Source organism: Pseudomonas sp. MIACH (assembly GCF_001269925.1).
In the GTDB taxonomy this organism is placed as follows: Bacteria; Pseudomonadota; Gammaproteobacteria; order Pseudomonadales; family Pseudomonadaceae; genus Aquipseudomonas.
The window spans coordinates 1-55,773 of record NZ_LHVO01000024.1 but is presented as its reverse complement, the minus strand read 5'-3'; the positions used below and the strand labels follow the sequence as shown (position 1 = coordinate 55,773).

General features: G+C 61.0%; 56 protein-coding genes and 1 pseudogene (1 of these 57 only partly in view). 35 read left to right on the top strand and 22 right to left on the bottom strand.

Annotated features, from left to right (window positions below; genetic code table 11):
• On the bottom strand, nt 1-988 hold the 5' portion of the coding sequence (locus tag AD670_RS08775) for a monovalent cation:proton antiporter-2 (CPA2) family protein (RefSeq protein WP_156338161.1). Its footprint begins 749 nt before the window's first position; only the first 988 of its 1,737 coding nucleotides appear in the window; its start codon is at nt 986-988; its stop codon lies beyond the left edge, outside the window.
• A gap of 325 nt (nt 989-1,313) precedes the next feature.
• Here AD670_RS08775 and AD670_RS08770 point away from each other — a divergent pair, with 325 nt between their 5' ends.
• The 3 genes from AD670_RS08770 to AD670_RS08760 all read left to right on the top strand — a co-directional run bounded on the left by AD670_RS08770 (nt 1,314) and on the right by AD670_RS08760 (nt 2,922).
• On the top strand, nt 1,314-1,550 hold the full coding sequence (locus tag AD670_RS08770) for a glutaredoxin family protein (RefSeq protein WP_053130624.1): 237 nt from the start codon (nt 1,314-1,316) through the stop codon (nt 1,548-1,550).
• A 74-nt stretch (nt 1,551-1,624) separates the two neighbouring features.
• Nucleotides 1,625-1,960 (top strand): hypothetical protein, encoded by a 336-nt coding sequence (locus tag AD670_RS08765; protein WP_010565034.1) that lies wholly within the window; start codon nt 1,625-1,627, stop codon nt 1,958-1,960.
• Between the two features lie 71 nt (nt 1,961-2,031).
• Nucleotides 2,032-2,922, top strand: coding sequence for a pseudouridine synthase (locus AD670_RS08760; RefSeq protein WP_053130622.1), 891 nt, complete (start codon nt 2,032-2,034; stop codon nt 2,920-2,922).
• 55 nt (nt 2,923-2,977) lie between these two features.
• Here the strand turns inward: AD670_RS08760 and AD670_RS08755 are convergent, their stop codons facing one another.
• Both AD670_RS08755 and mobA read right to left on the bottom strand, forming a co-directional pair.
• A complete protein-coding gene (locus AD670_RS08755) occupies nt 2,978-3,199 on the bottom strand; it encodes a YgdI/YgdR family lipoprotein (protein WP_010211805.1) in 222 nt (73 codons plus the stop codon).
• A gap of 81 nt (nt 3,200-3,280) precedes the next feature.
• A complete protein-coding gene (gene mobA / locus AD670_RS08750) occupies nt 3,281-3,883 on the bottom strand; it encodes a molybdenum cofactor guanylyltransferase MobA (RefSeq protein ID WP_053130745.1) in 603 nt (200 codons plus the stop codon).
• A gap of 76 nt (nt 3,884-3,959) precedes the next feature.
• Here mobA and moaB point away from each other — a divergent pair, with 76 nt between their 5' ends.
• Both moaB and glp read left to right on the top strand, forming a co-directional pair.
• Complete coding sequence (gene moaB, locus AD670_RS08745) at nt 3,960-4,499, top strand: molybdenum cofactor biosynthesis protein B (protein ID WP_053130620.1); 540 nt, start codon at nt 3,960-3,962, stop codon at nt 4,497-4,499.
• The gene (glp, locus tag AD670_RS08740; RefSeq protein ID WP_053130618.1) at nt 4,483-5,709 is read left to right on the top strand and encodes a gephyrin-like molybdotransferase Glp; all 1,227 of its coding nucleotides are present in this window, start codon (nt 4,483-4,485) and stop codon (nt 5,707-5,709) included. The genes moaB and glp overlap by 17 nt, the downstream gene beginning before the upstream one ends.
• 220 nt (nt 5,710-5,929) lie before the next feature.
• Here the strand turns inward: glp and AD670_RS08735 are convergent, their stop codons facing one another.
• Nucleotides 5,930-6,259: an EscU/YscU/HrcU family type III secretion system export apparatus switch protein gene (locus AD670_RS08735; protein ID WP_053130614.1), complete on the bottom strand. Its 330-nt coding sequence runs from the start codon at nt 6,257-6,259 to the stop codon at nt 5,930-5,932.
• On the bottom strand, nt 6,256-7,833 hold the full coding sequence (locus AD670_RS08730; protein WP_053130742.1) for a flagellar hook-length control protein FliK: 1,578 nt from the start codon (nt 7,831-7,833) through the stop codon (nt 6,256-6,258). Before AD670_RS08730 ends, AD670_RS08735 begins: the two co-directional genes overlap by 4 nt.
• Before the next feature lie 200 nt (nt 7,834-8,033).
• Between AD670_RS08730 and ccmA the strand changes: the two genes are divergently transcribed.
• The 10 genes from ccmA to AD670_RS08680 all read left to right on the top strand — a co-directional run bounded on the left by ccmA (nt 8,034) and on the right by AD670_RS08680 (nt 15,389).
• Complete coding sequence (ccmA, locus tag AD670_RS08725; protein ID WP_053130613.1) at nt 8,034-8,669, top strand: cytochrome c biogenesis heme-transporting ATPase CcmA; 636 nt, start codon at nt 8,034-8,036, stop codon at nt 8,667-8,669.
• Nucleotides 8,666-9,334, top strand: a complete 669-nt coding sequence (ccmB, locus tag AD670_RS08720; RefSeq protein WP_003172769.1) for a heme exporter protein CcmB — start codon at nt 8,666-8,668, stop codon at nt 9,332-9,334. The genes ccmA and ccmB overlap by 4 nt, the downstream gene beginning before the upstream one ends.
• A gap of 91 nt (nt 9,335-9,425) precedes the next feature.
• A complete protein-coding gene (locus AD670_RS08715; protein ID WP_053130610.1) occupies nt 9,426-10,181 on the top strand; it encodes a heme ABC transporter permease in 756 nt (251 codons plus the stop codon).
• Nucleotides 10,178-10,354: a heme exporter protein CcmD gene (gene ccmD, locus AD670_RS08710; protein WP_003172771.1), complete on the top strand. Its 177-nt coding sequence runs from the start codon at nt 10,178-10,180 to the stop codon at nt 10,352-10,354. Before AD670_RS08715 ends, ccmD begins: the two co-directional genes overlap by 4 nt.
• Nucleotides 10,351-10,806, top strand: a complete 456-nt coding sequence (ccmE, locus tag AD670_RS08705) for a cytochrome c maturation protein CcmE (RefSeq protein WP_053130608.1) — start codon at nt 10,351-10,353, stop codon at nt 10,804-10,806. Before ccmD ends, ccmE begins: the two co-directional genes overlap by 4 nt.
• A gap of 3 nt (nt 10,807-10,809) precedes the next feature.
• Nucleotides 10,810-12,798 carry a heme lyase CcmF/NrfE family subunit gene (locus AD670_RS08700; protein ID WP_053130599.1) on the top strand — a complete coding sequence of 663 codons (1,989 nt, stop codon included), beginning with the start codon at nt 10,810-10,812 and terminating at the stop codon, nt 12,796-12,798.
• On the top strand, nt 12,795-13,331 hold the full coding sequence (locus AD670_RS08695; protein ID WP_053130596.1) for a DsbE family thiol:disulfide interchange protein: 537 nt from the start codon (nt 12,795-12,797) through the stop codon (nt 13,329-13,331). Before AD670_RS08700 ends, AD670_RS08695 begins: the two co-directional genes overlap by 4 nt.
• Nucleotides 13,328-13,801 carry a cytochrome c-type biogenesis protein gene (locus tag AD670_RS08690; RefSeq protein WP_053130594.1) on the top strand — a complete coding sequence of 158 codons (474 nt, stop codon included), beginning with the start codon at nt 13,328-13,330 and terminating at the stop codon, nt 13,799-13,801. Before AD670_RS08695 ends, AD670_RS08690 begins: the two co-directional genes overlap by 4 nt.
• Nucleotides 13,794-14,978 (top strand): c-type cytochrome biogenesis protein CcmI, encoded by a 1,185-nt coding sequence (gene ccmI, locus AD670_RS08685; protein WP_053130590.1) that lies wholly within the window; start codon nt 13,794-13,796, stop codon nt 14,976-14,978. Before AD670_RS08690 ends, ccmI begins: the two co-directional genes overlap by 8 nt.
• A 15-nt stretch (nt 14,979-14,993) precedes the next feature.
• Nucleotides 14,994-15,389, top strand: a complete 396-nt coding sequence (locus AD670_RS08680) for a hypothetical protein (RefSeq protein WP_053130587.1) — start codon at nt 14,994-14,996, stop codon at nt 15,387-15,389.
• A 225-nt stretch (nt 15,390-15,614) separates the two neighbouring features.
• Here AD670_RS08680 and AD670_RS31640 read toward each other — a convergent pair whose 3' ends face one another.
• Nucleotides 15,615-16,598 carry a hypothetical protein gene (locus AD670_RS31640; protein WP_172681455.1) on the bottom strand — a complete coding sequence of 328 codons (984 nt, stop codon included), beginning with the start codon at nt 16,596-16,598 and terminating at the stop codon, nt 15,615-15,617.
• 124 nt (nt 16,599-16,722) lie between these two features.
• Between AD670_RS31640 and AD670_RS08670 the strand changes: the two are divergent.
• The 4 genes and pseudogenes from AD670_RS08670 to AD670_RS08655 all read left to right on the top strand — a co-directional run.
• Nucleotides 16,723-16,947 (top strand): annotated as a pseudogene (locus AD670_RS08670) (alpha-D-ribose 1-methylphosphonate 5-triphosphate diphosphatase); the annotation flags it as partial.
• Nucleotides 16,947-17,519 (top strand): phosphonate metabolism protein/1,5-bisphosphokinase (PRPP-forming) PhnN, encoded by a 573-nt coding sequence (phnN, locus tag AD670_RS08665; RefSeq protein WP_053130583.1) that lies wholly within the window; start codon nt 16,947-16,949, stop codon nt 17,517-17,519. The pseudogene AD670_RS08670 and the gene phnN, both read left to right, overlap by 1 nt.
• Before the next feature lie 351 nt (nt 17,520-17,870).
• Nucleotides 17,871-18,059, top strand: coding sequence for a type II toxin-antitoxin system HicA family toxin (locus AD670_RS08660; protein WP_053130581.1), 189 nt, complete (start codon nt 17,871-17,873; stop codon nt 18,057-18,059).
• An 11-nt stretch (nt 18,060-18,070) separates the two neighbouring features.
• Complete coding sequence (locus AD670_RS08655) at nt 18,071-18,475, top strand: type II toxin-antitoxin system HicB family antitoxin (protein WP_053130578.1); 405 nt, start codon at nt 18,071-18,073, stop codon at nt 18,473-18,475.
• Here AD670_RS08655 and AD670_RS08650 read toward each other — a convergent pair.
• Nucleotides 18,472-19,668 (bottom strand): MFS transporter, encoded by a 1,197-nt coding sequence (locus AD670_RS08650; protein ID WP_082340931.1) that lies wholly within the window; start codon nt 19,666-19,668, stop codon nt 18,472-18,474. The genes AD670_RS08655 and AD670_RS08650 overlap by 4 nt on opposite strands.
• Before the next feature lie 141 nt (nt 19,669-19,809).
• On the opposite strand from AD670_RS08650, the gene AD670_RS08645 reads away from it, so the two are divergent.
• Nucleotides 19,810-20,424: a DUF5666 domain-containing protein gene (locus AD670_RS08645; protein ID WP_053130572.1), complete on the top strand. Its 615-nt coding sequence runs from the start codon at nt 19,810-19,812 to the stop codon at nt 20,422-20,424.
• 78 nt (nt 20,425-20,502) lie between these two features.
• Here AD670_RS08645 and AD670_RS08640 read toward each other — a convergent pair whose 3' ends face one another.
• From AD670_RS08640 to gcl, 8 genes are all read right to left on the bottom strand, one after another.
• On the bottom strand, nt 20,503-21,507 hold the full coding sequence (locus AD670_RS08640) for a sulfate ABC transporter substrate-binding protein (protein ID WP_053130569.1): 1,005 nt from the start codon (nt 21,505-21,507) through the stop codon (nt 20,503-20,505).
• A gap of 96 nt (nt 21,508-21,603) precedes the next feature.
• The gene (locus AD670_RS08635) at nt 21,604-22,428 is read right to left on the bottom strand and encodes an ion transporter (protein WP_053130565.1); all 825 of its coding nucleotides are present in this window, start codon (nt 22,426-22,428) and stop codon (nt 21,604-21,606) included.
• A 31-nt stretch (nt 22,429-22,459) separates the two neighbouring features.
• The gene (locus AD670_RS08630; RefSeq protein ID WP_053130563.1) at nt 22,460-23,335 is read right to left on the bottom strand and encodes an urea transporter; all 876 of its coding nucleotides are present in this window, start codon (nt 23,333-23,335) and stop codon (nt 22,460-22,462) included.
• Between the two features lie 134 nt (nt 23,336-23,469).
• Complete coding sequence (gene pyk, locus AD670_RS08625) at nt 23,470-24,885, bottom strand: pyruvate kinase (RefSeq protein WP_053130561.1); 1,416 nt, start codon at nt 24,883-24,885, stop codon at nt 23,470-23,472.
• Nucleotides 24,875-26,155 carry a glycerate kinase gene (locus tag AD670_RS08620; RefSeq protein ID WP_053130559.1) on the bottom strand — a complete coding sequence of 427 codons (1,281 nt, stop codon included), beginning with the start codon at nt 26,153-26,155 and terminating at the stop codon, nt 24,875-24,877. The genes pyk and AD670_RS08620 overlap by 11 nt, the downstream gene beginning before the upstream one ends.
• Before the next feature lie 54 nt (nt 26,156-26,209).
• Nucleotides 26,210-27,100: a 2-hydroxy-3-oxopropionate reductase gene (locus AD670_RS08615; protein ID WP_053130556.1), complete on the bottom strand. Its 891-nt coding sequence runs from the start codon at nt 27,098-27,100 to the stop codon at nt 26,210-26,212.
• 65 nt (nt 27,101-27,165) lie between these two features.
• Entirely contained in the window at nt 27,166-27,948 is a 783-nt protein-coding gene (gene hyi, locus AD670_RS08610) for a hydroxypyruvate isomerase (RefSeq protein ID WP_053130553.1), read from the bottom strand.
• Between the two features lie 10 nt (nt 27,949-27,958).
• On the bottom strand, nt 27,959-29,734 hold the full coding sequence (gene gcl / locus AD670_RS08605; protein WP_053130550.1) for a glyoxylate carboligase: 1,776 nt from the start codon (nt 29,732-29,734) through the stop codon (nt 27,959-27,961).
• Between the two features lie 256 nt (nt 29,735-29,990).
• Between gcl and AD670_RS08600 the strand changes: the two genes are divergently transcribed.
• Complete coding sequence (locus tag AD670_RS08600; RefSeq protein WP_053130547.1) at nt 29,991-30,431, top strand: heme-binding protein; 441 nt, start codon at nt 29,991-29,993, stop codon at nt 30,429-30,431.
• 118 nt (nt 30,432-30,549) lie between these two features.
• Here the strand turns inward: AD670_RS08600 and AD670_RS08595 are convergent, their stop codons facing one another.
• Nucleotides 30,550-31,155 (bottom strand): TetR/AcrR family transcriptional regulator, encoded by a 606-nt coding sequence (locus tag AD670_RS08595; protein ID WP_053130544.1) that lies wholly within the window; start codon nt 31,153-31,155, stop codon nt 30,550-30,552.
• A gap of 135 nt (nt 31,156-31,290) precedes the next feature.
• Between AD670_RS08595 and AD670_RS08590 the strand changes: the two genes are divergently transcribed.
• Nucleotides 31,291-32,205 carry a DUF808 domain-containing protein gene (locus AD670_RS08590; protein ID WP_053130540.1) on the top strand — a complete coding sequence of 305 codons (915 nt, stop codon included), beginning with the start codon at nt 31,291-31,293 and terminating at the stop codon, nt 32,203-32,205.
• Nucleotides 32,206-32,260: 55 nt separating this feature from the next.
• Here the strand turns inward: AD670_RS08590 and AD670_RS08585 are convergent, their stop codons facing one another.
• A complete protein-coding gene (locus AD670_RS08585) occupies nt 32,261-33,049 on the bottom strand; it encodes a VacJ family lipoprotein (RefSeq protein ID WP_053130537.1) in 789 nt (262 codons plus the stop codon).
• Nucleotides 33,042-34,340, bottom strand: a complete 1,299-nt coding sequence (locus AD670_RS08580) for a serine/threonine protein kinase (RefSeq protein WP_053130534.1) — start codon at nt 34,338-34,340, stop codon at nt 33,042-33,044. Before AD670_RS08580 ends, AD670_RS08585 begins: the two co-directional genes overlap by 8 nt.
• A 236-nt stretch (nt 34,341-34,576) precedes the next feature.
• Between AD670_RS08580 and AD670_RS08575 the strand changes: the two genes are divergently transcribed.
• Complete coding sequence (locus tag AD670_RS08575; RefSeq protein WP_053130531.1) at nt 34,577-34,945, top strand: hypothetical protein; 369 nt, start codon at nt 34,577-34,579, stop codon at nt 34,943-34,945.
• Nucleotides 34,946-35,026: 81 nt separating this feature from the next.
• Here AD670_RS08575 and AD670_RS08570 read toward each other — a convergent pair whose 3' ends face one another.
• Nucleotides 35,027-36,580: a glycosyl hydrolase family 17 protein gene (locus AD670_RS08570; RefSeq protein WP_053130528.1), complete on the bottom strand. Its 1,554-nt coding sequence runs from the start codon at nt 36,578-36,580 to the stop codon at nt 35,027-35,029.
• Nucleotides 36,581-36,912: 332 nt separating this feature from the next.
• On the opposite strand from AD670_RS08570, the gene AD670_RS08565 reads away from it, so the two are divergent.
• The 3 genes from AD670_RS08565 to AD670_RS08555 all read left to right on the top strand — a co-directional run bounded on the left by AD670_RS08565 (nt 36,913) and on the right by AD670_RS08555 (nt 39,997).
• Nucleotides 36,913-37,764, top strand: a complete 852-nt coding sequence (locus AD670_RS08565) for a glycine betaine ABC transporter substrate-binding protein (protein ID WP_053130525.1) — start codon at nt 36,913-36,915, stop codon at nt 37,762-37,764.
• A 266-nt stretch (nt 37,765-38,030) separates the two neighbouring features.
• Complete coding sequence (locus AD670_RS08560) at nt 38,031-38,342, top strand: DUF485 domain-containing protein (protein WP_024074297.1); 312 nt, start codon at nt 38,031-38,033, stop codon at nt 38,340-38,342.
• Complete coding sequence (locus tag AD670_RS08555; RefSeq protein ID WP_053130522.1) at nt 38,339-39,997, top strand: cation acetate symporter; 1,659 nt, start codon at nt 38,339-38,341, stop codon at nt 39,995-39,997. Before AD670_RS08560 ends, AD670_RS08555 begins: the two co-directional genes overlap by 4 nt.
• Before the next feature lie 48 nt (nt 39,998-40,045).
• Here the strand turns inward: AD670_RS08555 and AD670_RS08550 are convergent, their stop codons facing one another.
• The 3 genes from AD670_RS08550 to gltA form a co-directional block, all read right to left on the bottom strand.
• Nucleotides 40,046-40,723 carry a hypothetical protein gene (locus AD670_RS08550; RefSeq protein WP_053130518.1) on the bottom strand — a complete coding sequence of 226 codons (678 nt, stop codon included), beginning with the start codon at nt 40,721-40,723 and terminating at the stop codon, nt 40,046-40,048.
• Nucleotides 40,724-40,763: 40 nt separating this feature from the next.
• The gene (locus AD670_RS08545; protein ID WP_053130515.1) at nt 40,764-42,287 is read right to left on the bottom strand and encodes a DUF2235 domain-containing protein; all 1,524 of its coding nucleotides are present in this window, start codon (nt 42,285-42,287) and stop codon (nt 40,764-40,766) included.
• Between the two features lie 305 nt (nt 42,288-42,592).
• Nucleotides 42,593-43,882, bottom strand: coding sequence for a citrate synthase (gene gltA / locus AD670_RS08540; protein WP_003172803.1), 1,290 nt, complete (start codon nt 43,880-43,882; stop codon nt 42,593-42,595).
• A 364-nt stretch (nt 43,883-44,246) separates the two neighbouring features.
• On the opposite strand from gltA, the gene sdhC reads away from it, so the two are divergent.
• The 9 genes from sdhC (at nt 44,247) to sucD (ending at nt 55,626) form a co-directional block, all read left to right on the top strand.
• Nucleotides 44,247-44,621: a succinate dehydrogenase, cytochrome b556 subunit gene (sdhC, locus tag AD670_RS08530; RefSeq protein ID WP_003172804.1), complete on the top strand. Its 375-nt coding sequence runs from the start codon at nt 44,247-44,249 to the stop codon at nt 44,619-44,621.
• Entirely contained in the window at nt 44,615-44,983 is a 369-nt protein-coding gene (sdhD, locus tag AD670_RS08525; protein ID WP_003172805.1) for a succinate dehydrogenase, hydrophobic membrane anchor protein, read from the top strand. The genes sdhC and sdhD overlap by 7 nt, the downstream gene beginning before the upstream one ends.
• Nucleotides 44,984-44,986: 3 nt before the next feature.
• Entirely contained in the window at nt 44,987-46,759 is a 1,773-nt protein-coding gene (gene sdhA / locus AD670_RS08520; protein ID WP_053130512.1) for a succinate dehydrogenase flavoprotein subunit, read from the top strand.
• A gap of 11 nt (nt 46,760-46,770) precedes the next feature.
• A complete protein-coding gene (locus AD670_RS08515; RefSeq protein ID WP_003172807.1) occupies nt 46,771-47,475 on the top strand; it encodes a succinate dehydrogenase iron-sulfur subunit in 705 nt (234 codons plus the stop codon).
• 261 nt (nt 47,476-47,736) lie between these two features.
• Nucleotides 47,737-50,568 (top strand): 2-oxoglutarate dehydrogenase E1 component, encoded by a 2,832-nt coding sequence (locus AD670_RS08510; RefSeq protein WP_053130504.1) that lies wholly within the window; start codon nt 47,737-47,739, stop codon nt 50,566-50,568.
• Between the two features lie 44 nt (nt 50,569-50,612).
• On the top strand, nt 50,613-51,836 hold the full coding sequence (gene odhB / locus AD670_RS08505) for a 2-oxoglutarate dehydrogenase complex dihydrolipoyllysine-residue succinyltransferase (protein WP_053130501.1): 1,224 nt from the start codon (nt 50,613-50,615) through the stop codon (nt 51,834-51,836).
• Between the two features lie 101 nt (nt 51,837-51,937).
• Nucleotides 51,938-53,374, top strand: a complete 1,437-nt coding sequence (lpdA, locus tag AD670_RS08500; protein WP_053130497.1) for a dihydrolipoyl dehydrogenase — start codon at nt 51,938-51,940, stop codon at nt 53,372-53,374.
• A 204-nt stretch (nt 53,375-53,578) separates the two neighbouring features.
• Entirely contained in the window at nt 53,579-54,745 is a 1,167-nt protein-coding gene (gene sucC / locus AD670_RS08495) for an ADP-forming succinate--CoA ligase subunit beta (protein ID WP_003210567.1), read from the top strand.
• Nucleotides 54,745-55,626: a succinate--CoA ligase subunit alpha gene (sucD, locus tag AD670_RS08490; RefSeq protein ID WP_003210566.1), complete on the top strand. Its 882-nt coding sequence runs from the start codon at nt 54,745-54,747 to the stop codon at nt 55,624-55,626. Before sucC ends, sucD begins: the two co-directional genes overlap by 1 nt.
• Nucleotides 55,627-55,773 lie beyond the last annotated feature (147 nt).

Below are 55,773 nucleotides of genomic sequence, written 5' to 3'. Positions count from 1 at the left end.
GGGCCAGGCCGCTGCGCCAGGCGGTTTCACTGTCGCTGCCGCGCAGCTTGACCAACGTGGCCACCACACACCCCTTGATCAGCATCAGCGCGAGGGTCATGCCGAGGATCAACAGGCTGTGGCTGACGAACAGCTGCAGGTCGATAAGCATGCCGATGCTGACGAAAAACAGCCCCAGCAGGATGTCCCGAAACGGGCGGATATCCGCTTCGATCTGATGGCGATAATGGCTTTCTCCCAACAGCATGCCGGCCAGGAACGCACCGAGGGCCGGGGAGAGGCCCAGCAAGTGGGTGAGCCAGGCCGTCAGCAAGACAATCACCAGCGCCAGCAGCACAAACAGCTCTGCCGAATGCGAGGCGGCGACTTCATGAAACAAGCGCGGCAATAACCAGCGGCTGGCGAGCAACAGGCCCACGAACAACACCACGGTTTTGCCCAGCGTCAGCGGCAATGCCCAGTACCAGGCCTGCTCGCTGCTGCCGGCGAACACCGGTACCAACGTCAGCAGCAACACCGCCACCACATCCTGGAACAGCAACACGCCAATCGCGTTCTGGCCATGGCTGCTGAAGATCTCGCCGAGGCTGGTCAGCTCCTTGCTGACGATCGCTGTGGACGACAGCGCCAGCCCGGCGCCGAGCAACAAGGCGATGCCCGGCGCCACCCCAAAGGCCATCAACAGGCCCCCCAGCAGCGCGCTGCAACCCAGCACCTGCAAGCTGCCCAGGCCAAACACCACGCGGCGCAGGGCGAGCATCTTGGTCAGGGAAAACTCCAGGCCCAGGGAAAACAGCAGGAACACCACGCCCAGTTCGGCGAGGTCGGGCAGCTCTTCGCTGTCATTCACCCAGTCGAGGGCCGTGGGCCCCACGGCAAGGCCCACGCACAGGTAGCCCAACACGGGTGGCAGTTGCAGCCGGCGAAACAGCGCAATCACCACCAGGGATGAGGCCAGAATGATCAGCAGGTTGGCGAACACAAGCATCTCCGTTGCAGCGTGAGCGGGCAAAAAGCCGCGAGAATCGCTGAATCAGTTATAGGCCATGGTGATCTGAGTCAGGGTTTATTGTGGCCGGCAGGTTTCCGGGGAGCGAACGCTGTACTTGTGGCGAGCGGGCTTGCCCCGCGTTGGGCTGCGAAGCGGCCCCAAAACCAAGCACAGCATTTCTGTCTGAAGGAACGCGGTGGCACTACCGGGGCCGCTTCGCGCCCCAACGCGGGGCAAGCCCGCTCGCCACAACAACCCCGCTCGCCACAGGTTTTTGTCAGGCTTAGAATGCTCGTCTATTTACTGATCAGGTTCATTCGTCATGCTTCCTGAATGCCAGCTGTTCGGCACCCTGGGTTGCCATCTGTGTGAAATTGCCGAAGCCGAAATCATGCCGCTCGTCGAACGTGGGTTGTTGGTTGAGTTGGTTGATATCACCGACCCCGAAGACCTGACCGACGACTACGGCCTAAGGATTCCGGTGCTTCGCCGGGTAGATACCGGCGCTGAACTGGATTGGCCTTTCGACACTGATCAGGTTGTCGCCTTCCTGCTCTGACGTTTATGCGATGGCGAGTTTCCGAATATTACGTTACTGTATGTTTGTACAGCGATTGAATAGAGGGAACGCCCGTGGTGAATGTTGAACAACTGAAAAGCAGCGTCAATCGCATGTCTGCCGATGTCGTGCGCGACGCGGTGAACGAGCTGCGCCTCGACGGCCTGGTCACGGAAGGCAAGACGCCGTTTAACAAAGTGCATTTCAATACCTGCTTTGCCGAGATCGAGGCGTTGTTCCAGCGCGCCGGTTATCACAAGCAGCTCGATGTGGTGGGTTATCAAGGCCTGTTGTACGCGCTTTACGATCCTGGCCGCTGGGAAGCGGTGGACGTGCTGCGCTGGCTCAAGGAGTTCACCGAGGCGGCGAGTGCTTCGCCGATCCTGCGCGCGGAATTGGCCAAGGCCTGAGATCCGCCCTAGGCCGAGTCCCGCTTCATGCGGGATAATGCTCGCCTGTTTTTCCAGGCTTTGAGCACTTCATGTCCACATCCGGTTTTTCCGCGTCCCAGCACCAAGCCAGCACCTTGTACCTGCCACCGGGCCCCTGGGCGACGGTGCTGGAGTGCCTGTGTGAGCACTTTGCGGCGATCAGTCGCGAACACTGGCTGGACCGCATCGCCCGCGGGCGCGTGCTGGACATCCATGGCAGCCCGATCTCCCAGGACCTGGCCTACAAGGAAGGCCTGTGCATCTATTACTTTCGTGAAGTACCCAACGAAAAAGTCATCCCGGTGCAGGAAACCATCCTCTACGCCGACGAGCATCTGGTAGTGGCGGATAAACCTCACTTCCTGCCCGTGACCCCGGCCGGCGAGTACGTCGAGCAAACCCTGTTGCGCCGCCTGATTCGCCGCCTGGACAACCCGGCGCTGGTGCCCCTGCACCGCATCGACCGGCATACCGCCGGGCTGGTGCTGTTCTCGGCTAACCCGGCCAGCCGTTCGGCCTATCAGCAGCTGTTTCCCACGCGCCAGATCGATAAATTCTACGAAGCCATTGCCCCGGCCTTACCCGGGCTGACGTTCCCGTTGGTGCACAAAAGCCGCCTGGTGCATGGCGAACCGTTCTTCCGCATGCAGGAAGGCCCTGGCACCAGCAACACCGAAACAGCCGTGGAGGTGCGCGAAAAGAACGGCGACTTATGGCGCTACGGCCTGTTTCCCGTGACCGGCAAGAAGCACCAGCTGCGCGTGCACATGACCGCGCTGGGGGCGAGCATCTGCAACGACCCGTTCTACCCGGACGTGATCAAGGATGCGGTCGACGATTACGCCAATCCCCTCAAGCTGCTGGCCCAGGGCGTGCGGTTTATCGACCCCGTCACCGGTGAAGAACGCCATTTCCGCAGCCAGATCACCCTCGACTGGTAACCCCCGGAAACGACAAGGCCCGCGCGAGGCGGGCCTTGTGTGCAAGCGCTAAGACTTACAGGTCTTTAACGGTGCGAACCTGATCTTTGTTGATGCGGGTACGCTTGCCGTCAAGCTGTTCGAATTCGTAGAAACCCGAATCTTCGTTGTATTTCGGGGTGTCGACGGCCTGGATTTCGCGACCGTCATTCAGGGTGATCACTGTCGGCGAGGCGCAACCGGCGAGGGTAGCCAGGCCCAGTGCAAGCATGAGAGCGGCGATGGTCCGTTGAGTCATGGGTGTTGTCTCCGAGAGAATACTTTTTGATTGCTGACCTTGTGACGCGTAAGACGTCGCCAAAGTTCCTTGTGCGAAGGTTCATTCTGACACGTCAGACCTTGGGCGCAACAGCTCTGGTGTATTCAGGTTGGCCAGGCGCGGGTCATCGGCAGGGCATTCCAGGCCCACGCCGCCCAATTGCAGGAGGATCTTTCGGGGGCTGCGTTCACCGGCATGCCAGGCCCGTTCTACCTCGGCTTGCAGGCAGATGGGGATGATGCAGATCAAGGGTTCCCAGAATTCACCGTGGCGCACCATCACTGGCAACAAGGGATTGCGTTGTGAGGTTTCACGCAGGTCGGCGAGCAGTCGGGCGTCGATGTGTGGCACATCGCACGGCAGGATCAGCAGGTGCTCATGGCGCGCGGCGGCCAGTCCCGCGCGGATACCGGCCAGCGGCCCGGGAAAATCCGGGCTGTCGTCGCTCACCAACTGGTCGGCATAGGGGGCGTACTGCGCCTGGTTGCGGTTGCACGAGATGATCAGGTCATCAGTCAGTGGCCGCGCCAGGCGCTGCAAGTGCGCGATCAAGGGCAGGCCGTGCCAGTCCAGCAGGCCTTTGTCCTGGCCGCCCATGCGCTGGCCGCGGCCACCGGCCAACAGCAGGATCGAACAGGGCAGGGGGATTGAATCGAGTGGCATGTGGGTTCCGCGCGGGCAGCTGAACAGGGGCCTGTGATATAACATCGGGCTGTTCCTTCGACAACCGGACCGTGCCATGAAAGCCAAGGCCGATGCACCCTTCGTACCCCTGAATATCGCTGTATTGACCGTCAGCGACACCCGCACCCTGGACACCGACACCTCGGGCCAGGTCTTCGTCGACCGCCTCACCGCCGCCGGCCACAACCTGGCCGAACGCGTGCTGCTCAAGGACGACCTCTACAAGATCCGCGCCCAAGTCGCCCACTGGATTGCCGAAGACGTGGTGCAAGTGGTGTTGATCACCGGCGGCACCGGCTTCACCGGCCGCGACAGCACCCCCGAAGCGGTCAGTTGCCTGCTCGACAAACCGGTCGACGGTTTTGGCGAACTGTTCCGCCAGATCTCCGTGGCCGACATCGGCACCTCCACCGTGCAATCCCGCGCCTTGGCCGGCCTGGCCAACGGCACCCTGGTGTGCTGCCTGCCGGGCTCCACCAATGCGGTGCGCACCGGTTGGGATGGCATCCTCGCCGAGCAACTGGATAACCGTCACCGCCCGTGCAACTTCGTACCGCACCTGAAGCTGGCCGAACCCTGTGAATCCCGTGGGTAAGCCCGGCAAGACCGGCGCCCTGATGCCGGTAGAACAAGCCCTGCAACAACTGCTGGCGATGGCCGAAGCCGCGCCGATCCGCGAGCAGCAGGTGCTGTCGCTGGCAGAGTGCGATGGCCGGGTATTGGCCCAGGACCTGGTCTCCACCCTCGACCTGCCGCCCTGGCCCAACAGCGCCATGGACGGTTACGCCGTGCGCCTGGCGGATTGGGCCGGTGAGCCGCTGCCCGTCAGCCAACGCATCTTCGCCGGCCAGGCGCCGCAGCCGCTGGCGTCTGGAACCTGTGCGCGCATCTTCACCGGGGCGCCGGTGCCGGAAGGCGCGGACTGCGTGGAAATGCAGGAAAACGCTATCGTCCACGCCGATGAGCGCGTGAGCTTTGCCGAGCCGTTGCACCTTGGCCAGAACATTCGCCCCCAGGGCCAGGAAACCACCGTCGGCGAGTTGGTACTCACGGCCGGTACGCGCCTGGGCCCGATCGAGCTGGGCCTGGCGGCTTCCCTCGGCCGTGATCGACTGGACGTGATCCGCCGCCCGCGTGTGGCTGTGTTGTCCACCGGCGATGAACTGATCGAACCCGGTTTGCCGCTCGGTCCGGGCCAGATCTACAACAGCAACCGCCGCGTGTTGTGTTCCTGGCTTGAGCGCATGGGCTGCGAAGTCATCGACGCCGGCATCCTGCCGGATGACCTGGAGCAGACCCGTTCCCGACTGGCAGGCTTGAGTGCGGTTGATCTGATTTTGTCCACCGGCGGTGTGTCGGTGGGCGAGGCGGACTTCCTCGGTATCGCTCTGCGCGAAGAGGGTGAACTGGCGTTGTGGAAGCTGGCGATCAAGCCGGGCAAACCCCTGACCTTTGGCCACTTCCGTGGCGTGCCAGTGATCGGCCTGCCGGGCAACCCGGCCTCGACCCTGGTGACCTTTGCGCTGTTGGCGCGTCCGTACTTGCTGCGCCGCCAAGGGGTGGCAGACGTGGAGCCACTGCGCTTCGAAGTGCCGGTGGGGTTCACCTGGCCGAAACCGGGCAACCGTCGCGAGTATCTGCGCGGGCGCATCGAACAGGGCAAGGCGATCATCTACCGCAACCAGAGCTCCGGCGTGCTGCGCAGCGCGGCATGGGCGGAGGGGTTTGTGGAGGTGTTGGAAGGGACGACGCTGGACATCGGCGATCGAGTCAATTTCATCCCTCTGAGTGAAGTCTTGAATTGACCCCCAATCCAAATGTGGAAGGGGGCTTGCCCTGATGCCAGTCAGTTAAGCGTACATCGCCTCCTGTAGGAGCGAGCTTGCTCGCGAAAAACGTCAACGATAACGCGTGCTTCCTGAATGAACGCGGCGCCTGTGAGTTTTTCGCGAGCAAGCTCGCTCCTACAAAAAGCCTTAGTGCAAGCCCCCTCCCACATTTGAACCTGTATATGCCTGTGGCTATTCAGTAATCGTCGCCACGCTCCGTGACATCCCGCTCCACCGGCCCGGCATCCGGGTCATAGCCCACCGGGAACTTGCCCTTCAAGGTCCAGGCAAACGCAATGATCTCAGCGATGGTGCGGTACAACTCTTCCGGAATACTGTCACCCAATTCCATGCGCGCCAGCAGTTTCACCAGCTCGGCATTTTCATAGATCGGCACTTCATTTTCCCGCGCCAACTTGAGGATGGCTTCAGCCAGGGCATCGTCGCCCTTGGCGGTCAGGGTCGGCGCTTGCTGGCCGTCGTACTTGAGGGCAATCGCCTGGCGTGGGGGAGTGGGGCTCTTCATGCGGTCTCATCCACCCAGCGTTGTTCCAGTCCGGTTTTCGGCCCGCGGGGCGGGGTGCCGAGGTGGCAGTCCAGATCGCCGACGTTAAGACCCGACGACACCAGGCGCTCGCGCAGGTTGCCCAAATGACTTTCGATCAGGCTGGCAGTGAAAGGCCGGGTGGCCCACAGTTGGCTGGACAGCTTGCCCTGGCTCAGTTGCGCCTGGACCTGCAGCGGCCCCAGGGGCTCCATGTCGAAGGCCAGTTCGACGCGCCAGAGCATCTGCTTGGGGTCTTTTTTGTCCTTGCGCTCGGGTTGGTCCTTGTCCGGCGCCGGCTCTTCGCGCTGGAACTTGACCTGCAACGGCACGATGTCCTGCAGGGTGCGCATGGGGATTTCCAGCTGCCAGGTGGTTTGCAAGCGGCCGTCGGCGGTGGTGCCGGTCTGTTCCAAGCTCGACAGTTGATGGCTCTGCAATCGCGAGATCGCCCCGGCGGCCAGGCGCAGCAGGTTTTCCAGGTCGCCTTCGCCCTCCAGTTTCGCCATGAGCCGCTCCGGCAGCGGGAAGCTGACCGGCGCCTGCCGCGCGCCGACCTGACCGAGGGTGCCCAACGGGCTGCGCACGAAGTTGGGCAGCACCTGGGCCAGGGTGTTGGCAGCAAGAATGGCATTCAGGTTGGTGCTGGCGGGCAGGGCGGGCAGCAGATCGGCGACCAGGCGCAGCAGCGCGCCCTTCATATCCAGCGGCGGCACCTGGGGGTTTTGCCCGGCCAGCAACTTGGCTTCAAGAAAGGCCCCGCTGTTCTGGATCACCTGCGCCAGCACCTTGGGGTTACTCACCTGTGCGAGGTCGGGCAAGGCGGCCAACAAGCGGTCGGCGGCGGCACGCAGGTCGGCGGAGGTGCTATCGCCCCGAGGCAGGTTCTGCAGTGCAGTGAACACCGCATCCAGGGAGCCCTGGCGACTTTGCTGGGTCGCCAGTTGCTGGGTCACGGCCAATTGGTCCTTGAGCCCGCTCAGCGGCACGAAATTCAGGGTTTGCGCGTTCTGCACCGCGGCACTGAGCAAACTGCCCACGCGCAAGGGTTGTGGGCTTTCCACCGTCAGGGTCGCGCCGGCCAAGGCGCTATTGAGCACGGTGACCAACGAACGGTAGATCGCGGGCTGCGCCGTGCCTTGGGGCAGGGCCTGGGTGGTCAGCACCTTGGCCTGCAACAGGGTGCCTTCCGGCATCTTCGCCGTGTCGATACGGGTGAGGGCGGCCACGTTGGCGCTCAAGGCTTGTTGCAGGCTGATGGTCAAGTTGCCGGCGGGTGTCTGGCTTACCGCCACGTTACTGCCCAACGGCAACGGTTGTGCGCTGCTGGCTTGCACCAGCGTCTGGCGGCCGCCGTCAAGGGTCAGCTTCAGCAACAGTTGAAAAGCCTCACCGCCTTGTTTCAGGGCGAGCACCTCGGCGTTCACGGTTTTGCCCGGTTCGATCAGCCCGGTCTGCGGCTCCAGCAGTTTCAGCAGTGCCCCAGGCGCAGGCGCAGGGCTTTGCCCGGCTGCCGGGGTGGGAGGAAGCGTAGGAAGGTTGATCTCGCCGGTCATCGTGCGCATCGTCTCTGGGGAAATAGCCCTCTTTAGCGTAGGGCATCGCATGTATAATGCCGCCCGTCTGCAAAGAGAGCGGTAAAAACCTCACAACTATTTGATCCAGCTCTCTAAAATCGGTCGCCAAAGCCGTTATTGTGCTTCTTTCTATAACGGCCGCTGCACCGCCGACTTGAACCGTAAAGGCCCGCGATCTCTTGACCAGCCCTCTTCTTGAAGCCGTAGCGCTCTCCTGTGAACGCGACCTGCGTCTGCTGTTCGAGCACCTCGACCTGCGTGTGGCGGGCGGCGATATGGTGCAGATCAGCGGCCCCAATGGCAGCGGCAAGACCAGCCTGCTGCGCCTGCTGGCCGGCTTGATGCAGCCCACGGCCGGTGAAGTCCGACTGAACGGCAAGCCGCTCAACGAACAACGCACCGAACTGGCGCGCAACCTGATCTGGATCGGCCACGCCGCCGGGATCAAGGACGTGCTCACCGCCGAAGAAAATCTCAGCTGGCTCAGCGCCCTGCATCATCCCGCCACCCGCGACGCCATCTGGCAGGCCCTGGCCGCCGTCGGCCTCAAGGGTTTCGAAGACGTTCCCTGTCACACCCTGTCCGCCGGCCAACAGCGCCGCGTGGCCCTGGCGCGTCTTTATCTGCCAGGCCCGCCGCTGTGGATTCTCGACGAACCTTTCACCGCCCTCGACAAACAAGGCGTCGCCCAATTGGAAGAACACCTGGCGCAGCACTGCGAGCAGGGCGGCCAGGTGGTGCTCACCACCCACCACAGCCTGGCGCGCATGCCGGTCGGTTACCGCGACCTCGACCTGGGCCGGTGGTCGGTATGAGTGTGTTTGCGCTGTTGGTCGCCCGCGAAGCCCGGTTGCTGTGCCGTCGTCCGGCCGAATTGGCCAACCCGCTGGTGTTCTTCGCCATCGTGATTGCGTTGTTCCCGTTGGCGGTCGGCCCCGAGACTAAACTGTTGCAAACCTTGTCGCCGGGGCTGGTGTGGGTCGCGGCCCTTTTGTCCGTCCTGCTCTCGCTGGACGGGCTGTTTCGCAGTGATTTCGAAGACGGTTCCCTCGAACAGTGGGTCCTTTCGTCGCACCCTCTGCCACTTCTGGTCCTGGCCAAGGTACTGGCACACTGGGCTTTTTCCGGCTTGGCGCTAGTCTTGCTCTCGCCACTGCTGGCGATGATGCTGGGATTGCCCAGCGAATGCCTGCCGATCCTGCTGCTGAGCCTGCTGCTTGGCACCCCGGTACTCAGCCTGTTGGGGGCGGTGGGTGCCGCGTTGACCGTCGGCTTGAAACGGGGTGGCCTGTTGCTGGCACTGTTGATTCTGCCTTTGTATATCCCGGTACTGATCCTGGGCAGCGGCGCGTTGCAAGCCGCGCTCATGGGCATGCCGGCGACCGGTTACCTCCTGTGGCTTGGCAGCCTGACCGCCCTGGCGGTAACCCTGACACCCTTTGCTATCGCCGCCGGCCTGAAGATCAGCGTCGGCGAATAATGAGGTCTGACCCAGCGACATTGTCAGCTCTTCAACATAAGAAAGACCCTACGCTTCTCGCAATGACGAGAAGCAACCGTGAGAAACAGCAATGAACTGGACCTGGTTTCACAAGCTCGGCTCGCCCAAATGGTTCTACGGCATCAGTGGCAAACTGCTGCCTTGGTTCAGCATCGCCGCCGTGTTGCTGATCGGCATCGGCCTTGTCTGGGGCCTGGCCTTCGCGCCGCCGGACTACCAGCAAGGCAACAGCTTTCGCATCATCTACATTCACGTGCCTGCCGCGATGCTGGCCCAGTCCTGCTACGTGATGCTGGCGGTGTGCGGCGTCGTCGGCCTGGTCTGGAAGATGAAACTCGCGGACGTCGCGCTGCAATGCGCCGCGCCCATCGGTGCGTGGATGACCGCCGTGGCGCTGGTCACCGGTGCGATCTGGGGCAAACCCACCTGGGGTTCGTGGTGGGTGTGGGATGCGCGACTAACGTCCATGTTGATCCTGCTGTTCCTGTACTTCGGTCTTATTGCCCTGGGCAACGCGATCAGCAATCGTGACAGCGCCGCCAAGGCCTGCGCGGTGCTGGCGATTGTCGGCGTGATCAACATCCCGATCATCAAATACTCGGTGGAGTGGTGGAACACCCTGCACCAGGGCGCCACCTTCACCCTCACCGAAAAACCGGCGATGCCCGTGGAAATGTGGGCGCCGTTGCTGCTGATGGTGCTGGGCTTCTACTGTTTCTTCGGCGCCGTGCTGCTGATGCGCATGCGCCTTGAAGTGCTCAAGCGTGAAGCCCGCGCCAGTTGGGTCAAGGCCGAAGTGCAAAGCTGCCTGGGAGCGCGTGGATGAGTTTTGCTTCTTTCAGTGATTTTCTCGCCATGGGCCATCACGGCCTGTATGTCTGGACGGCCTATGGCATCTGCCTGGCCGTGCTGGCCCTTAACGTCGCCGCGCCGATCCTGGCCCGCAAGCGTTACCTGCAACAAGAGGCGCGTCGTCTGCGCCGGGAGACTGAAAAGTGAATCCGCTGCGTAGAAAGCGTCTGTTGATCATCCTTGCCATCCTGGCCGGCGTCGGCATTGCCGTGGCCCTGGCCTTGAGCGCGTTGCAGCAGAACATCAACCTGTTCTACACCCCGACCCAAATTGCCAACGGCGAAGCGCCGCTGGACACGCGCATCCGCGCCGGCGGCATGGTGGAGAAGGGCTCGCTGAAGCGTTCCGGCGACTCCCTCGACGTGACCTTCGTGGTCACCGACTTCAGCAAATCCGTGACCATCACTTATCGCGGCATCCTCCCGGACCTGTTCCGCGAAGGCCAGGGCATCGTCGCCCTGGGCAAGCTCAACGCCGACGGCGTGGTGGTGGCCGATGAAGTGCTGGCCAAGCACGACGAAAAATACATGCCACCTGAGGTGACCAAAGCCCTCAAGGACAGCGGCCAGTCCGCGCCAACCCCTGCCAAGGAGGGCTAAGTGATGACGTCCGCATTGTTTATTCCGGAACTGGGCCAGTTGGCGATGATCCTCGCCCTGTGCTTTGCCATCGTCCAGGCAGTGGTGCCGTTGCTCGGTGCCTGGCGTGGGGACCGCCTGTGGATGAGCCTGGCGCAGCCGGCCGCCTGGGGCCAGTGTGCGTTCCTGGTGTTCGCGTTTGGCTGCCTGACCTACGCCTTTATGACCGACGACTTTTCCGTCGCCTATGTGGCCAATAACTCCAACAGCGCCTTGCCGTGGTACTACAAGTTCAGCGCGGTGTGGGGTGCCCACGAAGGTTCGCTGCTGCTGTGGGCGTTGATCCTTGGCGGCTGGACCTTCGCGGTGTCGGTGTTCTCGCGCCAGTTGCCGCAAGTCATGCTGGCACGGGTGCTGGCAGTGATGGGCATGATCAGTATCGGCTTCCTGCTGTTCCTGATCATGACCTCCAACCCGTTCACCCGCATCCTGCCGCAGATCCCGGCGGACGGTCACGACCTCAACCCGCTGTTGCAAGACATCGGCCTGATCGTGCACCCGCCGATGCTCTACATGGGGTACGTCGGTTTCTCCGTGGCCTTTGCCTTCGCCATCGCCGCCTTGCTCGGCGGGCGCCTCGATGCGGCCTGGGCGCGCTGGTCGCGGCCGTGGACCATCGTCGCCTGGGCCTTCCTCGGTATCGGCATCACCCTCGGTTCGTGGTGGGCCTACTACGAACTCGGCTGGGGCGGTTGGTGGTTCTGGGACCCGGTGGAAAACGCCTCGTTCATGCCATGGCTGGTGGGTACCGCACTGATTCACTCGTTGGCCGTCACCGAAAAACGCGGCGTGTTCAAGAGCTGGACCGTGCTGCTGGCCATCGCGGCATTTTCCCTCAGCCTGCTCGGCACCTTCCTCGTGCGTTCGGGCGTGTTGACCTCGGTGCATGCCTTCGCCTCCGACCCGGAGCGCGGCGTGTTCATCCTGATCTTCCTGCTGTTTGTGGTCGGCGGCTCCCTCACCCTGTTCGCCCTGCGCGCGCCGGTGGTCAAGAGCCAGGTCGGCTTCAACCTGTGGTCGCGGGAAACCCTGCTGCTGGGCAATAACCTGGTGTTGGTGGTGGCCGCGTCGATGATCCTGCTCGGCACCTTGTACCCCTTGGTGCTGGATGCCCTGAGCGGCGCCAAACTGTCTGTCGGACCGCCGTATTTCAACGCGTTGTTTATTCCGTTGATGGGCCTGTTGATGGTGGTGATGGCGGTCGGCATGCTGGTGCGCTGGAAGGACACCCCGGTCAAATGGCTGGCCGGCATGTTGATGCCGGTGCTGCTCGGCAGCGTGGCCCTGGCCGTGGTCGCCGGGATTGCCTATGGCGACTTCAACTGGGCGGTGCTCGCCACCTTCCTGCTCGCCGCCTGGGTGTTGCTGGCCGGTGTGCGTGACATCGTCGACAAGACCCGCCACAAAGGCCTGATCAAAGGCCTGCCGACCCTGACCCGCAGCTACTGGGGCATGCAGATCGCCCACATCGGCATCGCCGTGTGCGCCCTCGGCGTGGTGCTGTCCAGCCAGAACAGTGCCGAGCGCGACCTGCGCCTGGCGCCGGGTGAGTCCATGGACCTGGCCGGTTACCACTTCATCTTCGAAGGCGCCAAGCACTTCGAAGGGCCGAACTTCACGTCAGACAAAGGCACCGTGCGCGTAGTCCGTAACGGTAAAGAGATCGCCGTGCTGCACCCGGAAAAACGCCTGTACACCGTACAAAGCTCGATGATGACCGAAGCCGGCATTGATGCCGGATTCACCCGTGACCTCTATGTGGCCCTGGGTGAGCCCCTGGGCGATGGCGCCTGGGCCGTGCGCGTGCATGTGAAACCGTTCGTGCGCTGGATCTGGTTCGGTGGTTTGCTCACCGGCTTTGGTGGTTTGCTCGCGGCGCTGGACCGCAGGTATCGGGTCAAGGTCAAGAGCCGGGTGCGTGAAGCGCTGGGTATGCAAGGAGCGGCGGTATGAAGCGTTGGTTGATGGTGTTGCCGCTGGCAGTGTTCCTGGTGGTAGCGGTGTTTCTGTATCGCGGCTTGTACCTGGACCCGGCCGAGTTGCCCTCGGCGATGATCGGCAAGCCGTTCCCCGCGTTCAGCCTGCCGACCGTGCAGGGTGACAAGACCTTGACCCAGGCCGACCTGCTCGGCAAACCGGCGCTGGTCAACGTGTGGGGCACCTGGTGCATCTCCTGCCGCGTCGAGCACCCGGTGCTGAACAAGCTGGCCGAGAAGGGCGTGGTGATCTACGGCATCAACTACAAGGACGACAACGCGGCGGCCTTGAAGTGGCTGGCGGAGTTCCACAACCCGTACCAGTTGGATATTCGTGATGAAGACGGCAACCTCGGTTTGAACCTCGGCGTGTACGGCGCCCCGGAAACCTTCTTTATCGACGCCAAGGGTGTGATCCGCGACAAATACGTCGGCGTGATCGACGAAGTGGTGTGGCGCGAGCAACTGGCCGCCAAGTACCAGGCGCTGGTCGACGAGGCCAAGCCATGAAGCGCTTGTTAGCCGCTGCCGTGCTGGCGCTGGGCTTGGCCGGGGTGGCCCACGCCGCCATCGACACTTACGAATTCGCCAAGGACGGTGACCGCGAGCGTTTCCGCGAATTGACCAAGGAACTGCGCTGCCCCAAGTGCCAGAACCAGGACATCGCCGACTCCAACGCGCCCATCGCCGCCGACCTGCGCAAGGAAATCTTCCGCATGCTGGGGGAGGGCAAGGACAACCAGCAGATCATCGACTTCATGGTCGACCGCTACGGTGATTTCGTGCGCTACAAACCGGCCCTCACCGGCAAAACCGCGCTGCTCTGGTTCGGCCCCGCCGGGCTGCTGCTGGCCGGCGTGGTCGTCATGGCCGTGATCGTCCGCCGTCGCCGCGCCGCGCCTACCGATGGTTCCGACGCGCTATCCCCCGAAGAGCGCCAACGCCTCGACCAATTGCTGGACACCAAGACTGATGATTGATTTCTGGCTCGCAGCCGGCTTGCTGCTTCTGATTGCCCTGAGTTTCCTGTTGATCCCTGTGTTGCGCGGTCGCCGTGCCCAGCGTGAAGAGGATCGCACCGCGCTGAACGTGGCGCTTTACCAAGAGCGTGTGGCCGAGCTGCAAGTGCAGCAGGACGAAGGCGTGCTCAATGCCGCGCAGCTCGACACCGGTCGCGCCGAAGCCGCACGCGAGCTGCTGGCCGACACCGAAGGCGTGGAAAAGCCCCGCGAATCGCGCCTGGGCAAACCGCTGCCGTTGCTCGCCGCCGTCCTCGTGCCGGTGCTCGGCCTGGGCCTGTATATGCACTTCGGCGCCAGCGACAAGGTTGAACTGACCCGCGAATTCTCCCAGCCGCCGGTGTCCATGGAAGACATGACCCAGCGCCTGGAACGCGCCGCCGCCGCGCAGCCGGATTCGGCGGAAGGTTTGTACTTCCTTGGCCGCGCCTACATGGCCCAGGACCGTCCCGCCGATGCCGCCAAGGTTTTCGAACGGACCGTGGCGTTGGCCGGACGCCAGCCGGAGCTGTTGGGGCAATGGGCCCAGGCGCAGTACTTTGCCGACAACAAACAGTGGTCGCCCAAGGTCCAGGCGTTGACCGACGAAGCCTTGAAGCTGGACCCGAAAGAAGTCACCAGCCTCGGCCTGCTCGGTATCGCCGCGTTCGAAGGCCAGCGTTATCAAGAAGCCATCGACTACTGGAGCCGCCTGCTGGCGCAACTGCCACCGCAAGACAATTCGCGTGTCGCGCTGCAAGGTGGCATCGACCGCGCTGCCGAGAAACTGAAAGAAAGCGGTGGCGTCGTCGCGCAAAAAACCGTGATGAGCGTCCGCGTGGATCTGTCCGCTGAGGTCAAGGCCAAGGCCCTGCCAACCGACAGCGTCTTCATCTTTGCCCGCGCCGTCTCCGGCCCGCCTGCGCCGTTGGCCGCCAAGCGCGTCACCGTCGCCGAACTGCCCGTCACCGTCGAATTGGGCGATGCCGACGCGATGATGCCGCAGTTGAAACTGTCCAACTTCCCTGAAGTCCAACTGGTTGCGCGCATATCCCGGGCCGGTCAACCGACCACTGGCGAGTGGATCGGCCGCAGCCAACCCTTGGCCAGCACCACCACTGCCCTGCAGCAGCTGACCATTGACAGTCCGGACAAGTAATTCGAGGAAACGCCTATGACCGCATTTGCACGCATCACCCTGCTCAGCCTGGTATTGGGCCTGAGCGCTTGTGCGGTCCACCGCCCACCGCCCGCGCCGACTGGCCCGACCATCCCGCCGTCAGGCCCTTCGACCCAGCCGAGCACCAAACCCTCGGGCCCGGTGACCCCGCCGCCGAAGCCACTGCCGACCAAATCGCCCACCTTCGCCCCACCACCGGGCGCCGCCAGCCACTGGGACGGCAAGATGCAGGTGTACGTGCTGGACGACCAGCCCGACACCTTCTACCGCCAGCGCACCTACTACCGCTGGAGTAACGGCTGGAGCCGCTCCATCAGCCCCAACGGCCCATGGGAAGACACCGACGTACAGGGCGTGCCGCCGGGCTTGAGCAAGCAGTACGTGCAATGACAAAAGGCGACCTTCGGGTCGCCTTTTTCATGCCTGTGAAACCCATTCATCCAAGCACTGAAGATCAAATGTGGGAGGGGGCTTGCCCCCGATAGCGGTATGTCAGTCAGACATTAATCGACTGAAAAACCGCAATCGGGGCAAGTCCCCTCCCACAGTGGATCTGCGCGGCACCCACAACTACGCAATCTCAATCATCTGAACAATCGCCCCCGGCGCCTCTGCTTATATGTTCATCAATTTCGCCGCGATAGCATTCCACCCCGCCGGCTCTTGGATCATGGCCAAATAATCATGACCGGCGAAGAACTGCCCTTGGAGCGTATGTTTCGCCATGATCTCCTTGATGATCAAGGTGGCAGGACCCAAGCCGGTATTGCCGGTCCGGGCGTTGAGTGCCTGGCTTCGCAGCTGGGTGGTGATCGCCGCGCCGAGCTGCATCTTTCTTTGTTCAAGCTGCTTGATCTGATCGGTTCGGGACAAGCCGGCGAGGCTGGCTTGGGGCATATCTGCGGCACTGGGGTTCTGTTCAAGAAAGGCCGCCCAGTGCAACTCCATGGCCGCCACCTTGCACAGGGCAGCGTATCGGTCGCTGACCATCAGCCGGGCCAGTTCGAGTTGGAAGCTGACCATAATGAGCGGGATTTTCCCGACCAGGCCGATGCCCGTAAATGACAGCAAGGTCGAGGTGGTCGACACGGCCATCTCTGTGCCTCGAAAGGCGAGCTTCTTGAGCTTGACCTCAATGGCCAGTTGCAGCCATTTGATCGCGTCGCTGACTTGCTCATCGCCGGCAGCGAAGGGTTGATAAGCCGCCAGCAATTTGGACAGCTGGCGCAGATGTATCGCGGTCGAGGCCGTGGCCGATGCATGCCTGACCGCATAGAACGGCATGGGAACAGGCGATATGGACGGACTCAGCGCCGGCACTGTCACCCCGGTTGCGCCAACCCCCAGGCCCTTCAATTTACGGTGTGCAAGCATCCTTTGGGTTTTCGGCGAGGGGCCGCAGTTTCCGTTTTTGACAAAGTAAGGGTTGAGTTTCAACCCGCTTTGTTCGCAGACCTTCATGTAACTCCTGGCCAGGCTGATCACTGACATGGCCGAGTGCAAGCCGGCCAGCCCGGAGAGCAGGGCAAAGAATACGTCCTCCTTGGATTGTTCTGTTCGAGCGGTGTCATGTACTTGCGCGGCTATCGAGTCAGGCACTTTTTCGTCTCCGTTGCGGGGAGAGGGATCGGGAGTAATACCCTAGGTACGTGCTTTACTACTGGCTGTAGGATTGTTCGGGTAGGCAACCCCCAGACGCCTATCAACCTTTCACAACACCCTCACCACGCATCAAGCCTTGTGCAGTTGCCAGGCTCTGAACATGAACGTGTTGATGGGCGCGTCGAACGGGGTGCGTGGTGGCCCGCACTCCGGTAATGTGGCCGCCGTCCGCATACTGGCTGATCGCGGTGAGATCGCCATGGGGCTGCGCGCGGTACAGGCCCGCAGCTGCGAAGGGCTTCCTGTGATGCAACACGCCTGGCGACAGGCGAAGAAGGTGTTTTGATGGTGGGCAGGTTGATCTATCTCATCGGGCCATCGGGTTCGGGCAAGGACAGCCTGTTGGACGCCGCACGCCCGCGTTTGGCCGAGCGCGGTTGCCGCATTGTGCGCCGCGTCATCACGCGCTCGGCGGAAGCGGTGGGCGAAGCGGCCCAGGGCGTGAGCCCGGAGCAATTCGCGGTGATGCAGGCCGACGGTGCGTTTGCCCTCAGTTGGCAGGCCAACGGCTTGTCGTATGGCATTCCCAAGGTCATCGACGAATGGTTGGCGGCAGGGGAGGACGTACTGGTCAACGGCTCCCGCGCGCACCTGGCGCAGACCCGCGCGCGCTACCCGGACGTGTTGGTGCTGTTGCTGACGGTGGATCAAGCCGTCTTGCGCCAGCGGTTAATCGCGCGAGGCCGTGAGTCTTTGGCGGATATTGAGGAGCGGCTGGCGCGCAATGCACGGTTCACCGCCGAACTGATCGCCGGCAATGGCTCGGGGCTTTTCGTGCTGGATAACTCCGGCCCACTGGAACACACGGTCGAACGCCTGCTGTGTTGCTTGGGCCAGGGGCGCTCGGCGTGCGCCTGACCTTGCTCGGCACCGGTGATGTGCGGCCTGTGCCCCGTCACCGTGTGGGATAACCGCGTGATTTAACGGTTCAACAGCTGCTCCACAAACGCCCGCGCCTTGGCACTGGCCATGCGCCTGGTGGGGAATATCGCGCGGCAATTCCCAATCGGTGAGTACCGTCTTCACCCCGCCGCTGGCCAGCTCCTACGCAAACATCCAGGTGGCCCTAAGGGTAATGCCCGGGGAGGGTCATCCATTGGCGGTTTTCAACCTGGCGCAAAACAACCGCCAGTCAGGCTGACTCATTCTGTGCTTGAGTAAAGATAACTCTAGGGTTACTTTTATTCAGGCCAAGCCAAGGAGGCTGGGGTGCAAGGCAGGCTATTGATCAAGGAGCTGCAAGAGGCGGGTTGGGTGCTGGATCGGGTCACGGGCAGTCATCATATTTTTACCCACCGCTATAACCCGTACACGATCCCGGTGCCGTATCCGAAGAAGGATCTGCCGCTGGGCACCATCAGAAGCATCAGGAAACGCGCTGGGCTGTTTCAGTTTTAAGGAGAGCATTCATGCAATACCCAATCTGTATCGAATGGGGCGATGACTTTACCGCCACCGGTATCCAGATCCCCGATATTCCAGGCGCCGTCACTGCCGGGGACAGTTTCGAAGAGGCTTACAACGCCGCCGTGGAAGTCGCGCACATCCTGCTGCAGGAGATCGCCGCAGAGGGTGGGGTGATTCCGATGCCAACGTCGGTGGCCAATCATCACGCCCACGAAGACTATGCGGGGATGGGTTGGGGCATGCTGGAGCTGGACATCTCCCCCTATCTGGGCAAGACCGAGAAGGTCAATGTGACCTTGCCCGGCTATGTCATCCAGCGCATCGACCGGTATGTGCGCGAGCACAAGGTCAAAAGCCGCTCGTCATTTCTGGCGGATGCGGCTTTGGAGAAGTTGGTGCGTTCTTAAGCGGTGGCAACAGCCGTTTGCCGCGACGCACTGAGGAACCGCAACAACGCCACCAGCGGGAACGCACTGCCCACCAGCATCACACCCAGCCAGCCGCCGTGTTCGTACACGCTGCTGGCAATCGCCGAGCCGAACGCGCCGCCGATGAAGATGCTGGTCATGTACAGCGCGTTCAACCGGCTGCGGCTGTTGGCGTCGAGGGCGTAGATGGCGCGTTGGCCGAGGACCATGTTCATCTGCACGCAGAAGTCCAGGACCACGCCGGTCACCGCCAGGCCGATCACACTGTAAAGCGGGTGCACAAAAGCCGGCAGGAAGCTCAACACCGCAAAGACCATGGCCAGCAGCGACGCGCGGTGGGTGTGGCCGGCATCGGCCAGGCGGCCGGCGATGGGGGCGGCAATGGCGCCGATGGCACCGACCAGGGCGAAGATTGCGATCTGGGTCTGGCTCAGGCCGTGGTTGCGCACCAGTTCCAGCGGCGCGGCGGTCCAGAACAGGCTGAACGTGGCGAACATGCAACCTTGGTAAAACGCGCGCTGGCGCAGCAGCGGTTGTTCACGCAGCAGGGTGCCCAGGGAGCGCAACAGCTGGCCATAGCTGGCGCTGTGGTCGGGTTGACGCTTGGGGATGGTCAGCATCAGCACCACGCTGATAAACGCCATCAATGCGGCGGCGGCCATGAACATCGCGCGCCAGCCAAAATGGTCCGCCACCAGGCTGGACACTGGCCGCGCCAGCAGGATACCCAGCAACAGGCCACCCATGATGCTGCCGACGACCCGGCCCCGGGACTCGGCAGGCGCCAGGTGCGCGGCCAGCGGGATCAGGATCTGTACCGACACCGAACTGAAGCCGATCAGCAACGACACCAGCAGGAACAGGTTCGGTTGTTCGGTAAAGGCCGCGCCCAGCAGACTGGCAATCGCCACCACGGTCGTGATGATCATCAGCTTGCGGTTTTCCAGCAGGTCACCCAAAGGCACCAGGAAGAACAGGCCGAGGGCATAGCCGATCTGCGTCAGCGACACGATCAGGCTGGCCATGGCCGGTGTGAGGCCGATGTCCGGGGCGATCAGTTCGATGATCGGCTGGGCGTAGTAGATGTTGGCGACGATGGCGCCGCAGCAAAACGCAAACAGCATCACCATCCCGCGGGTCATGGTGCTTGTAGCGTGTGGGGTAGCATTCATGGTGTTCTCATAAAAGCGAAGGAAGATGGCGAGCGAGAGTAAACACTAGACTCAACGGCGAGTAGGCCGCTTGCGGTGATATCACTTATGCCGGCTGATGATACATTCAGACACAACTGCCGAAACGGGAAATCCGATCACATGAAAATCACGTTGAACAAGATGCTCCTGGCTTCAAGCCTCGCTGCCGCGATGGCCATAGGGTTGGCGAATGCCGCCGATGGCCCGCGTGTGGGGGTACGCGGCGCAATCACCGCGATGGACGGTGATGCGATGCAGGTCAAGGTCAACAGCGGTGAAGACGTCACCGTGCACCTGACCAAGGACACCCAGGTGCGCGCCGTTACCCTGGCCAAGATCGATGAAATCAAACCTGGCAGCTACATCGGCTCGGCCGCCATGCCCAACGCCGACGGCACCTTGACGGCGTTGGAAGTGCATGTGTTCCCACCGGCCATGGCCGGCACGGGCGACGGGCATCGGGCGTTTGACCTGAAGGAAGGCAGCAGCATGACCAACGGCACCGTCGGCGACCTGGTGGTCAGCAAAGGGCGGACGTTGACCGTGAAATACAAAGGCGGCGAACAGAAGATCGTGGTGCCGGAGGATGTGCCGATCGTCAACCTGGAACCGGGAGACCGCAGCTTGCTCAAGCCGGGGGTGAAGGTGGTGTTGTTTGCGGCGCAGGGGGCGGATGGGAAAATCACTGCCCAAGCCATCTCAGCCGGCAAGGACGGCGTGACACCGCCGATGTAACTGCAACATACAGATCTAAATGTGGGAAGGGGCTTGCCCCCTCCCACATGTTGACCGAGTTTATTCAGTCAGGTCGGGTTACTGGCCGCTGTAGATCTGGTCGAAAACACCACCATCATTGAAGTGGGTTTTCTGCACGGTGCGCCAGTCACCAAAGGTCTTCTCCACCGACAGGAAGTCGACTTTCGGGAAGCGGTCGGTGTACTTGGCCAGCACCTTCGGATCACGCGGACGCAGGTAGTTGTTGGCGGCGATTTCCTGGCCTTCCGGCGACCACAGGTACTTCAGGTAGTCTTCAGCCGCCACGCGGGTGCCTTTCTTCTCGACCACTTTGTCCACCACCGACACCGGCGGCTCGGCTTCGGCGGAGACGCTTGGGTAGATCACTTCAAACTGATCACGGCCGAATTCACGCGCGATCATTTCCGCTTCGTTCTCGAAGGTCACCAGCACGTCGCCGATCTGGTTGGTCATGAACGTGGTGGTGGCGGCACGACCACCGGTGTCCAGCACTGGCGCCTGTTTGAACAGCTTGCCGACAAACGCCTTGGCCTTGTCTTCATCGCCGCCGTTCTTGAGCACATAACCCCAGGCCGACAGGTAGGTGTAGCGGCCGTTACCCGAGGTTTTCGGGTTGGGCACGATCACTTGCACGCCATCCTTGAGCAGATCCGGCCAGTCTTTCAGGGCTTTCGGGTTGCCCTTGCGCACGATGAATACGGTGGCCGAGGTGAACGGCGCGCTGTTGTTCGGCAGGCGGGTGACCCAGTTGTCCGGCACCAGTTTGCCGTTGTCGACCAGGGCGTTGATGTCGGTGGCCATGTTCATGGTGATCACGTCAGCCGGCAGGCCGTCGATCACCGAGCGCGCTTGTTTGCTGGAACCGCCGAAGGACATCTGCAGGGTCAGTTTGTCGTTCGGGTGCTCGGCCTCCCAGTGCTTCTGGAAGGCGGCGTTGTAGTCCTTGTAGAAGTCGCGCATCACGTCGTAGGAGACGTTGAGCAGAGTGACCGGGGCGGCCTGGACGGCGCCCGCCAGGGCAAGGCCGGCGGCCAGGAGAGAGGCGCTTACGAGTTTTTTCACTGCTCATTCCTTGTTGTTCGGGAGAAGAGGGGAGGCACATTGCCAGCGACTATAGCCGGGGGCACTTAGTCGCTTAAAGATTAAAAAGAACTTTGCTTATTCCACTTTCTTAAAAAGGGCGCTGCCGCAGCGCGAACAGAACGCCGCGTTGGGCTCGTGGCTGTTTTTCCTGCACACCGGGCAGTCGTGTTGCAGCTGCTCACCGCGCATGGCGCTGGCCAGTTCGGCAGTAAAAATCCCCGTGGGCACGGCAATGATCGAGTAACCGGTGATCATCACCAGCGACGAAATCACCTGGCCCAACGGCGTCTTGGGCACGATATCGCCAAAGCCCACGGTGGTCAGCGTCACGATCGCCCAATAGATGCCCTTGGGGATACTGGTGAAGCCGTGCTCCGGCCCTTCGATCACATACATCAAGGTGCCGAACACCGTCACCAGGGTGCACACGCTCACCAGGAACACCACGATCTTCTGCTTGCTGCCGCGCAGCGCCGCCATCAGGTAGTTGGCCTGCTTGAGGTACGGGCTGAGCTTGAGCACGCGGAAAATCCGCAGCATGCGGATGATGCGGATGATCAGCAGGTACTGCGCGTCGCTGTAATACAGCGCAAGGATGCCGGGCACGATGGCGAGCAAATCCACCAACCCGTAAAAGCTGAAGGCGTAGCGCAGCGGTTTGGGCGAGCAGTACAGGCGCAACCCGTACTCGATCAGGAAGATCAGCGTGAAGCCCCATTCAATGTAGGCCAGCACATCGGCGTAGTTCTGGTGGATCTGGTCGATGCTGTCGAGCATCACGATCACCAGGCTGGCGAGGATGATCAACAGCAGGATGCCGTCAAAGCGTCGCCCGGCGACGGTGTCGCTCTGAAAAACCATGACGTAGAGCCGCTGACGCCAGTCGTTGTTGCTGTCCATAAAGCCCGCCTGAATCGAATATCGAGCAAGCCTAGGGGGATTCGAAGGGGCTGTCCATGCGCGGTTTCCTGAGTATTCGGGCGCCGGCGCGTACCAGCCAGCAGGCGAGGATAAACGGCGCGCTCAGTGCAGGCAGATGCAGGGCGGCAAAGCCTGGAGTGAGGAAGATCGCCAGGAGGATGCCCAGCAGCGGCAGCCACGGTTGGCGCCGTGCCTGGCTCAGCGCCAGGGCCGCGAGAGCCGGGTTGTAGCTGTGCAGGCCGAGGAGGGCGGCGGTGGTTTCGTCGAGCAGCAAGGCAATCAGTACGCCACTGCCGGCGCCGATCACGGCCCAGACCGCGGCGCGGCGGTTCGCCAGCCACAGGCCGAGGGCAATCAGCGCGCCCGCCAGCGGCTGGTCCAGCAGCATGATTTGCGCCAGGCCGCTGAATGGCGCGCTGAGCACAGTCAGGGTCTCGGGCTCGCCCAGGGCCAAGGCACTGTGCGGGACAGTGCCCAGCAGCAGCCAGCCCAGGCCGACAAAGGGCGCGGTGTAGGCAGGCAAGTCATCAGGTTGGCTGGCGTGTTTCAACCACTGCCGCGTAAGCATTGCACTCAAGCCACCGCACGCCAGGATCAGCGGCGGCAACAACGCCGACCAGGCGAAATGCTGGCTGATCAACAGGCCCAGCAATACGCCGTTGTAGCTATAGAGACCCGCCTGGCGCTCGGCCTTGGGATAGCCGCGCCGCTGGGCCGTGAGCAACCCGGCGACACCCCCCAGCAGCGCCCCGCCAAGCAAGGCAGGGGCGCTGACCAGGATCGCCAACAGGCACAGCAGACCGCACAGCGGATGGCGTTGCAGGAAGATCTGGCTGAAGCCGTTGAGCAGGGCTTCGGCCCAGTCGGGGCAGGTTGGGTTGTGCATGATGGGTATTCAGTGAGACCGAGTTGTTCCCATCGGGGGCAAGACCCCCACACTTGATCGGGTTCACATAGTTGGATGTGTGAATGCAGTCCAATGTGGGAGGGGGCTTGCCCCCGATGGGGCCTCTACAGGCGCTAGATCAGCGTCTCTATACGCAAGGAGTTGGTCGACCCCAACTGCCCGAACGGCACCCCGGCGGTAATCACCAACGTATCCCCGCGCTGCGCCATGCCTTGGGCCTGGGCAATCTCCAGCGCGGTGGAACACACCTCATCCACCTGCCTCAGTCGATCATTGACCACCGAATGCACGCCCCACGCCACGCTTAAGCGGCGTGCGGTGGACAGGTTCGGCGTGAGGTTGAGGATCGGCGCCACCGGCCGCTCCCGCGCGGCGCGCAGGCTGGAGCTGCCCGACTCGCTGTAGTTCACCAGCACCGCCACCGGCAGGATGCTGCTGATGCGCCTGATCGCGCAGCTGATGGCGTCCGACACCGTGGCATCGGCCTTGGGCCGGCTGACGTCGAGTTGGGTCTGGTAGTCCGGGCCGTTTTCCACCTGGCGGATGATCTTGCTCATCATCTGCACGGCTTCCAGTGGGTACTCGCCCGACGCGGTCTCCGCCGACAGCATCACCGCATCCGCGCCTTCGGCCACGGCATTGGCGACATCCGTCACTTCCGCGCGGGTCGGCGCCGGCGAGAAGCGCATGGACTCCAGCATCTGCGTCGCCACCACCACCGGTTTGCCCAACTGGCGGCAGGTGCTGATGATGTCTTTCTGGATTTGCGGCACGCTCTCGGCCGGCACTTCCACGCCCAGGTCGCCTCTGGCAACCATGATCGCGTCGCTCAGCTCGGCGATTTCCCGCAGGCGTTGTACCGCCGAAGGCTTTTCGATCTTGGCCATCAGGAACGCCTTGTCGCCGATCAGCTCGCGGGCCTCGCGGATGTCTTCCGGGCGCTGCACAAACGACAGCGCCACCCAGTCCACGCCCAGCTCCAGGCCGAAGCTCAGGTCGCGGCGGTCCTTGGCGGTGAGCGGGCTGAGTTCCAGCAGGGCTTGTGGGACGTTGACGCCTTTGCGGTCGGACAACTCGCCGCCATTCAGTACGGTGGTGTCGATCGCATCGGCATGCCGGGTGATCACGCGCAGGCGCAGTTTGCCGTCGTCGAGCAGCAGGTCCATGCCCGGTTCAAGGGCGGCGATGATTTCCGGGTGAGGCAGGTTGATCCGGCGCTGGTCGCCTGGCGTCGGGTCCAGGTCCAGGCGCAGGGCCTGACCACGCACCAGTTGCACCTTGCCCTCGGCAAACGTTCCGACGCGCAGCTTCGGCCCTTGCAGGTCCATGAGAATGCCCAGCGGGTAATTGAGCTGGCGCTCCACTTGGCGAATCCAGTGGTAGCGCTGGGCGTGATCGGCATGCGCGCCGTGGCTGAAGTTGAGGCGGAAGATATTCACCCCGGCTTGCACCAGCTCGCGGATGTCATCGATACCGTCGGTGGCCGGGCCCAGGGTGGCGAGGATCTTGACCTTCTTGTCAGGCGTCATGGTTGGCAGTCTCAAGGATCAGGATGGCGCGCAAGTCATTGACATTGGTGCGGGTCGGCTCGGTAACGATCAAGCCGTCGAGGGCGGCGAAGTAGCCGTAGCCGTTGTTGTTATCCAACTCGTCGCTGGCCGACAGGCCCAGGGCTTCGGCACGCGTATAGCTGCTCGGCGTCATGATCGCGCCGGCGTTGTCTTCCGAGCCGTCGATGCCGTCGGTGTCGCCGGCCAGGGCGTACACGCCGGGCAGGCCTTTGAGGCTGTCGGTCAGGCTCAACAGGAATTCGGCGTTGCGCCCGCCACGGCCGTTGCCGCGCATGGTGACGGTGGTTTCACCCCCCGAGAGGATCACGCACGGCGCCGCCAGCGGCTGGCCGTGCTGCACGATTTGCCGTGCGATGCCGGCGTGCACTTTGGCCACGTCCCGTGCTTCGCCTTCCAGGTCGCCGAGGATCAGCGGGCTGAAACCGGCCTGGCGGACTTTCACCGCCACTGCTTCCAGTGATTGTTGTGGGCGTGCGATCAACTGGAAGTGGCTGCGGGCGAGTACCGGGTCGCCGGGCTTGACGGTTTCCGAGGCCGGGTTCTGCAACCAGCTGCGCACGGACGCCGGGGCATCGATACCGTAGCGCTTGAGGATCGCCAGGGCCTGTTGCGAGGTGCTCGGGTCGCCGACCGTGGGGCCGGAGGCGATGACCGTGGCTTGGTCGCCCGGCACATCGGAAATCGCGTAGGTGTAGACCGTCGCCGGCCAGGCCGCCTTGGCCAGCCGACCGCCCTTGATCGCCGAGAGGTGCTTGCGTACGCAATTTATCTCGCCAATGGTGGCGCCGGATTTGAGCAGGGCTTTGTTGATGGCCTGCTTGTCGGCCAGGCTGATGCCTTCGGCAGGCAGTGCCAGGAGTGCCGAGCCGCCGCCGGAGAGCAGGAAGATCACGCGATCGTCTTCACTCAGGTTGCTGATCAGTTCCAGCACGCGCTTGGCCACTGCAAGGCCGGCGGCATCGGGCACCGGGTGGGCGGCTTCGACCACTTCGATTTTCTGGCAAGGGGCGCCGTGGCCGTAGCGGGTGACCACCAGGCCCGAGACTTCGCCCTGCCAGCTTTTCTCGACGACCAGCGCCATGGCGGCTGCCGCCTTGCCCGCGCCGATCACGATCACACGGCCGCTGCGGTCGGCGGGCAGGTAGGGTTCAAGGACGTGCCGGGGGTGGGCGGCGTCGATGGCTGTGGCAAACAGCTCGCGAAGCAGGTGTTGCGGATCGACCGACATAAGCGGGCTCCCGGGTATTTTTGTTATTAGAGGTGCAGCCATTTCAAAGGGGGGTTATTTATCTCGAATCGAGAAGTTCGCCATATGCTCCAACCCCTTGATCAACGCCGAGTGGTCCCAATTCCCGCCGCCAATCGCCGCGCACGTGCTGAATACCTGCTGGGTGCCGGCGGTGTTCGGCAGGTTGATCCCCAGCTCCTTGGCACCGGCCAGGGCCAGGTTGAGGTCCTTCTGGTGCAGGTTGATGCGAAAGCCCGGATCGAAGGTGCCCTTGATCATGCGTTCGCCGTGCACTTCGAGGATCTTCGACGAGGCAAAGCCGCCCATCAGCGCTTCACGCACCTTGGCCGGGTCGGCGCCGTTCTTGGCGGCGAACAGCAGCGCTTCGGCCACTGCCTGGATATTCAGCGCGACGATGATCTGGTTGGCCACTTTGGCGGTCTGGCCGTCGCCATTGCCGCCCACCAGGGTGATGTTTTTGCCCATGCTCTGGAACAGCGGCAGCGCACGTTCGAAGGTCTGCGGCTCGCCACCGACCATGATGCTCAAGGTCCCGGCCTTGGCGCCGACTTCGCCGCCGGACACCGGTGCATCCAGGTACTGCGCGCCGGTCTCATTGATCCTGGCGGCAAACGCTTTGGTGGCTGTGGGGGAGATCGAGCTCATGTCGATCACCACTTTGTTGGGCGACAGGCCCGCCGCTACACCGTCGGCGCGAAACAGCACGTCGTCGACCTGCGGCGTGTCGGGAACCATGACGATAATGAACTCGGCTTCCTGGGCGACTTGCTGCGGGTTGGCCAAGGCGACTGCGCCGGCGCTGATCAGCTCGGCCGGTGCCTTGCCGTGGTGCTCGGAAAGAAACAGTTGATGACCGGCTTTCTGCAGGTTCGCGGCCATGGGTTGGCCCATGATGCCGGTGCCGATAAATCCGATTTTAGCCATGATGAAATCCTCTTCTTATATGGGAGTGGGCAAGCCCCCTCCCACAGGGTTTTGTGTGGTGTCGGTCAGATAGCATTGTGGGTTTTAAGCCAGCCCAAACCCGCTTCGGTGGTGGTCAACGGCTTGTACTCACAGCCGACCCAACCCTGGTAACCGATGCGGTCCAGATGTTCGAACAGGAAGCGGTAGTTGATCTCCCCCGTTCCCGGCTCATTGCGCCCAGGGTTGTCCGCCAGCTGGATGTGGTTGATCTCCCCCAGATGCGCGGCCATGGTCCGGGCCAGATCGCCTTCCATGATTTGCATGTGGTAGATGTCGTACTGCAGGAACAGGTTGTCACTGCCCACCTGTTCGCGAATCGACAGGGCCTGGGCGGTGTTGTTGAGGTAGAAGCCCGGAATGTCGCGGGTGTTGATCATTTCCATGACCAGCTTGATGCCTACTGCTTGCAGCTTGTCGGCGGCGTACTTGAGGTTGGCGACAAAGGTCTTTTCCACGGTTTCATCATCCACACCCTGCGGCCGAATCCCCGCCAGGCAGTTGATCTGGGTATTGCCCAGCACCTGGGCGTAGGCGATGGCCAGCGTGACCCCAGCACGGAATTCCTCGACCCGGTCCGGGTGGCACGCCAGGCCGCGTTCGCCCTTGGCCCAGTCACCGGCCGGCAGGTTGAACAGCACCTGGGTCAGGCCGTGGGCGTCGAGCTGGGCCTTGATGTCAGCCGAGCTGAATTCGTAGGGGAACAGGTACTCGACACCCTGGAAACCGGCATCGGCAGCGGCTTTGAAGCGAGCGAGAAAGTCCTGCTCGGTAAACAGCATGGACAGGTTGGCGGCAAAGCGCGGCATAGGGTTCTCCTTAATCGAGCAGGGAAATGGCAGTCGGTGCATCGTTGCCGACCAGGGCCAAGTCTTCGAATTCGTTGACGGCGTTGATTTCGGTGCCCATGGAAATATTGGTCACGCGCTCCAGAATGATCTCGACGATCACCGGCACCTTGAACTCCTCGATCATTTGTTCGGCCTTGCGCAACGCCGGCGCGATCTGTCCCGGTTCGAACACGCGCAGGGCCTTGCAACCCAGGCCTTCTGCAACTGCGACGTGGTCGACGCCATAACCGTTCAGCTCCGGCGCGTTGAGGTTGTCGAAAGACAACTGCACGCAGTAGTCCATTTCAAACCCGCGCTGGGCCTGGCGGATCAGTCCCAGGTAGGAGTTGTTCACCACTACATGGATGTACGGCAGCTTGAACTGCGCGCCCACGGCCAGCTCTTCGATCATGAACTGGAAGTCATAGTCGCCGGACAGCGCCACCACCTTGCGGCTCGGGTCGGCCTTGACCACGCCCAGCGCCGCAGGAATGGTCCAGCCCAACGGACCGGCCTGGCCGCAGTTGATCCAGTGGCGTGGCTTGTACACATGCAGGAACTGCGCGCCGGCAATCTGCGACAGGCCGATGGTGCTGACGTAGCAGGTGTCTTTGCCGAACACCTGGTTCATCTCTTCGTAGACCCGTTGCGGCTTGACCGGCACGTTGTCGAAGTGGGTCTTGCGGTGCAGGGTCGCCTTGCGCTGCTGGCAGTCATGCAGCCAGGCGCTGCGGTCCTTGAGCTTGCCGGCGGCTTTCCACTCGCGGGCCACTTCAATGAACATCGTCAGCGCGGAGCCGGCGTCGGACACGATGCCCAGGTCCGGGGTGAATACGCGGCCAATCTGCGTCGGTTCGATGTCGACGTGAATGAATTTACGGCCTTCGGTGTACACCTCCACTGAACCGGTGTGGCGGTTGGCCCAACGGTTACCGATCCCCAGCACCACGTCGGACTTGAGCAGCGTCGCGTTACCGTAGCGGTGGGAGGTTTGCAGGCCGACCATGCCGACCATCTGCGGGTGATCGTCGGGAATGGTGCCCCAGCCCATCAGCGTCGGGATCACCGGGATGCCGGTCAGTTCGGCGAACTCCACCAGCAGTTCGCTGGCGTCGGCGTTGATCACACCGCCACCGCTCACCAGCAACGGGCGTTCAGCCTGATCCAGCAGGGCCAGGGCCTTTTCGACCTGGATGCGCGTGGCCAATGGCTTGGCCAGGGGCAGCGGCTGGTAGGCGTCGATGTCGAATTCGATTTCGGCCATCTGCACGTCGAACGGCAGGTCGATCAGCACCGGGCCAGGACGGCCGGAGCGCATTTCATAGAAGGCTTTCTGGAACGCGTACGGCACTTGGCCCGGTTCGAGGACGGTGGTCGCCCACTTGGTCACCGGCTTGACAATGCTGGTGATGTCCACGGCCTGGAAGTCTTCCTTGTGCATGCGGGCCCGTGGCGCCTGGCCGGTGATGCACAGGATCGGGATCGAGTCCGCCGAGGCGCTGTAGAGGCCGGTGACCATGTCGGTGCCCGCCGGGCCCGAGGTGCCGATGCACACGCCGATATTGCCGGCCTTGGTGCGGGTGTAACCCTCGGCCATGTGCGAGGCGCCTTCAACGTGGCGAGCAAGGACGTGATCGATGCCACCCACCTTCTGCAAGGCCGAGTACAGCGGGTTGATCGCAGCGCCTGGGATACCGAAGGCGGTGTCCACGCCTTCACGGCGCATGACCAGGACGGCGGCTTCGATTGCTCTCATTTTGCTCATGATTTTGGTGCCTCTTGCGTTTTGTAATTGTATACAAGTGGTGTCTGGCCAAAGTGTATTCACGGCGGACGGCGCAGGTCAATCCATTTTATTGATTGGCCTTTGCGTTGGTCGGAACGGCTTTTTTCGACGTATGGAGCCTTTGTGCGAAAATATTGTATACAAAATTAAATGTCATTGTGTTCTATTCGTTTGATCGGGCATCTGATCAAACAGACCTCCACCGCTTTCCCAATAACAAAAGAAGGACGGCACCATGAGCGCTTTAACCTTGAAGATTGCCACCCAACTGGCCAGCCAGGCCCTCAGCGCCGGCCGCACGATTTCAGCCGCGCCGCTGACCATCGCGGTCCTCGACAGCGGCGGCCACTTGATCACCCTGCAGCGCGAAGACGGCGCCAGCCTGCTGCGCCCGCAGATCGCCATCGGCAAGGCCTGGGGCGCGATTGCGCTGGGCAAGGGCTCGCGCCTGCTGGCACTGGATGCACAGCAACGGCCGGCGTTTATCGCGGCGTTGAACAGCCTGGGGCAGGGCAGCGTGGTGCCGGCACCGGGTGGGGTGTTGATTCGGGATCAGGCCGGGGTGGTACTGGGGGCAATCGGGATCAGCGGGGACACGTCGGATATCGATGAGCAGTGTGCGATCACGGCGATCGAGGGGATGGGGTTGATGGCGGATGCGGGGGTGTCAGCTTAAGTCGTGTGTGACTGGAAGGGCCTCATCGGGAGCAAGCCCCCTCCCACACTGTTGACCGTGTTCGCGTTCAAAATGTGGGAGGGGGCTTGCTCCCGATCGGCACAGGCACCTCGGTGCATCAGTCCGGCGCACAGCCCTTGAGCACCAACCGAATAATCGTCTGCGCCGCCGCTTCATAATCGGCTTCATCCAGCTTGGCTTTGCCGGTCACCGCCGAAATCTGCCAGTCGAAATCCGCATACGTCTGCGTCGCCGCCCAGATGCTGAACATCAGGTGATTAGGGTCGATAGCTGCAATCAACCCGCGATCCACCCAGCTCTGGATGCAGTCGATATTGTGCTTGGCCTGGGCGTTGAGTTGTTCGACCTGATCGGCACTCAGGTGCGGCGCGCCGTGCATGATTTCGCTGGCGAACACCTTGGAGGCGAAGGGCAGGTCGCGGGAGATGCGGATTTTCGAGCGGATGTAATTGCTCAGCACCACCGAAGGTTCACCCTCGGGGTTGAAGGGCGTGGACGCCGCCAGGATCGGCTCGATTATGCTTTCGAGCACCTCGCGGTAGAGGTTGTCCTTGGACTTGAAGTAGTAATAGACGTTGGGCTTGGGCAGCCCGGCCTTGGCGGCGATGTCGCTGGTTTTGGTCGCGGCGAAGCCCTTGTCGGCAAACTCCTCGCTCGCCGCCCGCAGGATCTTTTCTTTGTTGCGCTCGCGAATGGTGCTCATAAACCAGGGTTTTCCTTGCCAGTGCAGGCGGTCGGGCATGTTAGCACCGGCTATCCGCGAGCCTCAACAATGTGTCCGCAACGCCTTGCGCCGCGCTATGCTCGCGTCATCTTTTCTCTTACGGAAGTGCGTTTCATGGCAGGAAGCAGTTTGCTGATGTTGATCGACGACATCGCCACCGTCCTCGACGATGTCGCCCTGATGACCAAGATGGCCGCCAAGAAAACCGCCGGCGTGCTCGGCGATGACCTGGCGCTCAACGCCCAGCAGGTTTCCGGCGTGCGTGCCGAGCGGGAAATCCCGGTGGTGTGGGCCGTTGCCAAGGGGTCCTTCATCAACAAGTTGATCCTGGTGCCCACTGCGCTGTTGATCAGCGCCTTTGCCCCTTGGGCCGTCACACCGCTGTTGATGCTCGGCGGCGCCTACCTGTGTTTCGAAGGCTTCGAGAAGCTCGCGCATAAATTCCTGCACAGCAAGGCTGAAGTCCGGGCCGACCATGCGCAGCTGGTTGAAGCGGTGGCGAACCCGGCGACTGATCTGGTGGCCTTTGAAAAGGACAAGATCAAAGGCGCTATTCGTACCGACTTCATCCTCTCTGCGGAAATCATCGCCATCACCCTCGGCACCGTGGCCGATGCGCCGTTGATGCAGCAAGTGATTGTCCTGTCGGGCATCGCCATCGTCATGACCATCGGCGTCTACGGGCTTGTGGCTGGCATCGTCAAGCTGGATGACCTGGGCCTGTGGCTTACCCAGAAGCCTGGCCAGATGGCTCGCAGTATCGGTGGCGGGATCCTGCGGGCGGCGCCGTACATGATGAAGAGCCTGTCGGTGATCGGCACGGCGGCGATGTTCATGGTCGGCGGTGGCATCCTGACTCACGGCGTGCCGGCGGTGCATCACTGGATTGAATCGGTGAGCCAGAGCGCGGGTGCGGTGGCGTGGTTGATGCCGACCTTGCTCAATGCGGTAGCGGGGATTATTGCGGGGGCGCTGGTCTTGGCGCTGGTCAGTGGGGTCGGCAAGGCCTGGAAAGCACTGAAGGCTTAAATCGCCGGCACAAAAAAAGGCCATTCACTTGAATGGCCTTTTTTGTCGGCGGCGTTTACTCGGCGATCTGCAACTTGCGCGATTCCGTATAGATGTAGCGCACCTTTTCATACTCGAACGGCGAGTTCATCTGACCGTAGCGGAAGCTGGTCTGGTAGCGCTTGTCGACCGCGCGCAGGGCCCAGATTTCCGGGTGGTTGGAGCTGACTTCGGAGACGTTCAGGAAGTTGATCTGCGACTCGGCGGTGTAGTCCACCAGCAAGCCGCCGGTGTCGCGCAGGTTCGACGGGCCGAAGATCGGCAGCACCAGGTAGGCACCGCCGGGTACGCCGTAGAAGCCCAGGGTCTGGCCGAAGTCTTCGCTCTGGCGCGGCAGGCCCATGGCGGTCGCCGGGTCCCACAGGCCGGCGATGCCGACGGTGGTGTTGAGCAGCAGGCGCCCGGTGGTTTCCAGGGAGCGGTGGCCCTTGAGTTGCAGCAGGCTGTTCAACAGGTTGGGCACATCGCCCAGGTTGTTGAAGAAGTTGCTCACGCCGGTGCGCAGGAAGCTTGGGGTCACGTATTTGTAGCCGTCGACCACGGGCAGGTAAACCCATTGGTCGAAGCGGTAGTTGAAGTGGTACACGCGGCGGTTCCACGACTCCAGCGGGTCATACACATTCAGTGCGTTGACCGACGAGCGTTCGAACTCACGCTGGTCCAGGCCCGGGTTGAACTTGAGCTTGCTCAACGGCTCCTTGAAACCGTCGGAGTCCATCACCACAGGTGCGTGGGCCTTGCTGTTATCGGCATTGGCAACGCCTGCGCACATCAGGGCGGCAAGCAGCAAAAGATATTTAGCCACGGAAAAACTCCAGCATGGCGTCGGCGTTGACGCGGTAATTGAGGTTGCCGCAGTGGCCGCCCAGCGGGTAGACGGTCAAGCGATCGCCGAAGGTTTTACGCAGGAAACCGAGGTCGCCGGGGCCGAGGATCACGTCGTCGGCGTTGTGCATGACGGCGATTTTCGGGCTGGCGTGCAGGTAGTCCTTGAGGGCGTACAGGCTGACCTGGTCAACCAGTTGCAACAGGCTGCCGCCGTCGGAGCGGGCGCGCCACATCGGGATCACTTGTTCGGTGAGGTAGCAATCGAAGTCGCATTGCAGCGCACGCTTGAGGAACGGCGTAAGGCTGGTGCCTTCGGTGATCGGGTATTTCGGCGGGATGATCAGGCCACGGCGGTTGATCAGGTCCGAAGTAAAGGCGATGTCGGCCGCCGAGAAGCGGAACGAGGTGCCGATCAGCATGGCCATCTGTTCGTTGGTCAGGTGCTGCTTGGATTGCTGGAAGTCGTAGAGCAGGGCGTCGTTAAGGTCGATGTAGCCCTTTTGCTGGAAGTAACGGGTCAGCTTGTTCAACACCAGTTCATAGAACGTGGTGGTGTTGTTGATGCCCTTGACCTCGGTCTGTACCAGCTTGTCGAGGTTGGTGATCGAGGTGTAGAGGTTGACCGGCGGGTTGAGCAGCAGCACTTTCTTGAAGTTGAAGCTGCGGCGGGTCTCGTCGAGTTTGCTGACAAACGCCGCATCCAGCGCGCCGAGGCTGTAGCCGGTGAGGTAGAAGTCGGTCACCGGCAGCGAGGCATTCTGGGCACGCACGGCCTGCATCACGCGGTACATGTCTTCGGCGTCTTCCTGGCTGATACCGGGGGTGGCGAAGCGCGAAGCCGAGGCGATGAAGTCGAAGCTGGTGGGCGACGACAGTTGCACCACATGGTAGCCGGCCTGGTAATACAGTTTTTTCAGGTATTCGTTGATGCTGCTGTCAAAGCGCGCACCGGTGCCCGCGATCAGGAAGATCAGCGGCGCGGCACGATCCTGCTTGGCGATGCGGTAAGTGAGTTTCTTCACCGCCCAGAAATTGTCCGGCAGGCTGAACTCGCGCTCGGGGCGCATGTTCAGGGTGTAGTCCGACTGGTTGATCTCGTCATCGGCCGGCAGTTTGGGCCGAAGGTCAGGCGGCGTAGTGGCGATGGTCGCTTCGAACGGGTTGGTCAAAGGGTAGCCATAGCTGGCTTGGTCGATATCGACGGCCAGTGCTGACGCACTCAAAAAAAGGCTGCCCAGCAGAGCAGCACAGCGCAAGGAACGGAGCATGACTTAATCCCTAAGAGGAAACGTGCTTAATGAAGTTCGCAGGCTATGACCACCGCGTTGCCACCGAAGTGCCAGCTCTCGGCACGAAAAGTCGGAAAATAACGTCAGAATCGGGGTGATAGCAGCGAGAAGATACACTTTGCCATGCATTAGTGAACACTAATTGTGTGTATGCACCTTGCTAACGGTGGCCGGGGCATTAAGCTGAGCGCCGTTTTTGCCTATCGGAGTGCTCCATGTCCCGCCGCTTGCCGTTGATTCTGCTGCTTATTGCCCTGCCGTTATGGCTGGCTGCCAGCTATGCCGCACGTTACGGTTTTATGGAAGACGGGCGGTGGGTCGGCATCTGCGTCGACGAGGCCAGCCGCTGGGAGTGTCAGGTACGTTCGAACCTGGGCTTGATGATTCACTTCAAGGTGCTGGGCTGGGCCGCGCTGGTGACCTCGGTACTCGCGTTTTTCGTGCCGGGTCGTGCGGGCTGGGGCTTGGCGGTGCTGGGGCTGGTGTTCGGCTTTCCGGCACTGGCGTTGTACAACACCACGTTTGCGGTGTTTGCGGTGGTGATTGCGGGGTTGCGGTTGGTCAGGCAGCCGCGGGGCGCCTGATAAGGCCAATCGGGGTGCAAGCCCCCTCCCACCTTTGGAATGCGTTCTCATGTGGGAGGGGGCTTGCCCCCGATAGCGGTCTTAAGCCTTGCGCATCCGCAAGCACCGCCACAAAGCCACCACCATCAACCCACTGACCAGCGCCCAACCCCACGCCTGCTGGTTCAGCAGGCCTTCGCGGTACAGCTGCGGCGCAATGCCGGCCCCGATGATGAAGGTCAACAGCGCAATCTCCCGGCGCGGCCCGGTCACCGGGCGAACCAGGTAGACCAAGGCCGGCAGCAGCAATGCCGCACTCGGGAAGCTGCGGTAGCGTGGGTCGAACACCAGTGCCAGCATCATTACTGCACCCGCAAACCCGGCGATTGCCACCAGCCAGCCTGCGCGTTGTTCCAGCCAGTTGAACAGCCGTTCGCGCCAGCCTTCACGGGCACTCAGGGCCAGGGCCGCGTGAGCCAGCACCAGCAGGTTCAACACCAGCAGTAAGCCTGCCCACACCCATTCATCGTTGAAGCGCGCGGTCACGCGGGTCAGTTCAGCCCAGGTGCCGATGGAACAGGCCGCCACTGCACCCAGCAGCGGCAGGACCATCGCGGCACGAGTGCTGCGAACGCGGCCTCCGAGCACCAGCGTGCCCAGCAGGATAATCCCGCCCACCCCAAGCCACAGCGGCCAGTACGGCACGTTGGTCACCGGTCCGGCGAGGATGCCCTTGTCCTGGCGATCGGCATCGAACAGGCCCCAGTAACCGCCCACGGCACCCTCGCTGGCGCGCTTCCATGGCTGGTCAAACGCTTCGATCAGGTTGTAGTGCCAGCCATTGGCTTCGGCCATGGCCACGAAACCGCGCATGAACTTGGCTTCATTGACCCGGCTCGGCACTGCGGTTTCACGCTGGCGGCCTTCGCTGGGCCAGCCGGTCTCGCCGATCAATATGTCCTTGGGTGCGAATTTGTTGCCAAAAGTCTGGCGCACATCACCCACATGCTTGAGGGCCTGGTCGATGCCGGAGGGGTCATCTTCCCAGTACGGCAGCAGGTGGATGGTCAGGAAGTCTACCGCCGGGGCGATTTCCGGGTGCTGCAGCCAGAACTCCCAGACGTCGGCATAGGTGACCGGTTGCTTGATCTGGCTTTTGACTTTATGGATCAGCGTCACCAATTGCGTGGCCGTGACTTCCTTGCGCAGCAGGGCTTCGTTGCCGACGATCACCGAGGTGACCACATCGGGGTTGGCGTTAGCCGAGGCGATCAGTTGGTCGACCTCTTTTTCGGTTGCGACCGGGTCGCTGCTGACCCAGGCGCCCGCCATCACCTTCAGGCCGTGTTTGCGTGCCATGTCCGGCAGGGCTTCCAGGCCGATCATGGTGTAGGTGCGCACACACTCAAAGCGGGTGGCCAGCAAGGCCAGGTCGGCGTCCATGCGCTCGGGGCGCAGCTTGAGCGGCTGATCGAAGGGGGATTGGTCCTTGTCGAACGGTGTGTACGACGCACATTGCAGCTTGTGACTGGCACTGGCCACATCGGGCAGCACCACCGGGCGGCCGAGGCCATACCAGTAGCCGACAAGGGCCAGCAGGCCAAGGATCAGGGCGAAGCAATAGGGCAGGGCAGGGAAGCGGGCAGTCGCGGGCATGGTCGGCTTATCTGGGGGAGCAAAGGCGCGCATCTTACCCGGATTTGCGCTACCCCAGTGGGGCTGCATAATTTTGACATGCAAAGTTCGGGCGGGATTGTGGGGTTAATTCCTACAAAAAGTCCTACTGGCGATGTGATGTCGTTTCTTGCTTGCACAAGGTCGCTGACAGAGCAGGTCGAAGGACCCGGCAGGTTGATGATCGACGTGTCAGCACTCCACTGATGTCGCAGCAGCCGGATCGATGCGCGTGAAGGGGGCGCGGCGCACCACCTAACAACAGGTTGACGTCGCTCGACATCCGTCGGGCGCAGCACTTTCGGGGAAGTACGATGAAGATGCGACGACTCTTGGGCGCAGCTGCCACTCTGGTAGTTGCGATGAGCTCCACACTGGCCAGCGCCGACAGCAAAACCCTGAGCATCGGCTATGTAGATGGCTGGTCCGACAGCGTTGCCACCACGCACGTGGCGGCAGAGGTTATCAAGGCAAAGCTCGGTTATGACGTGAAACTGCAAGCGGTCGCCACCGGGATCATGTGGCAGGGCGTGGCCACCGGCAAGCTCGATGCCATGCTCTCCGCCTGGCTGCCGGTAACCCATGGCGAGTATTGGACCAAGAACAAGGACAAGGTGGTCGACTACGGCCCCAACTTCAAGGATGCGAAAATCGGCTTGATCGTGCCGGAGTACGTCAAGGCCAAGTCCATCGAAGACCTCAAGACCGACACCACCTTCAAGAACAAGATCGTCGGCATCGACGCCGGTTCAGGCGTGATGCTCAAGACCGACGAAGCCATCAAGCAGTACGGCCTCGATTACAAGCTGCAAGCCAGTTCGGGCGCGGCGATGATCGCCGAGCTGACCCGTGCCGAAGACAAACAGGAATCCATTGCGGTCACCGGCTGGGTGCCACACTGGATGTTCGCCAAGTGGAAACTGCGTTTCCTGGACGATCCAAAAGGGATTTATGGTGCTGCTGAAACCGTCAACAGCATCGGCAGCAAGGGCCTGGAGAAGAAAGCGCCGGAAGTCGCGGCTTTCCTGAAGAAGTTCCAGTGGGCCTCCAAGGACGAAATCGGCGAAGTCATGCTGGCTATCCAAGAGGGTGCCAAGCCTGATGCAGCGGCCAAGGACTGGGTCGCCAAGCACCCTGAGCGTGTAGCCGAGTGGACCGGTAAATAACCCCCCCCCAATGCCTTGATACAACCCCTGTGGGAGGGGGCTTGCTCCCGATTGCGGTGTGTCAGTCGTCAATGATCTGACGGGTTCACCGCTATCGGGATGTAAGCCCCCTCCCACATTATTTTCGTCACCCGCAAATGTTTCTGCGCCCTCCCAATCCCTCGCTACACTCCGTCTAATACTAAGGTCGTCTGGAACCTGTTCCGCAGCCGCATACAGTGGATACGTTCCAATAATAAAAAAGCTGTGCTGCGAGGATAAAAACAATGAACGACAGCATTTACCTCTCGATTCAAAACAGCCCGCGTTTCAAGGAGCTGGTGAGAAAAAGGGAAAGGTTCGCCTGGATTCTCTCGGCGATCATGCTAGGGCTGTACTCCGGCTTCATCCTGTTGATCGCCTACGGGCCACAAATACTGGGGGCCAAACTCAGCCCCGGCTCATCCATCACCTGGGGCATCCCCATCGGTGTCGGGCTGATTGTCTCGGCCTTTGTCCTCACCGGCATCTATGTGCGACGCGCCAACGGCGAATTCGACGACCTGAACAATGCGATTCTCAAGGAGGCTGCGCAATGATCCGTCGTCTATTGGCTGTATTCGGCGCTTCGGTCTTTGCACCCGCTGTTTGGGCGGCGGATGCATTGACCGGTGAAGTGCACAAACAACCGCTCAATATCGCAGCGATCCTGATGTTCGTGGCGTTTGTCGGCGCGACGTTGTGCATTACCTACTGGGCGTCCAAGCGCAATAAGTCGGCGGCCGACTACTATGCGGCCGGCGGCAAGATCACCGGTTTCCAGAATGGCCTGGCGATTGCCGGCGACTATATGTCGGCCGCGTCCTTCCTGGGTATTTCCGCGCTGGTGTTCACTTCTGGCTACGACGGCCTGATCTACTCGATCGGCTTCCTGGTGGGCTGGCCGATCATTCTGTTCCTGATCGCCGAGCGCCTGCGTAACCTGGGCAAGTACACCTTTGCCGACGTGGCGTCCTATCGCCTCGGGCAAACCCAGATCCGCAGCCTGTCGGCCTGTGGTTCTCTGGTGGTGGTGGCGTTCTACCTGATCGCGCAAATGGTGGGTGCGGGCAAGCTGATCCAGCTGCTGTTCGGCCTCGACTACCATGTGGCGGTGATCCTGGTCGGGATCCTGATGTGCATGTACGTGCTGTTCGGCGGCATGCTGGCGACCACTTGGGTGCAGATCATCAAGGCGGTGCTGTTGCTGTCTGGTGCCTCGTTCATGGCGCTGATGGTGATGAAGCACGTCAACTTCGATTTCAACATGCTGTTCTCCGAGGCGATCAAGGTTCACCCTAAAGGTGAGGCGATCATGAGCCCCGGCGGCCTGGTGAAAGATCCGATTTCCGCATTCTCCCTGGGCCTGGCACTGATGTTTGGTACCGCCGGCCTGCCGCACATCCTGATGCGCTTCTTCACTGTAAGTGACGCCAAGGAAGCGCGTAAGAGCGTGCTGTATGCCACTGGCTTCATCGGCTACTTCTACATCCTGACCTTTATCATCGGCTTCGGCGCGATCCTGCTGGTCAGCACCAACCCGGCGTTCAAGGATGCTGCAGGCGCCCTGCTCGGCGGTAACAACATGGCGGCGGTGCACCTGGCCAACGCGGTGGGCGGCAGTATCTTCCTGGGCTTCATCTCGGCTGTGGCCTTCGCCACCATCCTGGCAGTGGTTGCCGGTTTGACCCTGGCCGGTGCTTCGGCGGTGTCCCATGACCTGTACGCCAGCGTGATCAAGAAAGGCAAGGCCAACGAGAAGGATGAGATTCGCGTATCGAAGATCACCACTATCGCCCTGGCCGTGCTGGCGATTGGTCTGGGTATCCTGTTCGAAAGCCAGAACATTGCGTTCATGGTCGGCCTGGCGTTCTCGATTGCCGCCAGCTGTAACTTCCCGGTGTTGCTGCTTTCCATGTACTGGAAAAACCTCACCACCCGTGGCGCGATGATTGGCGGCTGGCTGGGCCTGATCAGTGCCGTGGGCCTGATGATCCTGGGTCCGACCATCTGGGTCTCGATCCTGCATCACGAAAAAGCCATCTTCCCGTACGAGTACCCGGCGCTGTTCTCGATGATCATCGCGTTCGTCGGCATCTGGTTCTTCTCCATCACCGACAAGTCGGCGGCGGCAGAGAAAGAGCGTGCGCTGTACTTCCCGCAGTTTGTGCGTTCGCAGACTGGCCTGGGGGCGAGTGGGGCGGTTAATCACTAAGGTTGTTGTTGTGTAAGGAATGCCCCGGTCGAAAGGCCGGGGCATTTTTTATGGCTGCGGATTTACTTCGGCGGTCACGGTTATAGAAGGCGGGGGAATGTTGTCGGTATACAGCGCGTGCAGGCCCATCACGCGTCCAAGAAACATCACTTGGCGAAACATCATGGCAAGGAACAGCGCGCCGCCGATGAACGAGTAATAGAGGTAGTAAGGCTGCACTGCGTAGAATTTTACGCCGTCGGAGAAAAAGCCGATGAACATGAGCACGATCAGGCCGCTCAGCAGGTTTTGGCACAGTGTCACTTCGGCCATGGCTTTGACCAGGATGCGGTCGGCCGTGTCATTTGCTTTGCCCACCTGATCGATATGCACGGAGACCTGCTTCCAGCGCTGGGTAAAGGTAGCGCCGTTGTCCAGGTTCAATACCTTGCAGAAGGGCACGCGCTCCAGGATGAAGATCGATATAGCGTCCCAGATGACACAGAAGCCGGTCAGCACAATGCCTGACACGTAGCTGAGCAAAATCAGAATGAACAGATCGGCCCCGGAAGCCAGCGCGTTCGGTTTGCTGGGCGTGATGATGAAATCCATCTTGTAGGCCAGTGCTACCCAGAACGCCATTCCTGGGCACACTCGCGCAATCAGGTCGTAGTAAGCGCTGGGGATGAAGTTGAGCAGCGAAGACAGCTCGGCGCCCATTTTTTGTTCAGCGGGTTTATCCGTCATGGAGCGTACTCCCTCAAGCGAGTGGGTGATGAGCCACGGATTATTGAATCGTCAACGCAACATGCCCCTTGTTATTGCCGTAGCAATTCCACGCGTCGTTGGCATAGGCATACAGATACCCTGAGCGTTTGGGCGTATAGGTGCAGCCGTGGCCGATGAGGAAGGACTCCGGTTTCAGCAGGATGCCCTTGGCGTCGACACCATCGCTGTTGGCGATGGCGCCGATAAGGCTGAACCAGGGGTAATTCTCGTGGCGGCGGGTGAAGTAAAAGTTTGCATCGCTGTTGTTGAACAGCTTGCCGTACCAGTTTTCCAGTTTGCCCAGTGCGGTGCCGGCCAGGTAGGCCAGTTCACCGGGTTGGAAGTGGTTGTCCACTGGGCCAGCAGGGTCGCAGACGATCGAAGCGTCCAGCCACTCGCCACTGGCGCTGAAGGTGTACGTCGTGCCCGCGTTGAGCCATAGGCCGGTTTCGTTCCACGGCAGGCGTGCTGAGATGTCCAGTACCAGCGGGGTCGGGGGCGTCAGCAGGCGCGCCTTGCGGTAAGGCGATTGCGTGATGGGTGGGGTTTTCTGCCGCGCCAGTGCGGAGCTGTGGAACAGTGTCGGTTGCGTGTTGAGGTTGGCCACGCTGCGCGGCTGAGTCGCCAGCACATTGAACACGCCGTCGCAGGAGTCGTGCATGGTGTCGTAGAGGTCGGGCTTGATCTGCTTGACAATATCCGCCGCGAAATCCAGGCCCGTCGCGCTCGCTTCATCCAGCATCCACAGCAGTGCGCCATCGGCCAGGCCGCAGTTTTGATAGCCGCCGCCGACGTCCGAGTGCACGCCGGGAAACCAGATCTGCTTGAGTTCGGTGTCCTTCGATGATGGCTGGTTCCACAGCGTCGGCTGGAACGAGGCGCGGCGTTCGTCCATCGCCAGTGCGTGACGCGCATGCTTGACCGAGGGGTGTAGAGTGGTGTCGTGGAAGGTGTAGCGTTCGCGATTGTCGAGCAGGTTGAGCAAAGCCATGTCGTCGGGGATGCCCAGCGCGCCAACGGTGTCCCAGACCCCAATGAACTGAATCGGGATGGGTTCGCCGGCCTTGTTGTGGAATTCCCAGCCCTGGGCGCTCCAGTCTCCACGCTCTTCGGTTTTACGTCGGTAGCCGTAGGTGAGCAGCGCCTGAATGCGTGTCCAGACCTCTGCTGGCGGTAGTCCGGCGATCCGCAACAGCCCGCAGCGGCCGATGAATCCGGCAAGGCTGCGCACCGTGTAGGCCCCGCGGCTGAAGCCGAACAGATAGATCGCATCGCCGGGCTGGTAGCAGTAACAGAGCTTCTGGTAGGCGCTCATGATGTTGTTATCAAGGCCGGCGCCGGTGCCGCCGCCGACGGCTTTATCCCACCAGCTGCCGTTGGTGCCGACACCTGGGTGATAGTATTTGGTTTGCGCGACGCCCTGGGCGTCGAAGTCGGCCAGGGCGTTATACAGTCGCACCACGTTGGTGGGGGCGGGGACGCCCTGATCGAGTTGGTCGGGGGTATTCCAGGTACCGTCGCAGCAAATCACCAGATTAGCCATGGCAAATCCTTTACCTGCAAGCAGGAGCCAGTTCAAGAAACCCGGCGACGGGTTTGGCTGCATGCAGAGGGCAGCGCGGGGCACATCGGCCGGAAAGTGAGCGCTGACTACGGATACCTAGCGGTACGCTGGATTCAAGATCAGTACCGGGGAGGCGTCAAGTCGCGCCGGCCAAATACCGGTGGGGGCGGCGTTCGAGTGGCTCGCTACCGATTGGGATGTGTCGTTGCAGGCATGGTCGCTGCGGCAAAACGAACAAGGCCTCCAGAGGAGGCCTTGTTCAGTGCAGCTAAGCGGCTGATTGCTTACTTGCGATCTTCCAGCTTGGTAATGTCACGCGACTCGTAGCCGGTGTACAGCTGGCGTGGACGGCCAATCTTGTACGGGCTGGAGAGCATTTCTTTCCAGTGGGAGATCCAGCCCACGGTCCGCGCCAGGGCGAAGATCACGGTGAACATGCTGGTTGGAATGCCGATCGCCTTGAGGATGATCCCCGAGTAGAAGTCGACGTTCGGGTACAGCGAGCGTTCGATGAAGTACGGGTCGGTCAGGGCGATCTCTTCCAGGCGCATGGCCAGTTCGAGTTGCGGATCGTTCTTGATGCCCAGTTCCTTCAACACTTCGTCGCAGGTCTGCTTCATGACGGTGGCGCGCGGGTCGCGGTTCTTGTAGACGCGGTGACCGAAGCCCATCAGCTTGAACGGATCGTTCTTGTCCTTGGCCTTGGCGATGAACTTGTCGATGTTGGACACATCGCCGATTTCATCGAGCATGGTCAATACGGCTTCGTTCGCACCGCCGTGGGCAGGGCCCCACAGTGCGGCGATACCGGCGGCGATACAGGCGAACGGGTTGGCACCCGAAGAACCTGCCAGGCGCACGGTAGAGGTGGAGGCGTTTTGCTCGTGGTCGGCGTGGAGGATGAAGATCCGGTCCATTGCCTTGGCCAGCACCGGGCTGATCGGTTTGATCTCGCACGGGGTGTTGAACATCATATGCAGGAAGTTTTCCGCGTACGTCAGGTCGTTGCGCGGGTACATCATGGGTTGGCCCATGGAGTACTTGTAAACCATTGCGGCCAGGGTCGGCATCTTGGCAACCAGGCGGATCGCGGAAATTTCGCGATGCTGCGGGTTATTGATGTCGAGGGAGTCGTGATAGAAGGCCGACAGGGCGCCGACCACGCCGCACATGACGGCCATCGGGTGGGCGTCGCGACGGAAGCCGTTGAAGAAGGTCTTCAACTGCTCGTGAACCATGGTGTGGTTCTTCACGGTGCTGACGAACTGGGCTTTTTGCTCAGCTGTTGGCAATTCGCCATTTAGCAGCAGGTAGCAGGTTTCCAGGTAGTCCGATTTTTCAGCCAGTTGCTCGATCGGGTAGCCCCGGTGCAGCAGGATGCCATTGTCGCCGTCGATATAGGTGATCTTCGACTCGCAAGAGGCGGTCGACATGAAGCCTGGGTCGAAAGTGAAACGGCCCGTGGCCGTCAGGCCCCGTACGTCGATAACATCGGGACCAACGGTGCCGGTTAAAATGGGCAGCTCGACGGGGGCTGCGCCCTCGATGATCAACTGCGCTTTTTTGTCAGCCATGTGGCCTCCTATTTATGCTTCAAATCATCAGACAGACCCCCCACGCAGGGCCCGCACCACTATAGTGAGATAAATTCAGATGTCAATTTGCCTAAAGTCTTGCCCCAGAAGGCTTTAACCGTACTTTTTCCTCGAAATTGCCTGCCATTTACGCCTTTTATCCCGCCAGCGCAATCCGCTATTAGGGTGAGGAGCGCGCGTTGTCATTAGTAACCTAACTGTCTATACTCGGCCACCGACCGCCAAGGGCTTTTGGGCTTGCTTTCATTGGGGGTCGCACTCCCTGGGTGGTGCTTACCTGACCAGTGCACTCCCCAACAACTTTGCCCTGATTGTTAGGGGCTCTTCAGTGTGAAAAAAAGCCGTGAATAGCCAACGACCTGTAAACCTAGACCTAAGGACCATCAAACTCCCCATCACCGGCGTTACGTCGTTCCTGCACCGTGTTTCCGGCATCATCCTGTTCCTGGGCTTGGGCATCATGCTTTATGCATTGAGCAAATCCCTGGGTTCCGAGGAAGGATACGCCGAGGTGAAGGCATGCTTGACCAGCCCGCTGGCCAAGTTCGTAGCATGGGGCCTCCTGTCCGCTCTGCTGTATCACCTGGTAGCCGGTGTGCGCCACTTGATCATGGATATGGGCATCGGTGAGACGCTGGAAGGCGGCCGCCTGGGCTCGAAAATCATCATCGCCATTTCCGTGGTGCTGATCGTTCTGGCAGGAGTTTGGATATGGTAACCAGCGTTACGAACCTTTCGCGTTCGGGCCTCTATGACTGGATGGCACAGCGTGTGTCTGCGGTCGTTCTCGCGGCTTATTTCATCTTCCTGATCGGATACCTCGTCGCAAACCCGGGCATTGGCTACGAGCAATGGCACGGGCTGTTTTCCCACAATGCGATGCGAATCTTCAGCCTGCTGGCCCTTGTAGCCCTGGGCGCTCACGCCTGGGTCGGCATGTGGACCATCGCGACTGACTACCTGACGCCGATGGCGCTGGGCAAGTCCGCGACCGCAGTCCGTTTCCTCTTCCAGGCAGTATGCGGCGTCGCGATGTTCGCTTACTTCGTCTGGGGTGTGCAGATTCTTTGGGGTATCTGATTCATGGCTAACATTCCAACTATTTCCTTCGACGCCATCATTATTGGTGGCGGCGGTGCCGGCATGCGCGCAGCGCTGCAGCTGGCCCAGGGTGGTCACAAGACTGCCGTGATCACCAAGGTATTCCCGACGCGCTCCCACACCGTATCGGCCCAGGGTGGCATCACCTGTGCCATCGCGTCCGCCGACCCGAATGATGACTGGCGCTGGCACATGTACGATACCGTCAAGGGTTCCGACTATATCGGTGACCAGGACGCTATCGAATACATGTGTCAGGAAGGCCCGGCCGCAGTGTTCGAGCTGGACCACATGGGTCTGCCGTTCTCCCGTACCGAGCAAGGTCGTATCTACCAGCGTCCATTCGGCGGCCAGTCGAAGGACTACGGTAAAGGTGGCCAGGCTGCCCGTACCTGCGCCGCGTCCGACCGTACCGGTCACGCGCTGCTGCACACCCTTTATCAGGGCAACCTGAAGGCCGGCACTACGTTCCTGAACGAGTACTACGCTGTCGACCTGGTGAAAAACGCACAAGGCGAGTTCGTCGGTGTGATCGCCATCTGCATCGAAACCGGTGAAACCACCTACATCCGCGCCAAGGCTACTGTTCTGGCGACTGGCGGTGCAGGTCGTATCTACGCGTCCACCACCAATGCCCTGATCAACACCGGTGACGGCGTTGGCATGGCCCTGCGTGCCGGCGTGCCGGTGCAGGACATCGAAATGTGGCAGTTCCACCCGACCGGCATCGCCGGCGCCGGTGTACTGGTGACCGAAGGTTGCCGTGGTGAAGGTGGTTACCTGATCAACAAGCACGGCGAGCGTTTCATGGAGCGTTATGCTCCGAACGCGAAAGACCTGGCGGGTCGTGACGTTGTTGCCCGTTCGATGGTTAAGGAAATCATCGCCGGCAACGGCTGTGGCCCGAATGGCGACCACGTACTGCTGAAGCTCGATCACCTGGGCGAAGAAGTGCTGCACAGCCGCCTGCCGGGTATCTGTGAGCTGTCCAAGACCTTTGCCCACGTTGATCCAGTGGTTGCTCCGGTTCCGGTTGTTCCAACCTGCCACTACATGATGGGCGGCGTGCCGACCAACATTCATGGCCAGGCGATCACCCAGAACGCCGACGGCGTGGACGAGATTATCCATGGTCTGTTCGCAGTGGGCGAAGTGGCATGCGTATCGGTTCACGGTGCCAACCGTCTGGGCGGCAACTCGCTGCTCGACCTGGTGGTATTCGGCCGCGCTGCCGGCCTGCACCTGGAAAAAGCCCTGACCGACGGCATCGAATACGATGACGCCACCGACGCCAACATCGAAGCTGCCCTGGCACGTCTGAACGCTCTGAACGAGCGCACTGATGGCGAAGACGTGGCAACCCTGCGTCGCGAGCTGCAAAACTGCATGCAGAACTACTTCGGTGTATTCCGTACCGGCGAATACATGCAGAAGGGTATTGCCCAGCTGGCCGATCTGCGCAAGCGCATCGCCAACGTCAAGATCAACGATAAGAGCCAGGCGTTCAACACCGCTCGTATCGAAGCCCTTGAGTTGCAAAACCTGCTGGAAGTGGCTGAAGCGACTGCGATCGCTGCCGAGGTTCGTAAAGAATCCCGTGGTGCCCACGCTCGTGAAGACTTTGAAGACCGCGATGACGAAAACTGGTTGTGCCACACCCTGTACTTCCCGGGTGACAAGCGCGTAACCAAGCGTGCCGTGAACTTCTCGCCGAAGACGGTTCCGACGTTTGAACCGAAGATTCGGACTTACTAAGGGTGGCTGCCATGTTGAAAGTCAGTGTTTATCGCTACAACCCTGATCAGGACGCTGCGCCGTTCATGCAGGAGTTCCAGGTCGATACCGGTGGTAAAGACCTGATGGTGCTGGATGTATTGGCACTGATCAAAGAGCAGGACGAGGGTTTCTCCTATCGTCGCTCTTGCCGTGAAGGTGTTTGCGGTTCCGACGGCATGAACATCAACGGCAAAAACGGCCTGGCGTGCATCACGCCGCTGTCCGCCGTTGTTAAAGGCAACAAGCTGATCGTTCGTCCTCTGCCAGGTTTGCCGGTTATCCGTGACCTGGTCGTCGATATGAGCATCTTCTACAAGCAATACGAGAAAGTTAAGCCATTCCTGCAGAACGACACGCCGGCTCCGGCCATCGAGCGTCTGCAGTCCCCAGAAGAGCGTGAAAAGCTCGACGGTCTGTACGAGTGCATCCTGTGCGCTTGCTGCTCGACCTCGTGCCCGTCCTTCTGGTGGAACCCGGACAAGTTCCTGGGTCCAGCTGCCCTGCTGCAAGCGTACCGCTTCCTGGCAGACAGCCGTGACACCAAGACGTCCGAGCGTCTGGCTTCGCTGGATGACCCGTTCAGCGTATTCCGCTGCCGCGGGATCATGAACTGCGTCAACGTATGTCCCAAAGGCCTGAACCCGACTAAGGCCATTGGTCACATCCGTAACATGCTGCTGCAAAGCGGCGTGTAAGCGACGTTGTAGCAAAGCAGGACCGTTGTGCCCGTAAATGCTACGGCGCAGGCTTCAACCGGCGCCGTAGTTTTAACTTGAGCAGCGACTTACAAAGCCGCGGCTCTTATTTTGAAGAAATGAGACAAGCAGGGGCATTCGGGTTGGTACCCGAACTATCAGCGTGATCCTAAGTGGCTTGTTTTGGTCGCTGCACTTGGCCTTTTGCAAGCAAACTCGGTGTTTTCGCCGGTGGTGTCCCCAAATCGAGGGTGACCAAGCATGCAAGAAAGCGTGATGCAGCGCATGTGGAACAGCGGCTATCTTTCAGGTGGTAACGCTGCCTATGTGGAAGAGCTTTATGAGCTCTACCTGCACGACCCTAACGCTGTGCCAGAAGAATGGCGCACCAAATTTCAGACGTTGTCTTCAGACGGCAACGCTGCCACCGATGTATCGCATGCAACAATTCGCGATCAGTTCGTGCTGCTGGCAAAGAACCAGCGCCGCGCCCAGCCGGTTTCCGCCGGAAGCGTGAGCAGTGAGCACGAGAAGAAGCAAGTTGAAGTACTGCGACTGATCCAGGCCTACCGGATGCGTGGCCACCAGGCGGCCCAGCTTGACCCGCTGGGGCTCTGGCAGCGTCCTGCACCTGCAGACCTGTCGATCAATCATTACGGCTTGACCAATGCCGATCTTGATACGACCTTCCGTGCCGGCGACCTGTTCATCGGCAAAGAGGAAGCGAGCCTACGCGAAATTCACGAAGCGTTGCAGCAGACATATTGCCGCACCATTGGCGCTGAGTTCACGCACATCACCGATTCCGAGCAACGCCACTGGTTCCAGCATCGCCTGGAAGGCGTGCGTGGCCGTCCGGTGCTGTCTGCCGATGTACGCAGCCACCTGCTTGAGCGCGTGACCGCAGCCGAGGGCCTGGAAAAATACCTGGGTACCAAATACCCGGGCACCAAGCGTTTCGGCCTGGAAGGCGGCGAAAGCCTGATCCCGATGCTCGACGAGCTGATCCAGCGTTCCGGTTCCTACGGCACCAAGGAAATCGTGATCGGCATGGCCCACCGTGGTCGCCTGAACGTGTTGGTCAACACCTTCGGCAAGAACCCGCGTGAGCTGTTCGACGAGTTCGAAGGCAAGAAGAAGGTCGAGCTGGGTTCCGGTGACGTTAAATACCACCAGGGCTTCTCGTCCAACGTAATGACCACAGGCGGTGAAGTTCACCTGGCCATGGCCTTCAACCCATCCCACCTGGAAATCGTTTCTCCAGTGGTCGAGGGTTCGGTCCGTGCTCGCCAGGATCGTCGTAACGACACTACCGGTGAAAAGGTCCTGCCGATTTCCATCCACGGTGACGCGGCATTCGCCGGTCAAGGCGTGGTCCTGGAAACCTTCCAGATGTCGCAGACCCGCGGCTTCAAGACCGGTGGTACCGTTCACATCGTCATCAACAACCAGGTTGGCTTCACCATCAGCAACCCGCTGGATGCGCGTTCCACCGAGTACGCCACCGACGTTGCCAAGATGATCCAGGCGCCGATCCTCCATGTGAATGGCGATGATCCGGAAGCCGTACTGTTCGTGACCCAACTGGCTGTCGACTACCGCATGCAGTTCAAGCGTGACGTGGTGATCGACCTGGTTTGCTACCGCCGTCGCGGTCACAACGAAGCTGACGAGCCAAGCGGCACCCAGCCGTTGATGTACCAGCAGATCACCAAGCAGCGCACCACCCGTGAGCTGTATGCCGAAAGCCTGACCAAGGCCGGTATTGTTGACGATGCGCGTGTTCAGGCGAAGATCGATGAATACCGCAACGCGTTGGACAATGGTCTGCATGTAGTAAAAAGCCTGGTCAAAGAGCCGAACAAAGAGCTGTTCGTGGACTGGCGTCCGTACCTGGGTCACACCTGGACCGCGCGTCACGATACCTCGTTCGATCTGAAGACCCTGCAGGAACTGTCCGCCAAGCTCCTGGAAATCCCGGATGGCTTCGTGGTGCAGCGCCAGGTTGCGAAGATCTACGAAGACCGTCAGAAGATGCAAGCCGGCGGCCTGCCGATCAACTGGGGTTATGCCGAAACCATGGCGTACGCGACCCTGGCGTTCGAAGGTCACCCGATCCGCATGACCGGCCAGGACATTGGCCGTGGTACGTTCTCGCACCGTCACGCGGTATTGCACAACCAGAAAGACGCGGGCACCTACATCCCGTTGCAGAACCTGTACGAAGGCCAGCCGCGTTTCGACCTGTACGATTCGTTCCTGTCCGAGGAAGCCGTACTGGCGTTCGAATACGGTTACTCGACCACCACGCCACAGGCGCTGGTGATCTGGGAAGCCCAGTTCGGCGACTTCGCCAACGGTGCCCAGGTGGTGATCGACCAGTTCATCACCAGCGGCGAGCACAAGTGGGGCCGTCTGTGCGGTCTGACCATGTTGCTGCCACACGGTTATGAAGGTCAGGGCCCGGAGCACTCCTCGGCCCGTCTGGAGCGTTACCTGCAACTGTGCGCCGAGCACAACATCCAGGTGTGCGTACCGACTACCCCGGCGCAGATCTACCATTTGCTGCGTCGCCAGGTGATCCGCCCGCTGCGCAAGCCGCTGGTAGTGCTGACCCCGAAATCGCTGCTGCGTCACAAATTGGCCATCTCGACCCTGGAAGATCTGGCGGACGGTTCGTTCCAGACCGTGATTCCAGAAATCGATACGCTGGACGCCAGCAAGGTCACTCGCCTGATCCTGTGCAGCGGCAAGGTCTACTACGACCTGCTGGAAAAACGTCGTGCCGAAGGCCGCGAAGACATCGCCATCGTGCGTATCGAGCAGCTTTACCCGTTCCCGGAAGATGACCTCATGGAGATCATCGCGCCTTACACCAACCTCACCAATGTGGTGTGGTGTCAGGAAGAACCGATGAACCAGGGCGCGTGGTACAGCAGCCAGCATCATCTGCGTCGCAGCATCGGTAACCACAACAAGGCCCTGGGCCTGGAGTACGCCGGTCGTGATGCTTCTGCTGCGCCTGCGTGTGGTTATGCGTCTATGCACGCCGAGCAGCAGGAAAAACTGCTGCAAGATGCTTTCACTGTTTAACGCCTTCGCGCTGACTGAAACCGAATTTTAAGGACCCACAGATAATGGCTATCGAAATCAAAGCCCCGTCATTCCCGGAATCGGTTGCCGATGGCACCGTTGCCACCTGGCACAAGAAACCAGGTGAGGCCGTCAAGCGTGACGACCTGATCGTCGACATCGAGACCGACAAAGTCGTGCTGGAAGTGTTGGCCGAAGCTGACGGCGTGCTGGGCGCAATCGTTGCCGAAGAGGGCGCTACCGTTCTGTCGAACCAGGTACTGGGCTCGATCGAAGAGGGCAGCGCTGCCGCTGCTCCTGCCGCTGCTGCCGCCCCGGCCGCTGCTTCGGCTCCAGCTGCCGCTCCGGCTGCGGCTGGCGAAGACCCAATCGCTGCACCGGCTGCGCGTCAGCTGGCTGAAGAAAACGGCATCAACCTGGCTTCCATCAAAGGCACCGGCAAAGACGGCCGTGTGACCAAGGAAGATGTGGTTGCCGCTGTTGAAGCGAAGAAAAACGCTCCGGCTGCCGCGCCTGCCAAGGCTGCTGCCCCGGCTGCCGCTGCGCCTGTGTTCGCTGCCGGCGACCGCACCGAGAAGCGTGTACCGATGACCCGCGTTCGCGCCACCGTGGCCAAGCGCCTGGTTGAAGCACAGTCGAACATGGCGATGCTGACCACTTTCAACGAAGTCGACATGACCGAAGTCATGGCCCTGCGTTCGAAGTACAAGGATCTGTTCGAGAAGTCCCACAACGGCGTGCGCCTGGGCTTCATGTCGTTCTTCGTGAAAGCGGCCACCGAAGCGCTGAAACGCTTCCCGGCAGTCAACGCTTCCATCGACGGCAGCGACATCGTTTACCACGGTTATGCTGACGTCGGCGTTGCCGTGTCCAGCGACCGTGGCCTGGTGGTTCCGGTCCTGCGTAACGCCGAGCTGATGAGCCTGGCCGAAATCGAAGGCGGCATCGCCGGCTTCGGCAAGAAAGCCCGTGACGGCAAGCTGACCATCGACGAGATGACCGGTGGTACCTTCACCATCACCAACGGTGGTACCTTCGGTTCGATGATGTCGACGCCGATCGTTAACCCGCCACAAGCCGCGATCCTGGGCATGCACAACATCATCCAGCGTCCGATGGCCATCAACGGCCAAGTCGTGATCCGCCCAATGATGTACCTGGCGCTGTCTTACGATCACCGCCTGATCGATGGTAAAGAAGCCGTGACTTTCCTGGTGACCATCAAGAACCTGCTGGAAGACCCGGCTCGTCTGCTGCTGGATATCTGATAGAAGCAGCTGCAGGCCTCAAGTGACAGATTGCCGGATAAGGCAGTTGGGCTTGGGGCTTGCGGCTTGAAAGCTTGCTGCTAAATAGAGGAACTATTTTCATGTCGCAGAAATTTGACGTTGTAGTGATTGGTGCGGGTCCTGGCGGCTACGTTGCCGCCATCAAGGCCGCACAACTGGGCCTCTCGACTGCTTGCATCGAAAAATACACCGACAAGGAAGGCAAACTGGCATTGGGCGGTACTTGCCTGAACGTTGGTTGCATTCCTTCCAAGGCGCTGCTGGACAGCTCCTGGAAATTCCACGAAGCCCAAGACGGCTTCGCGATCCACGGCATCAACCATGCTGGCGTGACCATGGACGTGCCAGCAATGGTCGGCCGTAAAGCCAACATCGTTAAAGGCCTGACTTCCGGCGTTGCGACCTTGTTCAAGGCCAACGGTGTGACTTCCCTGCAAGGTCACGGCAAACTGCTGGCCGGCAAGAAAGTTGAAATCACCAAGCCGGACGGTTCGGTAGAAATCATCGAAGCCGAGAACGTGATCCTGGCCCCAGGTTCGCGTCCAATCGACATTCCACCGGCTCCGGTTGACCAGAACGTGATCGTTGATTCGACCGGCGCCCTGGAATTCCAAGCTGTTCCTAAGCGCCTGGGCGTCATCGGCGCTGGCGTGATCGGCCTGGAACTGGGTTCGGTCTGGTCCCGCCTGGGTTCCGAAGTGACTGTGCTGGAAGCCCTGGACACGTTCCTGCTGGCTGCCGACACCGCTGTGTCCAAGGAAGCGCTGAAAACCCTGACCAAACAAGGTCTGGACATCAAGCTGGGTGCTCGCGTGACCGGTTCCAAGGTCAACGGCGAAGAAGTCGTGGTGACCTACACCGATAAAGAAGGCGAGCAGACCATCACCTTCGACAAGCTGATCGTAGCCGTTGGTCGCCGTCCAGTGACCACCGACCTGCTGGCTTCCGACAGCGGCGTGAACATCGACGAGCGTGGTTTCATCCACGTTGACGATCACTGCGCTACCACCGTTCCTGGCGTCTACGCCATCGGCGACGTGGTTCGCGGCATGATGCTCGCGCACAAGGCTTCCGAAGAAGGCATCATGGTTGTCGAGCGCATCAAAGGTCACAAGACCCAGATGAACTACGACCTGATCCCATCGGTTATCTACACCCACCCGGAAATTGCATGGGTCGGCAAGAACGAACAGCAGTTGAAAGCTGAAGGCGTTGAAGTTAACGTCGGCACCTTCCCGTTTGCCGCTTCTGGCCGTGCCATGGCAGCCAACGACACCGGTGGTTTTGTCAAAGTCATCGCTGATGCCAAGACTGACCGCGTATTGGGCGTCCACGTGATTGGCCCGAGCGCTGCAGAACTGGTTCAGCAAGGCGCGATCGGTATGGAATTCGGCACCAGTGCCGAGGACCTGGGCATGATGGTCTTCTCCCATCCGACCCTGTCCGAAGCGTTGCACGAAGCAGCGTTGGCAGTGAATGGCGGCGCCATCCACATCGCCAACCGCAAGAAGCGCTAAGCGAGATAATAAGAAACCACGGCGGAGTTGCCCGTCGTGAGCCTTGCGCGCAAGACTCACCGCGGAATATCCGCTGGACGCAGTCTTGCGCAGCTTTACGGGCCTTGAGCCCCGCAAGTTGCGCAAGCAGCAGTCACAGGTGGCGCGGCACTCATAATGAGCGCAGCGCCGAATGCGCAGTACCTAACGAAGACGGTAAAAAGCATGAATCTTCACGAGTATCAGGGTAAGCAGCTGTTCGCTGAATACGGCCTGCCAGTTTCCAAGGGCTACGCAGTAGACACCCCGGAAGCAGCAGCAGAAGCTTGCGACAAAATCGGTGGCACCGAGTGGGTTGTCAAAGCCCAGGTCCACGCTGGTGGTCGCGGTAAAGCGGGCGGCGTTAAGCTGGTTCGCAGCAAAGAAGACGCCAAGGCCTTCGCACAGCAGTGGCTGGGCAAGCGTCTGGTGACTTACCAGACTGATGCCAATGGCCAGCCAGTCACCAAGATCCTGGTTGAATCGTGCACTGATATCGCTAAAGAGCTGTACCTGGGCGCTGTCGTTGACCGTTCGAGCCGTCGCATCGTGTTCATGGCTTCCACCGAAGGTGGCGTGGACATTGAGAAGATTGCCGAAGAAACCCCAGAAAAAATTCTGAAAGCCACCATCGATCCACTGGTTGGCGCTCAGCCATTCCAGGGTCGCGAGCTGGCTTTCCAGCTGGGCCTGGAAGGCAAGCAAGTTGCCCAGTTCGCCAAGATCTTCGTAGGTCTGGCCAAACTGTTCCAGGATCACGATCTGGCCCTGCTGGAAGTGAACCCGCTGGTGATCAAGGCTGACGGCGATCTGCACTGCCTCGACGCCAAGATCAACATCGACGCCAACGCCATGTACCGTCAGCCTAAGCTGAAGACTTTCCACGATCCGTCGCAGGACGATCCGCGCGAAGCGCACGCTGCCAAGTTCGAACTGAACTACGTAGCCCTGGAAGGTAACATCGGTTGCATGGTCAACGGTGCTGGCCTGGCCATGGGTACCATGGACATCGTCAACCTGCATGGCGGCAAACCAGCCAACTTCCTCGACGTAGGCGGTGGTGCTACCAAAGAACGCGTAACCGAAGCCTTCAAGATCATCCTGTCCGACTCCAACGTCGCTGCAGTACTGGTCAACATCTTCGGCGGCATCGTTCGTTGCGACATGATTGCCGAAGGCATCATCGGTGCAGTGAAAGAAGTCGGCGTTAAAATCCCGGTTGTTGTGCGCCTTGAAGGCAACAACGCTGAACTGGGCGCTAAAGTACTGGCAGAAAGCGGTTTGAACATCATCGCGGCTACCAGCCTGACCGACGCTGCTCAACAAGTTGTCAAAGCTGCGGAGGGCAAATAATGAGCGTCCTGATCAATAAAGACACCAAAGTTATCTGCCAGGGTATTACCGGTTCGCAAGGTAGTTTCCACACCCAGCAAGCCATCGAATACGGCACCAAGATGGTTGGTGGCGTAACTCCGGGCAAAGGCGGCACCGAGCACCTGGGCCTGCCAGTGTTCAACACTGTGAAAGACGCTGTAGCTGCCACTGGCGCCACCGCCAGCGTGATCTACGTTCCAGCTCCTTTCTGCAAGGACTCGATCCTGGAAGCAGCATTCGGCGGCATCAAGCTGATCGTGTGCATCACCGAAGGCATTCCTACCCTGGACATGCTGGACGCTAAAGTTAAGTGCGACGAGCTGGGCGTAGTCCTGATCGGCCCTAACTGCCCAGGCGTGATCACTCCAGGCGAATGCAAGATCGGCATCATGCCAGGTCACATTCACTTGCCAGGTAAAGTCGGTATCGTTTCCCGTTCCGGCACCCTGACCTACGAAGCTGTGAAGCAGACCACTGACGCCGGTTTCGGTCAGTCGACTTGCGTCGGCATCGGCGGTGACCCGATCCCAGGCTCCAACTTCATCGACATCCTGAAGCTGTTCCAGGAAGACCCGAAGACCGAAGCGATCGTGATGATCGGTGAGATCGGCGGTTCGGCTGAAGAAGAAGCGGCTGCCTACATCAAGGCACACGTGACCAAGCCGGTTGTTTCCTACATCGCTGGTGTGACTGCCCCTGCGGGCAAGCGCATGGGCCATGCTGGCGCAATCATCTCTGGCGGCAAAGGCACTGCAGACGAGAAGTTTGCTGCCCTGGAAGACGCAGGCGTTAAAACCGTGCGTTCGCTGGCAGACATCGGCAAGGCTTTGTCCGAGCTGACCGGTTGGGCTGTCAAGTAAGCCTCGCGCTTAGCTGACGCTTTACCAGCAAAGGCCACCTTCGGGTGGCCTTTGTGCGTTTTGGATGTACTCGATCCAATGTGGGAGGGGGCTTGCTCCCGATAGCGGTAGCTCAGTCACCTCATCAGTGACTGAACCACCGCTATC

Excerpts from the sequence above, each read along its gene's own strand:
- sdhA (WP_053130512.1), top strand. The coding sequence starts at position 44,987 with ATGGCTAACATTCCAACTATTTCCTTCGACGCCATCATTATTGGTGGC.
- hyi (WP_053130553.1), bottom strand. The coding sequence starts at position 27,948 with ATGCCGCGCTTTGCCGCCAACCTGTCCATGCTGTTTACCGAGCAGGAC.
- AD670_RS08615 (WP_053130556.1), bottom strand. The coding sequence starts at position 27,100 with ATGGCTAAAATCGGATTTATCGGCACCGGCATCATGGGCCAACCCATG.
- AD670_RS08715 (WP_053130610.1), top strand. The coding sequence starts at position 9,426 with ATGAACTGGACCTGGTTTCACAAGCTCGGCTCGCCCAAATGGTTCTAC.
- AD670_RS08635 (WP_053130565.1), bottom strand. The coding sequence starts at position 22,428 with ATGGACAGCAACAACGACTGGCGTCAGCGGCTCTACGTCATGGTTTTT.
- AD670_RS08645 (WP_053130572.1), top strand. The coding sequence starts at position 19,810 with ATGAAAATCACGTTGAACAAGATGCTCCTGGCTTCAAGCCTCGCTGCC.
- AD670_RS08680 (WP_053130587.1), top strand. The coding sequence starts at position 14,994 with ATGACCGCATTTGCACGCATCACCCTGCTCAGCCTGGTATTGGGCCTG.
- AD670_RS08560 (WP_024074297.1), top strand. The coding sequence starts at position 38,031 with ATGAACGACAGCATTTACCTCTCGATTCAAAACAGCCCGCGTTTCAAG.
- AD670_RS08575 (WP_053130531.1), top strand. The coding sequence starts at position 34,577 with ATGTCCCGCCGCTTGCCGTTGATTCTGCTGCTTATTGCCCTGCCGTTA.
- AD670_RS08595 (WP_053130544.1), bottom strand. The coding sequence starts at position 31,155 with ATGAGCACCATTCGCGAGCGCAACAAAGAAAAGATCCTGCGGGCGGCG.
- ccmI (WP_053130590.1), top strand. The coding sequence starts at position 13,794 with ATGATTGATTTCTGGCTCGCAGCCGGCTTGCTGCTTCTGATTGCCCTG.
- ccmB (WP_003172769.1), top strand. The coding sequence starts at position 8,666 with ATGAGTGTGTTTGCGCTGTTGGTCGCCCGCGAAGCCCGGTTGCTGTGC.
- sucD (WP_003210566.1), top strand. The coding sequence starts at position 54,745 with ATGAGCGTCCTGATCAATAAAGACACCAAAGTTATCTGCCAGGGTATT.
- AD670_RS08735 (WP_053130614.1), bottom strand. The coding sequence starts at position 6,259 with ATGAAGAGCCCCACTCCCCCACGCCAGGCGATTGCCCTCAAGTACGAC.
- AD670_RS08555 (WP_053130522.1), top strand. The coding sequence starts at position 38,339 with ATGATCCGTCGTCTATTGGCTGTATTCGGCGCTTCGGTCTTTGCACCC.
- AD670_RS08590 (WP_053130540.1), top strand. The coding sequence starts at position 31,291 with ATGGCAGGAAGCAGTTTGCTGATGTTGATCGACGACATCGCCACCGTC.
- phnN (WP_053130583.1), top strand. The coding sequence starts at position 16,947 with ATGGTGGGCAGGTTGATCTATCTCATCGGGCCATCGGGTTCGGGCAAG.
- AD670_RS08620 (WP_053130559.1), bottom strand. The coding sequence starts at position 26,155 with ATGTCGGTCGATCCGCAACACCTGCTTCGCGAGCTGTTTGCCACAGCC.
- AD670_RS08565 (WP_053130525.1), top strand. The coding sequence starts at position 36,913 with ATGAAGATGCGACGACTCTTGGGCGCAGCTGCCACTCTGGTAGTTGCG.
- AD670_RS08730 (WP_053130742.1), bottom strand. The coding sequence starts at position 7,833 with ATGACCGGCGAGATCAACCTTCCTACGCTTCCTCCCACCCCGGCAGCC.
- AD670_RS08570 (WP_053130528.1), bottom strand. The coding sequence starts at position 36,580 with ATGCCCGCGACTGCCCGCTTCCCTGCCCTGCCCTATTGCTTCGCCCTG.
- AD670_RS08580 (WP_053130534.1), bottom strand. The coding sequence starts at position 34,340 with ATGCTCCGTTCCTTGCGCTGTGCTGCTCTGCTGGGCAGCCTTTTTTTG.
- sucC (WP_003210567.1), top strand. The coding sequence starts at position 53,579 with ATGAATCTTCACGAGTATCAGGGTAAGCAGCTGTTCGCTGAATACGGC.
- AD670_RS08700 (WP_053130599.1), top strand. The coding sequence starts at position 10,810 with ATGACGTCCGCATTGTTTATTCCGGAACTGGGCCAGTTGGCGATGATC.
- odhB (WP_053130501.1), top strand. The coding sequence starts at position 50,613 with ATGGCTATCGAAATCAAAGCCCCGTCATTCCCGGAATCGGTTGCCGAT.
- sdhD (WP_003172805.1), top strand. The coding sequence starts at position 44,615 with ATGGTAACCAGCGTTACGAACCTTTCGCGTTCGGGCCTCTATGACTGG.
- AD670_RS08695 (WP_053130596.1), top strand. The coding sequence starts at position 12,795 with ATGAAGCGTTGGTTGATGGTGTTGCCGCTGGCAGTGTTCCTGGTGGTA.
- AD670_RS08550 (WP_053130518.1), bottom strand. The coding sequence starts at position 40,723 with ATGACGGATAAACCCGCTGAACAAAAAATGGGCGCCGAGCTGTCTTCG.
- pyk (WP_053130561.1), bottom strand. The coding sequence starts at position 24,885 with ATGACGCCTGACAAGAAGGTCAAGATCCTCGCCACCCTGGGCCCGGCC.
- AD670_RS08630 (WP_053130563.1), bottom strand. The coding sequence starts at position 23,335 with ATGCACAACCCAACCTGCCCCGACTGGGCCGAAGCCCTGCTCAACGGC.
- AD670_RS08545 (WP_053130515.1), bottom strand. The coding sequence starts at position 42,287 with ATGGCTAATCTGGTGATTTGCTGCGACGGTACCTGGAATACCCCCGAC.
- AD670_RS08510 (WP_053130504.1), top strand. The coding sequence starts at position 47,737 with ATGCAAGAAAGCGTGATGCAGCGCATGTGGAACAGCGGCTATCTTTCA.
- AD670_RS08755 (WP_010211805.1), bottom strand. The coding sequence starts at position 3,199 with ATGACTCAACGGACCATCGCCGCTCTCATGCTTGCACTGGGCCTGGCT.
- AD670_RS08600 (WP_053130547.1), top strand. The coding sequence starts at position 29,991 with ATGAGCGCTTTAACCTTGAAGATTGCCACCCAACTGGCCAGCCAGGCC.
- AD670_RS08770 (WP_053130624.1), top strand. The coding sequence starts at position 1,314 with ATGCTTCCTGAATGCCAGCTGTTCGGCACCCTGGGTTGCCATCTGTGT.
- AD670_RS08650 (WP_082340931.1), bottom strand. The coding sequence starts at position 19,668 with ATGAATGCTACCCCACACGCTACAAGCACCATGACCCGCGGGATGGTG.
- mobA (WP_053130745.1), bottom strand. The coding sequence starts at position 3,883 with ATGCCACTCGATTCAATCCCCCTGCCCTGTTCGATCCTGCTGTTGGCC.
- AD670_RS08760 (WP_053130622.1), top strand. The coding sequence starts at position 2,032 with ATGTCCACATCCGGTTTTTCCGCGTCCCAGCACCAAGCCAGCACCTTG.
- AD670_RS08515 (WP_003172807.1), top strand. The coding sequence starts at position 46,771 with ATGTTGAAAGTCAGTGTTTATCGCTACAACCCTGATCAGGACGCTGCG.
- lpdA (WP_053130497.1), top strand. The coding sequence starts at position 51,938 with ATGTCGCAGAAATTTGACGTTGTAGTGATTGGTGCGGGTCCTGGCGGC.
- gltA (WP_003172803.1), bottom strand. The coding sequence starts at position 43,882 with ATGGCTGACAAAAAAGCGCAGTTGATCATCGAGGGCGCAGCCCCCGTC.
- AD670_RS08690 (WP_053130594.1), top strand. The coding sequence starts at position 13,328 with ATGAAGCGCTTGTTAGCCGCTGCCGTGCTGGCGCTGGGCTTGGCCGGG.
- AD670_RS08655 (WP_053130578.1), top strand. The coding sequence starts at position 18,071 with ATGCAATACCCAATCTGTATCGAATGGGGCGATGACTTTACCGCCACC.
- gcl (WP_053130550.1), bottom strand. The coding sequence starts at position 29,734 with ATGAGCAAAATGAGAGCAATCGAAGCCGCCGTCCTGGTCATGCGCCGT.
- ccmD (WP_003172771.1), top strand. The coding sequence starts at position 10,178 with ATGAGTTTTGCTTCTTTCAGTGATTTTCTCGCCATGGGCCATCACGGC.
- moaB (WP_053130620.1), top strand. The coding sequence starts at position 3,960 with ATGAAAGCCAAGGCCGATGCACCCTTCGTACCCCTGAATATCGCTGTA.